Source organism: Streptomyces violascens, from assembly GCF_014649955.1.
In the GTDB taxonomy this organism is placed as follows: Bacteria; Actinomycetota; Actinomycetes; order Streptomycetales; family Streptomycetaceae; genus Streptomyces; species Streptomyces violascens.
The window spans coordinates 1-45,457 of record NZ_BMUA01000041.1 but is presented as its reverse complement, the minus strand read 5'-3'; the positions used below and the strand labels follow the sequence as shown (position 1 = coordinate 45,457).

Below are 45,457 nucleotides of genomic sequence, written 5' to 3'. Positions count from 1 at the left end.
ACCCGCTGGAGCGACAACCGCTCTGTATGGGCTGTTGAGAACGAATTAGGTTCGCCGGTTTGGTGAGCGTGACGGTTGGATGTGCGGTGACGTTCGATCCGACCGCTGGAGGTGCAGTGGCCGAGCCTGTCCGTGTGCGCAGACTGACCGATCAGGAGGGGCAGAAACTGCAGCAGATTGTGCGTCGTGGCAGCACCAACTCGGTGCGCTATCGGCGCGTGATGTTGTTGTTGGCCTCGGCCGGCGGGAATCGGGTGCCGGTGATCGCCCAGCTGGTGCAGGCCGACGAGGACACCGTGCGCGATGTGATCCACCGGTTCAACGAGATCGGCCTGGCCTGCTTGGACCCTCGGTGGGCGGGAGGCCGTCCCCGCCTGCTCAGTCGTGATGACGAGGACTTCGTCGTCCGGACGGTCACCACCCGCCCCACCAAGCTCGGCCAGCCTTTCACCCGCTGGTCGCTGTGCAAGCTCGTCGCCTACCTGAGGAAGGTCCACGGCCGAGCGATCTGCCTCTGCCGTGAGGCATTACGCGGCCTGCTCGCCCGCCGCAGTGTCACCTTCCAGCGCACCAAGACGTGGAAGGAATCCCCCGACCCGGACCGCGAGGCGAAGCTGGACCGGATCGAGGACGTCCTTGGCCGCTTCCCGGACCGGGTGTTCGCCTTCGATGAGTTCGGCCCGCTCGGGATCCGGCCCACTGCCGGCTCGGGCTGGGCCGAGCGGAAACACCCTGACCGGCTGCCCGCCACCTACCACCGCACGCACGGCGTGCGCTATTTCCACGACTGCTACTCGGTCGGCGACGACACCCTGTGGGGCGCCAACCGCCGCAGGAAGGGCGCCACCAATACGCTGGCCGCGCTGAAGTCGATCCGTGCCGCCCGGCCCGACGGTGCCTCGATCTACGTGATCCTGGACAATCTGTCCGCCCATAAAGGCACTGGCATCAGCTGCTGAGCGAAGAAGCACAAGGTCGAGCTGTGCTTCACCCCGACCTACGCCTCCTGGGCGAACCCGATCGAGGCCCACTTCGACCCGCTGCGGCAGTTCACCATCGCCAACTCCAATCACCCCAACGACACCGTTCAGACCCGGGCCCTGCACGCCTGCCTCCGGTGGCGCAACGCCAACGCTCGCCACCGCGACGTCCTGGCCGCCGAACGCAAGGAACGCGCCCGCATCCGCAGCGAGAAAGGTATCCGCTGGGGCGGACGGCCCCTGTGATTGGCGGCCTGACCCGGCAGGAAGGTGAGTCGCCGAGATTGAGGGGCGAGCGGGGCTTCTCGCCTGAGGCGGCAACGGGTGGTGCCGGCAGGGACTCAGGGTTCGATGACGAGGCGTTCGATGAGGCCGTCGCGGAGTGTGAACTGGTAGCGCAGATCGATGGTCCCGCCGGGGAAGTTGCCTTCGAGGTGGTGGGTGGCGATGTAGTGGGTTGCGTCGGTCTGCTGGGCGCCAGTGAGGTGGATGGTGTAGGTGAATTCGGCAGCCGATCGGTCGAGCCACTTCCCGATCGCCTCGATGCCCTCGTAGGTGTTGCCGTCGTCGATCACTGTGGCTTCGCGGGTGAACGCCGTGATTGCGGTGGCAATGTCGTGGGCGCGGTGCGCTGTCAGATAGCGGGTGATCACCTCGGGCAGGGCGTCCGGGCTGCTGGTTCGGGGCTGGTTGTCGTGCATGACGCTCCTTGGGGTGGTGGCGGGTTCAGACGGTGGGGGTGGTGCCGCCGTCGATGACGTGTTCGGCGCCGACGATGGCCGAGGCGCGGTCGGAGACGAGGAAGGCGACGAGCTCGGCGACTTCCTCGGGCCGGTCGGGACGGCCGAGTGGGATGCCGCCCAGGGAGTCCATGAGCCGGCCCAGCGCCGCTTCCTGCGTGATGTCTGCTTCGTGGGCGATCCGGGCGACGAGGTTGTCGGCGGCCGAGGTCTGCACGAAACCGGGCGAGACGGTGTTGACGCGGATGCCGTGCGGGGCGACCTCGTTGGCCAGGCCCTTGCTGTAGGTGGTCAGGGCGGCCTTGGCGGCCGCGTAGGCCAGGGTTCCGTTCCACAGCGGCATGCGGCGCTGGATCGAGGTGACATGCACGATTACGCCCTTACCTGTGGCGATCATGTGCGGCAGGAGTGCGCGGTCCAGGCGGACGGCGGCCAGCAGGTTCGTGTTCAGCTCCCTGGCCCAGTCGTCCTCGCCGAGCGCGGCGAACCCTCCGGCCGGCGCCTCGGACCCGCCGAGGCTGTTGACCAGGATGTCGACGCCTCCCACGCGGGCGTCCACCTCGGCGGCCACGTGGGCTGCGCCCTGGGCGCTGGACAGGTCGGCGGGGATGAACGCCTTCTCCTCGACGTCGTCGGGGCGGCTGCGGGCCGTGACCAGCACGGTCGCGCCGGCCTGGGCGAGGCGTCGGGCGATGGCGGCTCCGGTGCCCTTGGTACCGCCGGTGACCAGAGCGCGTCGGCCTTCGAGGGATTCGCTGATGGATGTGGTCACGGTGTGCTCCGTTCCCGGGTGCGGGCGCAGAAGGCAGCACCGCTCCCGTCATTACTGCTAAAATAGAAGCCACTAACTTCGACTTTAGCAGTAACCGAGGGGATGGTCACCATGGCAAGCCGGATCAGGCTGGAGGACCGGGAGTGCCCACTGTCCACGACGGTGGAACACGTAGGCGAGTGGTGGACGCTGCTGATCCTCCACGACGCTTTCGACGGCTACACGCGCTTCGACCAGTTCCAGGAGAGCCTGGGCATCTCCTCCAGCATGCTCACCACCCGGCTGAAAACCCTCGTCGCCGACGGACTACTGCAGCGCCGGCCCTACCAGACCAACCCCGTACGCCACGAGTACGTCCTCACCGAACTCGGGCGCTCCCTGCGGCCGGTGATCGTCGCCCTGGCCGCGTGGGGCAACTCCCGCCTCACACCGGCCGAACGCAGCATGATCCTCATCGACACGCACAGCGGCGAAGAAGTCGAGCCCGTCGTCGTCGACGCCAAGACCGGCCGCCGGCTCGACGACAGCGACACCTACGTCTTCACCGCGGGTCCCGCAGCCAGCGACGCCATGCGCCACCGATATGCGACACGACCGAACGCCCCCGCGGCGTCGTAGGGCTGCTCCGAACCAGCACGTAACAGCCTTGAGCAGGGCCGGGACACACCCTCCTATCTCATCGACCAGGCAACACCGGATCGCCGTCAATATCACGCATGCCAATCATCCCGGGCCGTTGATAACCAGATCAAGTGAGGCGAGGGGCAACGTCGTTCGTCTTCTCAAGAATCGCCATCATGGGCTGCGCCCCCGGAGCCCATCCGAGCCGGAGGGAGTCATCAGCGCGACCCAACCCGGTGAACCATCCTGGTCACAGCACTAGTCGGACGCTGGCCCTGAATTTCCCTCGGCACCGCGAGGGGAAGGCGCCTACCCCGCTGCTGCACAGCAGCAGCGGTAGCAATAAAACATATGGGCACCATTCGGGCCCACCGTGAATGAATAGCGCTCTCCCTTCGGGACGAACATCCAGTCGCCGTCACTGAGCTCCTGTCCATTGTAGTTAATGGAACCGCTGGTGATGATGCGAATCCCGTCGCCCTCCTCGTGGCTATGCTCTGGCGCAACAGCGTTCGGCTCTGCAATAGTAAAGAACGCCAGAGAAGGACCATCCAGGTGGATGGGCAGCTGCCACTTGCGAAAGCCCGATGGCACAGCCTTGGTCTCTAGAGGCTTGCGCGCCTGGAGGACCTTGGGATCGCGTGAAGTGACGATTCGGCGGGTATCCAGAGACAGCTCAGCGATCACTCTCTGGATCCGCTCCAGACCTTCATCGAATGTGGCCTCGTTCGGTTTGAATCCGACATTCTCAGCCATTTATCGGTATCCTCTCTATCTGAGTGCGACTATTTGCTTTTAACCGCCCTCTCGCGCCGGCATACATCCGGATGTTCGCCGTCACTCAAATGCTTCAACGGGGTAATCGGCCGCCTGGTCTCTTCTGCAAGCCCGGCGAACACCAGCTCCGCTCGGTCTGCTTCTGTACGACCGCAACAGGCGGCAGTTGCCGCCATGCAGCCGGAAGCAGCTGCAACATGCCAGCGTCTCGCAGTCAGCCGCCCGGCATCGAGCGCCACCCTGCGGGACGCGGGACCACCGCCAAAGCAGCCCCACAGCTCGTACGGGACCAGCCGCTCAAGTAGCTCTTCCATGACCACTCAACGCCCACCCGCATGTTGCCAGTCGACAGGGGGAAATCATGGGTGCCAAGTCCTGGTGGAACCAGACCGACAGCCGGTCGCGGGAGGCAGCTCTGAGCCTGGCTGTTCTGCTGGTCGGCGTCTTCGGAGCGCTACTTCCGGTCCTCGGGGTGGCCGGTCTGACAGATCCGATGGACACCTGCGAGGTTGAGGCTGAGACGGCGACCCGCGTGCCGGACACTGTGAGCCACGCGGTGACGGGCCACGGTATGACCCTCACTGGCACCCACCAGGCGGATCTCGTCTTCGCCAACCCCGTCCTGGGTCAGCGTCTGCTGCTCGCCCTGCCGGAGATCGTCGGCAGCCTGCTCCTGCTCCTGCTCCTCATCCTGGCCCTCCTTGTCAAGATGGCCCGGGCCCTGCGCGGCGGCGACGTCTTCGTGCCCGTGACGCCCGATGCCTGAGCGTCATAGGACTCGCGGTTCTGGTCCAGGCCCCGCTCGCCCCGGTCCTTCTGGCGCTCACCACAGAAATACTGGTGAGCGATACCCCCATGGCCGAACAGGTCCCGTTCTCGGTCACCTTCACCGGCGAGTACGTACTCCTGGCCATCCTCATCCTGGCGCTGGGAGAAGTCTTCCGGCGCGGAACGAAGCTGCACGCCGATACCGAGGGGTTGGTCTGATGCCACCAGAAGAGGAGCACCGGGTCCAGGTCCACCTGAGCCCGGCGACCTGCTCAGCATCCGCAAAGACTGACCCTTCACGGAAGACGTGAACAGCCAGGTCTCGATCCGTCGCGCACATCGCCAGCCGGACCACTGTCAGTGGCCAGTTCACATTCCCCACCGGCGGCCACCTAACGGGGAGTCACCTAGCCGCAGCTCCGTCACCTTCCGTGACCACTGGATCGGGGTCAAAATCGGAGGGAAACCATGGCTTGCTCCGCCTGTCACTGCAGTTCGCTGAATGCCTCGTCGGCGTCGGCTACGGCCTCAGGGTGAACGTCGCTGGCGGTTCGACCGTCAGCGATCTTCTGCCAGTTGGCCCGGGCAAGCACCCGCTGTATCGCGAGCACCTGAGCGGCTTGCACGTGTGCCTGGATGCCTTCGCCGAGGGCGTCCGCCAGGGCCTCTTCGTCCTCAAGCTGGTACCGCGTGAGTCGTCCCGCCAGGCTCGGTGTGGAGAACACCAGCCGGTGGAAGGCCACCACCTGTGGGTGGTCGTTGAGGCCGGTGACGGGGTCGTAGCGGTCGAGGGCGGCCTGGAAGTGCCGGCGCAGCGCTGCCACCGGCTCGATGCCGGACTCGCGGCCACGTACGACGCGGGCCGCCTCGCCCTGATGGTCCGCGAACCGGTGCAGTACCAGGTCTTCCTTGGTCGGGAAGTACCGGAAAAGGGTCGGCTTGGAGATCTCGGCGGCCGCGGCGATCTCATTGACCGAGACGCGGTCGAAGCCGTGCTCCAGGAACAGCGATACGGCCGCGTCGGCGATGGCTTCGCGTGTCCGCTCCTTCTTGCGGGCCCGCAGACCCGTCGGCTCGCTCATCTGACCACCGTAACAACAATCATTACCAGGTTGCTTTTTTAACCGAGTAACGTTTTCATGGGTGGCATGAGTCAGACAGACAGTCCCCCCGTGCTCGTGACCGGGGCGACGGGCCGGATCGGCCGCGCCGTCATCGACCAACTCCTCGACGCGGGCGTGCCGGTCCGCGCCCTCACCCGTCGTCCGGAGGCAGCTGCGACACTGCCGGCGAACGTTGAGGTCTTCACCGGCGACCTCACCGCGCCCGACTCGCTCGACCCGGCATTGAAGGGCGCCGGCGCGGTCCTCCTCGTCTGGACCGCTCCGCCCCAGACCGCCGCCCAAGTCGTGGCGCACCTGGCAGCCCAAGTGCGGCGGGTCGTCTTCCTCTCCTCCCCGCACCAGACACCACACCCCTTCTTCCAGCAGCCCAATCCCATGGCGGACCTACACGCCGGCATCGAGCGACTCATCGCGGCCACCGGACTCGAGTCAACGATCATCCGGCCGGGGATGCTCGCATCGAACTCACTTGCCTGGTGGGCGCCCGCAATCCGCGCGAGCGAAGTCGTCCGTTGGCCGTACGGCGCCGCCCAGACGGCACCCGTCGACGACCGCGACGTCGCAGCCGTCGCAGCACAGACGCTCCATCAGGACGGATACACAGGGGACTACGTCCTGACAGGACCCGAATCGCTGACCCAGGCCGCGCAGGTGGGCCTCATCGGCGACGCCCTGGGGCGCAGGATCACATTCGAGGAAATGACACCGGACGAGTTCCGCAACCTGTCGCAGGGCACGGCACCCAACTCGGTCATCGACATGCTGCTCGCCGCGTGGAGCGCGGCGGTCGGACAGCCCGCCTACGTCACCACGGCGGTGCGCGACATCCTCGGGACTGCGCCGCGAACGTTTCGCCAGTGGGCCGCCGACCATGCCAGCGCGTTCACGAAGGATTCGTAAGTTCGTCGACGCGACCTACGTCCCGGACCTCCGCCTCGGCGGCATGCCGGGCGCGTGGGCACGGGAAGCTCGTACCGACAGGAAGCGACACGCCCCGAACCAGCAACCGAGCCCCCGCAGCTGGCGTCACGGTCTATGACAGAACTTCCCCGTGTGCCACTTCAACTGGCCGTCAGTGGGGACCGGCAACTGGCCGTACTCGGAGAAAAGATCTTGGCCGCTGACACGCGGGCCAGCCGGTCAACTGCTGTCGGAGGATGGCCTTTCCGCCGCGACGTACAGCGCGTGCTCCTGGCCCGCAGTGCGATCCAGGCCGAACCAGTCGAGCATCTCCCGTACGACGTGCCAACGCCTCTTCGCCAGTCAGAGGTGAGGCGCCGGCAGTCAGCGACGTGCCCGGTGGAGGCGCCTCCAGTACTGGCCTATGGCGTCCGGGCCGACTCTCCAAGAGGTGCTCGCATGTTCGGGCTCCCGCCGCGAACTCGGCGCCGGTACGTGCCGTCATCGCCCGGAAGAACGCCCGACCATCCGGGGACTGACTGCTGGTCGTCCAGCGATACCCGGGTCCGTCCAAGAGCGCCCTGTCGACGAGGCGTGTGCCGAGACCTTGCCGCTGCACTTCCGGGGAGAGCGAGATTTTCGAAATGACGCCCCGCTCACACTGATGACAAACCTTCCACACGAGCCGCGCATCGGATATCCCGTCACGGCCGTAGACGCGAACATCCTGAAAACCAGCAGGCCACATCGCGGCATGCAGCAGAAAGAACCACTCCGTCCTTGGACGGCGAAGAAGCATCCACCGCCAACGAAACTCATCCAGCCCGTCAGGTGTCCTCACCGGAGCCCCCTCCCCAGTCCGCTGCCGACTCCAAGTCTCGCGGGCATTACGGTTGTCCTTCAAACCATAGGAACAGTCACCCCCACGACAGCCGGCCCACCCCGGCACCGGCCGGTGAGCCAGGTCCCGAAGCGCGGTGCCGGGCGCCGGAGACGTCGGAACGGTGACGGGAAGCGTCTCCTGATCAGATGGGATCGGTGAACGAAACCGGCTTGCCGGCGGCGTGGGCATAATCCACTTCCCTGCTCGTGGACTCGCCGATGTACCCGCCAGGGTTGACGACCAGAACCCGGTCTGCCAGGTCGATCCTGCGCAGGTGAAGGGCGCCCAGCGCCTTCTTCTGCTCGGCGGTGATCAACCCGTCTGCTTCGACCGGCGCCGCAACAATGATCCCCTCGAAGGCCAGATCACGGCTCACCGCACGCATCTCTCCCACGAACCGGACAGAGCCGCAGAGGCAGACAATCTCAGGTCGGTCGGGCACAGCTCATCCCCTCGCTCGACGGGACACCACCAACGTGCACGTCGGTACTGCGTTGGCAGGAGGCTAGTGGGCGGCGCTGACGTAAGCGAGGTCGCCGGGCAGCGGGCCCAGCGAGTCCAAGATGCACAGAAACGGCGCACCGAGGTGTCATGGAAATTGCAGCCCTCCCGCGCCGACGGCGGTGTCGCCCTTCTCCATCGGGCCGGTTGGCGGTCTCTACACCAAGGAGATCGGCTACCTCGGTGCGAGGGAGGCGCAGATCGCGATAGGCGAGTGTCAGCGGCCAAGATCTTTTGGCTCTTCGGCACTTTCCGTGAAGCAGACGATCTTGGGGTAGCCCTTCCTGGTGGGGGACCATGCCGCTGAGCTGTTGAAAGTGCTCTTCCCGCATCTGAGCCAGGTGATGATCAATAGCATCGCCCGGATCGGCAGGTCCGTACGGATCACCGCCATATGCACCGCACCAGCCGCCTGTTGCCCGGGGTGTGACACGGTGTCGGCCCGGGTGCACAGCCACTACGGCCGCAGGCTCGCCGACACCGCGGTGGCCGGGCAGGAGACAGCGATCGACCTCGAAGTCCGTCGCTTCTTCTGCGCCAACCCCGACTGCACCAAGAAGACGTTCTCCGAGCAGGTGGACCAACTCACGTTCCGGTACGGACGGCGGACCGTGACGCTTCAACGGGCTTTGGAGCAGGTCGCGTTGGCACTTGGCGGTCAGGCTGGACAGCGGCTCGCCGAACGGCTGGCCGTCCGGGTGAGCGGCCCCACGCTGCTCCGGCTGATCCGCCGCCTGGACATCCCGAAAGTGCCCGAGCTGACCGTGCTCGGCATCGATGAGTTCGCATTCCGTCGCGGCCGGCGCTTCGGCGCCATCCTTATCGACATGGACAGCCATCGTCCCGTCGATGTCCTGCCCGATCACACAGCCGACACCTTCGCCGAGTGGCTCTGCCAGCACCCGCACGTCCGCACGGTTTGCCGTGACCGCGGCGGTGCCTTCGCTGAAGGAGCCGAACGAGGCCAGCCCGGAATCCCGCAGGTGGCGGACAGGTGGCACTTGCTCCATAACCTCGCCACCGGACTGGAGAAGACGGTCACCCGGCACCGTTCCTGCCTCAAAGTTCCTCAACCTGAGCCCGAACCAGTCGACACGCAGCCCGGGTCACCAGGCGAGGAAACGGCCTATGGGCGCAAGATCCGCGAGCGGCACCACGATGTCCAGGCCCTGTTCCAGCGTGGCCTCACCATCGAAGCGATCAGTGCACGGCTCGGTCTCGACCGCAAGACAGTACGCAAATACGCGAAGGCCCCCACTGCTGAGTCGCTGATGCGCGAGCGACCGGGCCGCAGCAGCGCGCTGACCCCGCACAAGCAGTATCTCGCCCGCCGATGGGCCGAGGGCTGCGACAACGCGCAGATCCTGCGCGACGAGATCGCCGCCCGCGGCTACCTGGGCTGCCGCAAGAGCGTCCGACGCTTCCTCAACACCCTTGCCCAGCACAACGGTCCACGCTCCGTGCCTCCGCCACCGCCCGCGGTCGCCGACTTTGTCGGCTGGATCATCGGCCGTCCCGAGAACCAGAGCGACCAGGCCCGCCAAGACCTCAAGGATGTATGCGGCCGCTGCCCGGAGATCGCCGAAGCCTGCCGACTGGCCCGCGGCTTCGCCACCATCCTCCGCCGACGGGACGGTCACCGCCTGGCCGACTGGCTCACCCAGGCCGACGCATCCCGAGTCAAGGAGATCCGCATCTTCGCCAACGGCCTTCGCAAGGACCTCGACGCGGTCACCGCCGGTCTCACCCTGCCCTGGAGCTCCGGAGCCGTCGAAGGCCACGTAAATAGGGCGAAAACCATCAAGCGAGCCATGTATGGCAGGGCCTCGTTCGCACTCCTCCGCATCCGCATCCTCACCCAGCCGTGATCTGGGCATAGCGAAGACTCAGGTGATCAGCCGCCGATCTTGCGGATCGAAGCAGACCAGGCCGGAGGACCGGGCCAGGTCAGCGGCGAACTCGGCGGCCTCCTGGTACTTGCTGAAGACCATGCCGAAATAGAAGAGCAGGCCACTCGCGTTGTTGATCAAGGGGCCGTCCGACCAAGGACTCGCGTCCTCGTCCTCATATTCGTCACCCAGATGAAGCCACCGGGCCACCAGCCCATCGATGTACTGCCTGATACGAGGGGTCGGCGATTGGTCCTCGCCTCTCATGAATCTGTCGTACAGGCCCTCGAAGACCTCAAGCGCCGCTGCATCGTCAGCAGGGCTCGGACCGTCCCATACAGCCAAGTCATAGCTCATGGCGGCATTGTGCTGGTCCCCACTGACAGCCGATGCCACCACGGTCAACAACTGTGCTGGTTCGTCACGGAACTGCGGCCAGAGCCAAAATCGTGGATCCCCATCACCACCCACAGCATTGAGGAAGAACTGCTGCGAATGGTGGAGGACCACGACCGAGCCAACCTCGTCGTGATCGACCGGCTGCAGACAATGCGCCATGGTGAACACGGCGGGCAGCATGTTGCCGAGCCCGACGATGCAGAGGGCTTATCGATCGGGCTGAAGCACCTGGCCATGGATACGCACCTCGGCCAACCTCCCGTGCTGGTCATGGCGCGCCTGGAGCGCCCCCGCAGGGAAGGACAGGATCTGCACCTTGAAGACCTCGGGATCGCAGCCGAAATGGAGATGCACGCGGACACTGTGACCCTCATTGACCGCACGGGCCCGGACGAGGTGAGCGTCCTGGTCTCCAAGGACCGCTCAGGTCCCGCTCCGCGCCGACTCACGGTCAATTGGTAACCACCGCAAGCAACAGAGTGGGAGCGCGGGGGAGGAGGTCGTCGCTGACCAGGACCGTACTGGCCACTTTGTACAGCCTGCGGATGATGACGACTAGGGGCTTTCGTTTGGATCATCTTGCGGACCAGAGGAAGATGCCCGCGATGTGGAGTCCGGCCAGGTAGATGGTCGCGGTCTTCTCGTAGCGGGGGGCGATGCCGCGCCACTGCTTGAGGCGGTTGATGCACCGTTCGACGGTGTTGCGCTGTTTGTAGATCTCCCGGTCGAAGGACGGCGGCCTGCCGCCGCGGCTGCCTCGTCGCAACCGATGGCCGCGTTGGTCCGCCGGAACGGGGATCACCGTTCGAATGTTGCGCCTGCGCAGGTGTTCGCGGATCGCGCGCGATGAACAGGCCTTGTCGGCCAGGATCACGTCCGGCCTGGTGCGGGGTCGTCCGCGTTGGCGGGGAACGCGCAGGCGAGCCATCACCTGGGTGAAAGCGGGTGCGTCGCCAGCCTGGCCGGCGGTGAGATGGAAGGCCAGGGGGCGGCAGTTGCCGTCGGCGGCGAGGTGGATCTTCGTCGTCAGTCCGCCGCGGGACCGGCCGATGGCATGGTCGTCGGGTTCGCCGGCCGGGGCCCTTTTTTGCGGGCCCCGGCCGCATGCTGGTGGGCCCGCACGATCGTGGAGTCCACAGAGACCGCCCAGTTGAGGTCCTCGTCGGCGTCAGTCTGGGCCATCAGCGCGGTGAACACGCGCTCCCATGTGCCGTCGACGGCCCACATCCGCAGCCGGTTGTAGACACCGCGCCAGTTGCCGTACTTCTCGGGCAGGTGCACCCACTGTGTTCCGGTCTGGAACTTGAAGGCGATCGCGTCGATCACCTCGCGGTGATCCCTCCAGCGGCCACCCCGCATCGGCGTCCGATCCGGGAGCAACGGCTCGATCCGCGCCCACTGCGCGTCAGTCAACGGCACACCCAGACCAACGACCCGGTGATCTAAACGAAACGCTCTAGCAGTGCCGCATTCTGGCGGAGGCGACGGAGCCTGGCCGAGCGGGGCCCGGCCGAGGGGCCGGGCCCGGGCGAGGGTTAGCGGCGGGGGCGTCCCGCGAGCCACCAGGCGAGCAGGCCGCCGGGGACGGCGACGGCGGCGAAGGTGAGCAGCGTGGCGCCCAGCTCACTGCTGTCGGAGCGGAGTTGGGTGGTGATGAGCATGGCGAGGAAGAAGACGATGATGGCGGTCAGCATCCCGACGACCGCCGGGCGCGTCTTCATGCCGTTGGCTCCTAGGTTCACTTGATGCACTTCCCTCCGGCGAGCTTGCCCGCGTAGTTGAAGCGGATCTCGACCTTCTTGCACTTGTTCAGGCTGTCGCTGCCGAGGCTGGCTATGTAGGAGTAGACACCGGCAGCGACGGCGCCGCCAATGCCGCCGGTGATGACTCCGATGATGCCCGCGGCGGTGGCCGAGGTCCCGAAGAGGATGGCGCGAGCCTGGCTCTGGCTGAGCGTGATGTACACGTACCAGCCGAAGCTGACCCCGCGCTTCTGGATCCGCCCGTCACCGGCGGGCGGCAGTTCGCCCCAGACAACCTGGACGACGTCGGAGTCCTTGAACGCCTCGACGGCCTCCTCGTAGGTGTAGCCCCACTCAGCCGCATTGACGGCGAACCCCTCACCGCTGCCGCCCGGACCGCCGACGGCAGTGTGCTCGGCGGCGTTGGCCGCAGGCGCCACGGTCGCGATTAGTGCGGCGGCCACGAGGCTGGCACAGGCGGTCTTTAAGGAGCGTGATTCGATGACGGACACAAGTTCCCCTATGGGTCGGTTCAGTGACGGCGCATCAGCACCGTTCACTTGATGATCCATTTACTTGATCTTGACTCTGGAGGGACCAAAGTCCCTCAAAGGCCCCAGCCGGAAGAAACGGCTGGAAAGCATCCGCATCCCGTAGAAAGAACACGCGGCACCGACACGAAGCACGGGCGCACAATGTCGGCCGCACCTATGCCTCTTTTTGCGGGGGCTTCCACTGGTCGGGGGTCTGGTCGCCCTTGGACCAGTTGGAGGCGGCGGAGACGGCGATGAGCTGGGAGTGGGTGAGGTCGTTGGTGAAGGCCTTGCGCTTGGTGTCCCAGGCCTACAGCTCCGTCCTGTACGTGCCCTGCGCCTAGTACGGAAGGCTGGGCAGACTGGGGCGGAGCAGCCCAACTACCCGCCCCAGGCCGCTGGTTCGAGGAGGCGTTCGTGGTATCGGACCGCGACATCGTGTGGCGCCAGTGCGTACGCCTGGGCCGCTCTGTTCGGCGCGACGGTGTTCAGCACCGCGCCATCGGAGGAGCCGAACCTGGAGGTGCCGGCCTATCGGGCCGGCCTCCAGCTGGAGAAGTTCTACGTCCGGCGGGCGGTGGGCGACCAGTGGGGCGGCAAGGACGAGATCTACTGGACGGCGGCGGCGTCCTCGGACAAGCACAAGGCTCCCGTGTACATGTCGCAGGAGTTCGGTGCCGTCAAGGAGGGCGACACTCGCACCTTCTCCGCCGACAACAAGGTTGTCTTCGACGGCCCGGCCGCCGAGCGCCTGGGCCTGGTTGTAGCGGCGTGGGAGGCCGACCAGAGCAACGCGCCCTGGTACGACGCACTGTTCAGGGCACTGCAGCAGATGGTGGACGCCCTGTGGCTCATCGACCTCGGCCTGGGCATCATCCAGCACCCGTCCACTGACCTGTGGTCCCTGGCCTTCGAGATCACCAAGATCTTCATCTTCCTCAAGGAGCAGGTCCGCAATCACGACGACCTCTCCTGTGCGCGGACGATCATCCTCGACCGCCGGGCCCTGGTCACCCTTTCACCAGCGCCAGGAAGACGTCTGGGAGTTCGACGGTGACGGTCACCACGCCCTGACCGTGAAGTACACCGGCGAGCGGCCGGTCTTCCCCACCGGGGCCCTGGAATTCCGCGGCCTCGGCGCCGGCTCCACCTGGAACGCACCGGTGGCTCTCGGATGGAAGAGCGCCTCGCCACCGGCCCTGGCCTCCCACAGAGGCAAGCTGCACGCCATGTACATCCGCCCGGACGATCGAGCGCTGATGTGGAGCATCCTGGAAAACGGCGTCTGGCTCCGCCCCGTCCAGATCCGCGAATTCACCAGCGACCATCAGCCCGCCCTGACCGTCCACGGCAACAATCTGTACATGACCTTCACCGCACTGGACGGCTCACAGAAGGTCACCCGGTACGCCTGGCTGACCGGGCAGTGGAACGAGCCCGTCACGATTCCGTACGTGCACACCAACGACGCCCCGGCCATGGCGAGCGACATCAACAACCGCCTGGTGGCCGGTCACCGGGGCGGGGACGGCAAGGTGCTCTACAAGGCCACCTCCAACTGGGAAGTGTGGCCCAACGGCACTGCCTCGCACGTATCCGACTGGACGGCGGCCGAGGGCTTCCCCATGGCCACGCCCACCGACAGGCCGTGGGTCGCGCGCCGCACGTCCGACAACAAGATCCACATCGGCTACCAGACCTCGTGGGGCGCATGGGCGAGCGTGCCGCTGCCCTCGGGCTGGGAGGGCCGGTCCGCCCCCTCGATCACCACCCACAACAACGAGGTCTGGCTCGCGGTACGCGACAACGACAACCGACTGCGCTGCTACCACGGCAACGCGGACGGCTTCGCTCAGGTGCCACTCACCACCGAGATACCGACCGTGGCCGACATGCCCGTCCTGGTTTCCCACAACGGCACCCTCCACACGATGTACCGCCGCTGAACGCGTCTCCCTAGGGCGTGTTGTGAAAGTGCTGGTCACAGTGACTCGTTGATGACTGTGACCAGCGTTGGTCTCGAAGCGAAGTGACCTGGCTGTTGCGGCTGGGCGAGCCAGTCGGCCGGGCCCGGCTACTTCGGGCGGTTGGCGGTGACCAGCCAGGCAGGGGTGCGCAGCCGCAGTGCACCGTTCTCCTCGTGGATGCCGAGGATGTCTGTGAGTGTCTGGCGGGCGCGGTCTTGGACCTGTTGTTCGACCTGGCTGGTCAGGTGGCGTCCGGGGCCGGAGGTCAGCAGGAAGGCGGCAGCGTCGGCGGCGTTCTGGCCCCACGTCCCGTACGCGTCCATGCGCACGACGTCGATGTGCTCGAATCCGGCGGCGGACAGTATCTCGCCGGTGCGGTCCGGGTCCGCCAGGGCGAACATCCCCGGGCTTCCTGGTGCGCCGAATTCTCCGACGGGCAGGATGTCGCGCAGTGCCGCGACGGCCTGAAGCCACTCGTTGCCCTCGGCTCCGGCCGCGCAGATGAACGCCGTGCGGCCCCCGGGGCGCAAGGCGTGCCGGATGTTGGTGAAGGCGGCAACGGGGTCGGCGAAGAACATCACTCCGAAGCGGCTGATCGCGATGTCGAACGCGCCTGGCTCAAAGGCGTGGGCCTGTGCGTCTCCTTGCTCGAAGGCCACGTTGGGGATGTCTTCGCGCTGCGCGGTCTCGCGTGCGCGCGCCAGCATCGGTGCCGACAGGTCCAGGCCCAGGACCTGGCCGTTTCGGGCCCGGCGTGCGGCCAGTCGGGTTGTGAACCCGGTTCCGCATCCAATGTCCAGGACGCGGTCGCGCTCTTGGATCGCGGCGGCGGCGAGCAGGGGTTCGTTGAAGCCGGCGTTCACGGCGTCCCAGCGGTCCTGGTTTTGGGCCCAGTGGTTGCCCTCGTACCCGTTCCACGCTTGTGCCTGGTCGGTGTTGACGATGTGTTGCATGCGGGGCCTCCTGCTGGATGCGGTGCTTGCTGGAACTAGTATGGGCGCGCGCCCAAACACTATGGGCGTGCGCCCATACTGGCAATCCCTTGTGCGCCGGAGTGGGCCGCAATGCCGTACGACCCGTACCAGGAGAGGCCTATGTCACCGCGTGGAGTAGCAATCCCCGACCTTCGCGAACGGCTCTTCGACGCCGCCGAACGGGTCCTGGCCCGAGAAGGCCCGGCCGCCCTGACCAGCAGAGCGATCACCGGCGAGGCGGCCTGCGCCAAGGGGCTGCTGCACGCGCATTTCGACGGCCTGGACGAGTTCGTCGCCGAGCTGGTCCTGGATCGGTTCGCGCGCACCGCGCGACAGGCCGGTGGGCTCCCTGCGCGAGCAGGTCAGACCACGGTGGCCGACAACCTCCTCACGGTCGCGCTCGCGCTCCTGAACTCTCTGGACCCCGCAGTCATCGGCCTGGCCATGACCCGCCCCGCTGCCTCCCTCCGGATTCGCCAGGCGCTGGAGGCCGGCGCGCCGGGCTTCACCGCGATCCAGGGCGCGATCGCTGCCTATCTGGACGCCGAACAGCGGCTCGGACGCCTCCCGGGCGGCACCGACACCCCCTCGATCGCGCTCGCCCTCGTCGGAACCGTCCACCACCTCCTGATGGCCAGCTGGTCCGACGTGCAGGACCCCCGCGAACAGGCGGAGCGACTAGTCACCGTACTCGTCGGTGCCGGGCCCAGCGGTGCCGCGGCCACTGAGGACCTGCCGTAGAAGTGGATCAAGATCTGCGGTGATCACTCCATGGGGCGGGGAGATCTGACGAATAGCCAGTGGGCCCGGCTTGCCCCGTTGCTGCCGAAGGGAAAGAAGCCGGGCCGTCCGCCTGTATGGACGAGGCGGCAGTTGATAGACGGCATACGGTGGCGGACCCGGACTGGCGCCCCGTGGCGTGATGTGCCGGACCGATATGAGCCGTGGGACCGGGCCTATGACTTGTTCCGGCGCTGGCAGCGGGACGGCACCTGGAAGTGCATCTTTAACCAGCTGCAGGGCCAGGCCGACGCGAAGGACCTGATCACTTGGGGCATCAGCGTCGACTCTCCCGTATGCCGGGCCCACCAGCACGCCCGCCGGGGCGGCGAAAAGGGGGATCTCCAGAAGGAGTCGCCCGGCGGCATCGAGACCGAGCCAGACGACCACGGCCTCGGACGCTCGCGGGGGGCCTGACCACCAAGCTCCACCTCTCGGTCGAGCAGGGACAGAAGCCCATGTCTGTCGTGATCACCGGCGGGCAGCGCGGGGACACACCGCAGTTCGAACCGGTCCTGGAGAACATCCGGGTCCCGCGTATCGGCCCGACGCCCTCGCAAGCGCCCGGACAAAGTCCGCGCGGACAGAGCCTACGGCTCACGGAAGAACCGCGCTTACCTGCGCAGACACAGGATCCGCTGCACGATCCCGGAGAAGCGTGACCAGATCCGCAACCGCAAGAAGCTCGGCTCCCGCGGAGGCCGCCCGCCGAAGTTCGACAAGGCCGACTACCGCGAGCGGCACGCTGTCGAGTGCGGAATCAATCGCCTCAAAAGGCACCGAGCCGTGGCTACTCGTTACGACAAACTCACCGTTCGCCATAAAGCCACCGTCCTCGTCGCAGCCATCAACGAGTGGCTGTGACCAGCACTTTCACAACAGGCCCTAGAGCGTGTCCGGTGGGTCGCGTGGCCGCCATCGTTGGTGCCTCGTCCGATCGCCTGCCCATGAAGATCGGTTCTGAGCGCCCGAGCGGCCGACTCGCTCCGCAGGGTGTCGTGTGACACCTGATCTTGAGTGCATGCTGCAAATGCGCGGAGGGCCCTGTCTTCATGCCGGGCACCGGCTGTCCGCTATCAGCGTGTGACGCCGGGTCCGGTATGCCCGCAGGAACGAGGGTCGAACGGCCCCGTCAACGCACTCAAGGGCTTCGGGGCAGTGGCGACGCGCGCGTATGTCTTCCTGGGCACGGTTACCCTCGGTGCAATCCGGCTACGGCTTCGGTGAAGACCTGCCGGACAGCCCCTGGAGGCTTCTCAGCTCACCACGACGGTGCCCTGCATGGCCGGGTGGACCGTGCAGATGTAGCTGAACGTACCGGCAGAGTTGAAGGTGAAGCTGTAGGTATCGCTCTGGCTGAGCATCGGCGAGTTGAGCGGACCGCCGGAATCGGTGCTGGTGACCGTGTGTGGATCCGAATCTTGATTGGTCCAGGTCACCGTGGTGCCGCGGCTGATGTTCAGCGTCGCGGGCGAGAAGGCGAAGTTGGCGATCGCAACCTGCGCGGTCGCCGCTGGAGCGTGCGGAGTTGCGAACGACGCCGGTGCGGCGGTCAGTACGGCCATGCTCGCCAGCGCCGCCAGGATGGATCCGCGCCTTTTCATTGCACTCCTCCTCGGGCCTGCCCCTGGTGATACAGGGGCTACACAGGGACCACCCTCACCGTCAATACTAAACCTCGCCGTCAATCCTAAGCAGGGGTCGCGTGCGTAATTTACGCAAAAGGATTCGCCGGTGCGCCACGCGCTCCGCGTTTTCGGTGCGGGAACACCTAGGGCATGCCGACCCACCGGACACGCCCTAGTGGGCTGCCGTCTTGAGGAGTTCCGCGTATGCCTCGGCGGTCAGGAGGCTGTCCAGCTCAGAAGCGTCGTCGAACTTGATTTCCAGGGTCCACCCCTTGCCGTACGGCTCGTCGTTGACCTGTTCCGGGCGGTTCTCCAGGTCTGTATTCACTGCGACGACGGAGCCACTGAGGGGCGTGAAGATGTCTGAGAGTGTCTTTACGGACTCGATCGTGCCGTACGCCCGGCCTGCGGTGACCCGTTGTCCCGGTTTGACATCGATGTTCACGAGGGTGATGTCACCGAGTTGCTCCACGGCGTACGAGGTAAGGCCGGTACGGGCCGTGCCGTTGGTGTTCACCTGTATCCAGTCGTGGTCCTTGGTGTACTTCAGCTGAGAAGGGATATCCGACATAGGAGCTCCTGACGTCGTTGGCGTGCCGACCGGTCGCGCCGACGATCACCAGCATGCCCGAGGGCCAGTGCAGCCAGGAGGCAGATCGCTCGAACGAGTGATCCTATTTCGGCCACAGGTGTCCATGCAGCGTTCGCCCGTCGGCGTCAGCCTCAGTGCAGCGGACCGACGCCTGCGCTAGCAGGGGTGAGCATGAACGGGGGCGGCACGTTGCCTTGCCCCAGCATGCGATACGGCCTATCGACGCGCCCGCATGCGAAGTAACGGCTCGATGCGCCCCCGCGCGCCAGTCAACGACGCACCCGGACCAACCGCCGGCTGATCCAAACGAAACGCCCTAGCCCGTACGCGCAGGCGGTGCCGACCTCGGGTCGGCAGTCGTTGGCCGCCGGCCGGCGTAGGAGTCGGGCACTTGGGCTCGGGCTCGTAGGATGCATCGGCTGCGGCTTCCTGGTGGCTGTACTCGGACAGCAGCAGAGCCATCGCCTCCTTGCGGATCTCGGACGCAGTGCTCTGGGAGACGTCGAGCCGTTCCCTGACCGTGGTCAGCGGCACGGCCTCTTGCTCGATCTTGTCTGCCGGCGTGTCCGGTTGTGAGGCCAGCAGCATGCGCGCCACCCGGCGCGCCGAGCGCTGACGCGGGGTGAGCCGCGCATAGCCGTCGGCGGCCTCGGCGCGTGCGGTATCCGCCCTGAGTTGGGCGGTGGCCAGGTCCAAGCGTGCGGCCGTGTGGTCCGCTCGTTCGGCACGGCAGGCGTAGACGCGCGCGACGTCAGCGAAGGCGCGGGCGGCAGCACGGTCACCCTGAGCCCAGGCGGCGTACGCCTGGCGGGCCAAGGCGCGGGCGCCGAGGTTCTGGCCTTCAGTCGATGGTCCACTCGTCGGCGGTCGTCCTCAGGCTCTCTTCCTCTGACGCTTTCCTCTCGAGCCATCTGCGGGCGATGAAAGGTGGTGCGGCCACCGGCCCGTCTCCGGTGGACCGGGGCAAGACCGGCAGCAAGCATCACGTGATCGTCGAGGCTCACGGCATCCCGCTGGCCACCACGCTGACCGGCGGCAATCGCAACGACGTGACCCAGCTGATCCCACTGATCCGCGCTGTCCCGCCGATTCGAGGCAAGCGCGGCCAACCGCGGCGCCGCCCGAAGCACCTCTACGCCGACCGCGGCTACGGCCACGAGAGCTACCGCGATCAGGTCCGACGGTTCGAAATCACCCCGCACGTCGTCCGGCGCGGCACCGAACACGGCTCCGGACTCGACGTACACCGCTGGGTCGTGGAGGGCGCCATCGCACTACTGCACTGGTTCCGCCGCTTCCGCATCCGCTGGGAGATCCGCGACGACATCCACCGGCCTTCATCACACTCGGTTGCGCCGTCATCTGCTGGCGACGACTGAGGGCCCTGCTCTGATTCCAGGCCAACGTAAGGTGGAATCCCGTATCGCGGACTCGCGTCGAGCACAAGGAGGCGGAATGCTCGCCAACTCGTCGGCGCTGGCGGCCGGAAGGCGTCATTCGGTCGGACGGCGCTGGGATGGAACCGTTCTTGCCGTGGGCAATACCGCAGCCGCTGAATGTCGTGTCGAACGATGGGAAGACGTCGTCGCGGTGGCAGCTGGCAACGTCCATGCCGCGAGGAACACGGGCAGGTCTCATACGGTGGGACTCCGGTCGGACGGCACGGTGCTGGCAACGGGGTGGGATGGCGATGGGCAATGTGATGTCGCCGGATGGCGAGGCGTCACGGCCGTGGCCGCAGGCTGGCGCCGCACGCTCGGGCTACTCGCGAATGGCCGGGTGCTGGCAGTTGGCCGGACTTCAGAAGGACAGTGCGATGTGCAGTCCTGGGGCGAGATGGTCGTCCTCTCGTGTGGTGACTGGCACTCGGTCGGCGTCCGGTCGGACGGTTCTGCACTGGCCGCGGGGAACAACCGACGAGGGCAGTGTGCCGTTGAAGGGTGGCGTGACCTGGCCGCCATATCGGCCGGGTATCTCCATACCGTCGGCCTCAGAGCCGACGGACGGGCAGTAGCGACCGGAGAGCGGGCAACCGGGGCGTGTGAGGTCGATGACTGGGAAAACGTCGTGGCACTCGACGCGGGCAGCTATCACACCGTCGGCGTCACAGCGTCCGGACGGGTCCTCGCAGTGGGAGACAACAGCTACGGACAGTGCGAAGTAGGCGATTGGCGCGACATTGTCGCCGTGGCGGCCGGTTCAACGCACACCCTTGGCCTGCGCGCCCACGGCACAGTCGTGACCACAGGGAACAATGCCGACAGACAGTGCGAAGTCGATGCCTGGTCCGGAGTCCGGCTTCCTTAGGCCCGGGCCGCCCCAACACGAACTGACATGCCGTCATTCTGATTCCAGTCCTTAGTAGGACTCCGTTAGGTTTTCCGGCTGGGCGGGTTCGGGAGCATGGTGGGCATGTGGACACGCTTGAAGTAGGCCGCATGCGGGCGAAGTTGGCGTTGTCCGTGGCGGAAGTGTTCGCCTCGGTGCCGCAAGGACCAGCGGGCCAAGAGTGACTGCTATCTGCGGGGACTGATACTGGACGGGCGGCGCAAGTCGGTCCAGGCCATGGCGGCGCGGCTGCCGGACGGCAACGAGAAGAACCTGCAGCAGTTCGTGAACCAGTCCACCTGGGACCCGGCCCCGGTGCGGCGGCGGATCGCCGAGCGGATGACCGCGCGGATCGGCCCCGCGGCGTGGGCAGTTGATGACGCGTCCTTCCCCAAGGGCGGCGCCATGCCGGTCGGTGTGGCGCCGCAGTACTGCGGCGCTCTGGGCAAGCGGGCCAACTGCCAGGTCGCGGTGAGCGTGCATACCGTCACCGCCACCGCCTCGTGCCCGTTGCAGTGACGCCTGTTCCTGCCCCAGGAATGGGCTGGCGATGCCGCACGCCGCAGGCTCTGCAACGTGCCGACGGACATCGGGCACCGCGAGAAGTGGCCGCTCGCCCTGGACATCCTCGACGACCTCACTGCCTGGGGCGTTGCGCCCCGCGTCGTGCTCGCCGACACGGCCTACAGGACCAACGCGGCCTTCCGCAGCGCACTCACCCAGCGCGGCCTGGGCTACGTGCTGTCCGTCCGTTCCGACGTCACCGCCCCTCCTTCGACGCGGTGCCCGAGGCACCCGCTCGCAAAGGCTCCAACGGATGCCGGCCCCAGCCCCGCTACCGCCAGGCACTCCTGAGCATGGCCACGCACGCCACCAACCCAGGGCGCGAGGCGTTCACCGACGTCACCTGACGCCAGGACTCCCGCAGCCCGATGCGCTCCCGTTTCGCTGCCCTGCACGTGCGCCCGGCCGGCAACTCCGTCGTCCGCCCGCTCAGGCCCCGGTCCCCGGCCGAGCAGGGCCGGTGGGACGGCGTCCTGCCCGACCTGTGACTGCTGGCCGAATGGCCCACCGACGCCGAAGAGCCCACCGAGTACTGGTTCTCCGACCTGCCCACCGAGCCCCCACTGGAGGACCTGGTCAGCTGCGCGACACTGCGCTGGCGCATCGAGCACGACAACCGCGAACTCAAACACGGCCTGGGCCTGGACCACTTCGAAGGACGCTCCTGGCCCGGCCGGCACCACCACGTCACCCTCGCCACCGCCGCCCACGCCTCCCTCACCGAGCAGCGGCTCTCCCCAAAAGCCCCCACGCCGGTCTCACCCTCTACCTCGCCCTCGACCTCCTCCAGGACACGCCGAGGTGCTGGACCCGCATCTGCACCACCTGCCACCAACCGCTACCCCGCTCCTACCAGCAGAGAGCGACAAGATCGCCTGAGACCTAACGGAGTCCTATTAGCCGAGGCTGTCGATGGTTATACGGGCGAGCAGCTGGTGGGTCTGCTGGGTTCGACGGTGTCCGGGAGGCAGATACTTTTCGCAGTCCGCCAGTACCTGGCGGGCCTCTGCTTCGGCCTCTGCGCGGTGGCCCAGGCCGTGCAGAGCGGTGGCGGCGCCGAGCCCGATGGCGTCGGCGCCGCCCTGGCCATAGGCGGGGGCAGACTTGCGGGCCTCGGTGAGTGCTTCTTCATGGCGACCCTGGCCGTTGAGGCTGTGGACCAAGCCGCAGCCCAGGGCCGCTGGGCGGTTCGGTCAACTCGGCCAACAGACCGTCCAGTTCGGACGCGGTCTGCGCGGCCCTGTGCGAGGACGGCACGCGCGGCGAGCATCGAGACAGTTGCGTTCGTCAGGTCACCCCGTCCAGGTGCGCGACCTGCTGCCTGTTGGAAGGTGCGCGCCTGTTCTTCGGCCTCCTCGGCACGGCCCGCACGCAGGAGTTCGCTGATGGCTCGCAACACCAGTGCCGAGGCCTGGGGGATCCCGACGATGGCCGGTACGGGCTTTTGCGGGTCAGGAGGGTTCGTATGGACTTCACAGACCGGGAGACTACGGCGAGCAGCTCATCGCTGATCGCAGGGGTGGGTTGCGCCCCCATCCCCGTCCCTGACGGCCCTGCTACCTGGTTCACCGGCTGGGAGACGCTGGCTGTCCTTGTGGCGCTGGTCGTCATGGCGGCGATCTTCAGTTAGTGGCTGTTTGCGCAGCCCTGACAGGCCCTTGAGGTTGTCGGCCACGGTGGAGGTCGGGGTGTGGAGGATGGCGTCGAACGCCTCCAGGATCGGGGTGTGCAGGTAGGCGCTCTGTATGCGGATGCGGTCGGGGCCCGGGGCGTGGCCGGCGTTGTCATGGGCGTCCGAGTGTGCCTGGCGGAGGTCGGCGATGCTGAGGCCGAGTTCGGCGTCGGCGAAGGCGGCCTCGATGCTTCCCGGCTCGGGCGGTTCCAGTGCGGTGGCGTCGACGGTGAAGCCGAAGGGTGTGTTCTCGTCGCGGGGCATTTCGGCTGTGTGTCCGGTGGTGCTGGTCAGGCCGAGGGCGAAGTAGTCGTCGCCGAGCGTACGGTGCAGGTGTTGTCCCATGGGGAGCCCGGTGAGGTGGCCGCTGAAGGAGATGGGCGTTTTCTGGATGTGGGCGTTGTGGGCGGCCAGCACGATGCGTGTCCCGGGTTCGAAGTGCTCCAGGTGCCACAGGACCGACCCGGCCATGTAGACGTCCCGGGACGAGGTGTCGGCGGCCAGCCCCTTTCCGGCGAAGAGGTCGGCCATGGCGCGGAAGCTGTAGTCGGCGTGGCAGGCGCCTTCGAGGCAGCGCAGGGCAACGTCGTAGCTCCGCTGGTCGCCGCGGGAGACGTACAGCGGCTCGACGGAGCGGAACCGGATGACCAGGCGCGCCAGGACCGCGCTGAGCGTGTCCTGTTCGGCGGTGGCCAGGCGTGCCCACGCGGGCGCGGCGACGGCTCCGGAGCCACCAGCGAACGTTTCGGCGATCCGTATCGCCGTCTGGACCATCGACAGGGTTTCGGAGTCGATCTGGCGCAGGTAGTCGGCGACCGGGGCCAGGGCAGGAAGCAAGGAGCCGCCGGCCGCCGGGATGTCGATGCCGGCGAAGCGCACCGGGGATGAGGCTGTGCCGTTGTGCCGGCGCATCCAGCGCAGCGGCGCGTCGACTCCCACGGGGATCGCTGCGGCGAGGTGGGCCGACAAGTCGTCGTCCGTACCCTCTCCTTGGGCCCAGGCGTCGAGGGGAATGCCTTCGCTGAAGCCGTACTCGAAGGCCAGGACGGTGAAGCCGCAGCGTTCGGCCAGGAAGCGGAGGATGCGCTCGCGCATGAGGGCGAACTCGTCGATGAAGTGGGAGTTTTCGCCGATCGCGACGACACGGGCGTCGCCGATGACAGCGCGGAGCGGCTCAAGGTCATCGAGCGGCGCCTCAGGGTCGAGGTGGGTGAGGGGGACGGCGTGGGCGCGTAGCCAGTCGGCGAACGGGTTGTGGTGGGGCGAAGCAGGCATGCTGACGACTCGATTCCGAAGTGCTGTACATCTGAGTCTGAAAGGGGAGCGGGAGTAGGGCGGTTGGAACGGGAGCCGGATGGCGGTCGGTGCTCCCGGGATCCGTGCGGATGCCGCGTTGCGGTGAGGGGTCGGGGAGCCACTTGCGCTGCTCAGGTCATCACCCATGCCTGAAAGCCACCGCGCATCGGCAGCAGTCGCGAGCCTGGGTCCGGCTCTCAGGAACGTGAGTGGTTCACCGGAGCGGGGGCGCCGCGTTCTCCAGGTCGTCGATGCTGCCGGACATGATCGTGCGGAGGTGTTCGGTGATGTGCTGGAGCGGCCAGTCCCACCAGGCAACCGCCAGGAGGCGGTTGATGTCGGTGTCGCTGTAGCGGCGGCGGATGAGGCGGGCCGGGTTACCGCCGACGATGCCGTAGTCGGGAACGTCGTCGACGACGACGGATCCGGAAGCGATGATCGCCCCGTGGCCGATGCGGACGCCGGGCATCACCATGGACCGGTAGCCGAACCAGACGTCGTGGCCCACCACCGTGTCGCCGCGTCCGGTCAGGCCGGTGATCAGGTCGAAATGCTCGGACCAGGAACCGCCCATGATCGGGAAGGGGAACGTCGAGGGGCCGTCCATGCGGTGGTTGGCGCCGTTCATGATGAACCGCACGCCCTCACCCAGCGCGCAGAACTTCCCGATCACCAGTCTTTCCGGCCCGTAGTGATACAGCACGTTGCGGGTCTCGAATGCGGTCGGGTCATCGGGGTCGTCGTAGTAGGAGAACTCTCCGACCTCGATCAGCGGCGAGGTGACCAGCGGCTTCAGCAGCACCACCCGCGGCTGCTCGGGCATCGGATGCACCACGGTCGGGTCGGCGGGAACAGATGGCATCACGCGTCGTTTCCTTTCTGACGAGGTTTCAGGCGGCGGCAGTGCCGAACCACTTGAGCAGGTGGCTGAGCAGGTCCTTTTGGTCCTCGCCGACCCATGCCACGTGGCCGTCCGGTCGCAGCAGCACAGCGGGGGCGTCCAGCTCCTCACTGACGTCGACGACGTGGTCGACGCGGTCCGCCCAACCCTCCACTGTGAGTCGGCCGGTCCGGTCGATCAGCAGTCCGCGGGCGCCGTGCATCAGCTCGTACAGGCGGCCCTGCTTCAGGAGCACGTCCCGCATCCGGCGGCCGAGCAGGTCGTGGCTCTCGCCGAGGTCGTAGCGGACATCGACGGCGGTGATCATCCCAGTGACGTACCGGTTCACCTCCTCGAAGTCCATCAGCGTCGAGAACAGTTCGCGCAGCGCGGCCGCGCCCGGGTCGGTCCCCAGGAGGGTGATCTGCGCGCGGGTGTTCTCCAGTACCCGGGCGCCCACGGGGTGCCGTTCGGCGTGATAGGTGTCCAGCAGCCCCTCCGGTGCCCAGCCGCCCACCTCGGCGGCCAGTTTCCACCCGAGGTTGAACGCGTCCTGGATGCCGAGGTTGAGCCCCTGCCCGCCGGTCGGCGGGTGGATGTGCGCCGCATCACCGGCAAGCAACACCCGGCCGACCCGGTAGCGCTCGGCCTGCCGGGTCGCGTCACCGAACCGGGACAGCCAGCGCGGCGAATGCGCGCCGAAGTCGGTGCCCGCGACGGCCCGCAGCTGCTGCCTGAACTCCTCAAGGGTCGGGGCGGTCGCACGGTCTTCGGCCACCCCGTCGGCGGGTGCGACGACGCGGTACGTCCCGTCCCCGTTGGGGGTGGCGCCGAACCGCAGTTGGGTCTTGCGGGCCTCCGCGACGGTCGCGGCAACCGTCGCCGGATCCTGTGACAGCTCCATCTCGCCCAACAGCGTCTCGACCCGGGCGGGCTCGCCGGGGAAGCCGACGCCGAGGAGTTTGCGCACCGTGCTACGGCCGCCGTCGCAGCCCACGAGATAGCGCGAGCGCAGGTGTGTGCCGTCCGCCAGCTCGACGCTCACCCCGTCCTCGTCCTGGCTCACCCCAGTCACTTCGCAGCCGCGCCGGATCTCGGCGCCGAGTTCGACGGCGCGCTCGTTCAGCAGCCGCTCGGTGACGGGCTGCGGGGTGGCGAGGCCGTACGGGTGAGCCGTGTCCAGCCGGTCCGGCCACGATTTGGCGATGCCGCCGAAGAGACCGCCGACGCTGAACTTCTCGCTCACCGCGAGGAACCGGTCCAGCAGGCCCCGCTGATCCATCATCTCGACGCTGCGCGCGTGCAGGCCCTGTCCACGGGACTGCTCGGTCGGCTCTGTCAACTTTTCCAGCACGACCATGTGCACACCGTGCAGTCGCAGCTCGCAGGCCAGCATCAAGCCGGTCGGTCCGCCGCCGACCACAATCACGTCCATCACGAAATCCCCCATGCACATCGATCCCCTCCGAAGCAGGGGCTGGTGATCATCTTGCTGGGCGGACGCCGGGGCCGGCAACGAGGAGTCCGGCAACACAGCGTTAAGCGATAGGTTTACGTTCGAGGGGGGATGGTGGAGCTCAGAGACATCGAGATCTTCTTGGCACTCGCCAGGGAACTGCACTTCGGCCGGACGGCCGAGCGGCTGCACATCACAACGGCCCGGGTCAGCCAGTCGATCCGCAAGGCCGAGCGCCGGGTCGGCGGCCCGCTGTTCGAGCGCAACAGCCGCACCGTACGGCTCACGGCGTTGGGCGAGCAGCTCCAGCAGGACCTGTCAGCCGGCTACCGGCAGATCTCCGACGGCATCGCGAAGGCACGCGCCAGGACGGGCGCTGTGTCGGGGACACTGACCCTGGGGACGATGGGGCCGATGGCACACACCATCAAGCCCGTCCTCGACCTCTTCGAATCCACTCACCCGGACGTGACCCTGCGCCACCGGGAAGTCCAACCACCCGCACCGCTGGACCTGTTGCGTTCGGGCGACGCCGACGTGGCACTGGTGTACCTCCCCGTCAGCGAGCCGGACCTGACCGTCGGCCCCGTCGTTCACGTCTCCGACGTCCTCCTGATGGTGTCCACCAGCCACCCCTATGCCGAACGCGAGTCGATCTGCGTGGAGGACCTCGGCGACCACTGCGCGTTCCTGCCCGGACGGCTCCCCGCTTCCATGGAAGCCGCGTTCCAACCGTTCCACACTCCTTCCGGCCGCCCGATCGCCCGCAGCGCACGGCTGCCCTCCACCTGGCACGAGGTGCTCGGCCTCGTCACCGCCGGACATGGCGTCCTCGGCGCGGCACGCGATGCCGCTCTCTACTACTCCTGGCCCGGCCTCACCTTCGTTCCCGTCCGAGACATGCCACCGGTACGTTGGGCGCTGGTGTGGCGGACCGCCGACGAGAGCCCACTCATCCGCGCCCTCGGCCACGCGGCCCGCGAGGTCTCATCGGAGACGCCTTGAGTCCAGCTCACATTCCGCTCCCAGCAGGTCTTCCCTTCCCGCCCTTGCCGACTTCACCGCCAGGGGTATGTCCGTGCGGACCAGGAGCATCTCCGTGCGGAACTGACCGGGCCAGAGAGGCTCGTGTGGCCGACGGGGCAGCTCCTGTCCTGCGCCGAGCCGGGCTACGAAGACGCAGTTGGTCCGATGCCCGGGCCCCGGGGCGCGGCGTTCCGTCACGCCGGCTTAGGGCTTGCAGAAGAACAACACGCTGATGTCCGGTTCGGGTTCACCGTCGTGCGGTATGTGGCTCGCTGAGCTGCAGGTTCCGCCTGACTTCAGGAATGGGCGCGACGCTCTACGACAGCGGCCGACGCCACATCTTTCCTGGTCAGCGAGGCCTACCACAACAATCAGCCCCAGAACCGAAACCAGCGTGTTGTTCTTCTGCAAGCCCTTAGCTCCTCACCAGGCCGACCGCGGCCTGTACCTCCTCCTCTTGCTGGGCCACGTCATCCCTGCGCACCTCATGTTCTTCGGGGAGATCGTGGGTGCGTCTTCGGGGTGAGGCGGGCATACAGGTGCACGGCGCCTTCGATGTCGCCGGTGGCGAGCATTGACCCGTCGCGGGAGAACGTGAGGCTGAAGATTGAGTCGCCGCCGTCGAGTGGTCCGTCCATGGTGTTGCCGGTGGCCGGGTGCCACAGGTGCACCTGGCCGTCGCCGCCAGCGGCGGCCAGCACGGCCCCGTCGGGGGAGAAGGCCACCGCGTTGAAGGGGAATCGGCTCGTCAAGGGCTGCCCGATGGGGAGCCGTGAGGCCGTGTCCCACAGCTGCACCCTGCCAGGGCCGGCAGCGGCCAGCATGGACCCGTCCGGCGAGAACGCCACCTCGTTGAAACCGCCAGGCGGGCGTTTCGGGGTGCCCCAGCCATGACGCCGCAGCCATCCGCCCGGACGCGCTGGCGGTGCCCCGGCATCGACGAAGGGTTCGCCGATCGGTCTACCGGTGGCGGGGTCCCACAGTTGCACCGCCTTGCCGCTTGCCACGGTGGCCAGTGCGGATCCGTCGGGAGAGAACACGGCCGAGGTCACGCGGTCGCCGTCCACGCCGATGTCGCCGACCTGTTGCCTGTTGACCGGGTCCCACAGCGATACCGTGCCACGCGAGTCGCCGACCGCGAGCAGGGACCCGTCCGGGGAGAACACCACCGTGAAAGCGATGGCTTCACAGACGAGTTCGCCCACCAGCTGCCTGGTGTACGGATCCCACAGCATCACCGTGTCCTCTTCATCGCCACCGGTGACGGCCAGCAGCGACCCGTCCGGGGAGAACACCGCGTCCGAGCAGGCATCGGTGCTGCGGGTGTCGAGGGGCTGGCCGGACGGGCGGCGCGTGAGCGGATTCCACAGCCACAGCGACCCGTCGTCCGCGGCGCTGGAAGCCAGCAGAGACCCGTCCGGGGAGAACGCCAGTGCCGAGACGGGGCTGTCGCCGCCGATCATCGGACTGCCGACCCGTGCGTAGCCGACCGGCGGCCCGACTGCTGTCGGACGGGTGACCGCCTCCGGTTCCGGAGCGAAGGCCGCGGAGTCCGGGACGGTCGGCACGGTGACCTGACCCCGATCGTGACCGCGTCGGAAACCAGGCTTTGGTGTGGGCGTGGCACCTGGCGTCACGACGACCATGCCGGGCTCCACCCGCCTGTTCTCAATGCCGCGAAGCAGCAAGCCGCATTGGCCGTCACCGGCTTGGGCCACCTCGAGTCGCCTGCGGTACATCTCGATACCGGTGACCGTGGCCTTGATCGACTTCTCCGTCGTGCCGACCAGTTCGACCTCGTCGTTGACCTTGATGACACCAGACTCGATGTGGCCGCCGACGACCACAATGCCTTGGCTGGGGATCGGGGCGACCAGCTCAACCCGCATCCGGAACGCTGTCGTGGCCTCCGGTGGGGTGGCGGGTGGGGTGGGCACTGCTGCCGGGCGCGCGGGCTCGGAGGCGCGGTCGAGTTCTCGCAGTGCCTGGGAGAGTTCAGCGGCGTTCGGATACCGCTGGGCCGGGTCCTTGTGCAGCAGCCTCAGAACGATGTCGTCCCACCTGGAGGGGACGGCAGCGGAGACCGTGCTGGGGGCGGGGGGTTCCTGGGTGAGGTGGGCCGTGAGGTAGCCGACGGTGTCGGGGGCCTGGAACGGTAGCCGGCCTGTGATCAGTTCGAAGAGGAGGCAGCCGAGCGCGTACAGGTCGCTGCGCGGTTCCGGGAAACCGCGTGCTTGTTCGGGGGCCATGTAGGGGGGCGTGCCCACGATGAATCCGGTCTGGGTGAGCCGGTCCCCGGTCGCGTAGGGGTCGGCCGCCCGCGCGATGCCGAAGTCGAGGACCTTCACGTGGCCGGACGGGGTGATGAGGATGTTGGACGGCTTGATGTCCCGGTGCATGATTCCGGCGGTGTGCGCCTCCGCCAGAGCGTCACCTATCTGTGCGCCCCACCGGGCCGCGTCCGGCAGAGCGACGGCACCTCGGCGCAGTGTTGCGTCCAGGCCCTCGCCTCGGACCAGTTCCATCACGAGGAACGGGACACGTTCGTTGTACGCGCCCGTCTCTCCGAGATCGTGGATGGTGATGATGCTGGGGTGCTGCAGTTGGGCGGTGATCCGGGCCTCGCGCAGGAATCTGGCGCGTGCGTCACCCCCGAGGCTTCCGCGACCGGCGAGTAAGGAGATCACCTTGACCGCGACAAGCCGCCCCAGCGTCTCGTCTTGCGCCTCCCAGACCTGCCCCATCCCACCCTCACCGAGCTGCCGCCCCAACCGGTAACGACCCCCGAGAAGTTGGTCTCGCACCGCTACGCCCCCCCGTCTCGACCATTTCTGCCCTGACATCGACCTGCCGTGGGTCAGGAATCAAGGTCATTATGAGTCTCCAGACCGCGCGGCGGAGGCTGTCCCGGCAAGGTAGTGGTGAAGCGAGATCGTGGGGATACCGGTCCTCGCCGCGATCTGTACGAGGCTGTTGCCCAGCTGCTTAAGGAGCCTGACTACCCGATCTTGGCGACGGGGCAGCTGACGCCGCGGCCCGGCAGCCTCGGCGGCTAGGCTGGCATGGACGGCGCGTTCGGCCGCCCGCCGACCCGCTGGACGGCGAATGGCTGCCGGCCGACCACCCGTGGGCCGAGGCGGAACGCGCCCGGCGCCGGGAGGACGCCCGGCAGGCCGCCGCGGAACGCGCCGAAGGCCCCGGCTCCCTGAGCACACTGCTGGCCCTGCAGAGCGAGGTGGAGTCGGCCGAACCCGACCAGGCCTACGTACGGAGCATGCGCCGCGCACTCGAGGCCGTCCGGCAGATCGACGACATCATGTACGTCTACCCGCCCGGCCCCATCGGCCCGATGGGCTCCCTGTGGCCGCCGCCCGGCACCCCCGGCCAGATCGCCGGCTTCGAAGCCGGCGGATGGAACGGAGACGACTGAAAACCCAACCCCGCCCATACCCGCCCGCACCTGGCGGACCCCCACGATTCCCAGGCAACCGCGCACCGCGGCGCTCCCTACGGTTGCCGCATGTCGAACGAGTACCCGCCCCCGCCGCCGTCCCCCACGCCCTACCTCCCGCCGTTCCCGCCGGCCCCCGAACCGCCGATGGCCATGCCGGCCACGGTCTGGGCGGCCCGCATCACCATCATCGCGATGACGGGACTCACGGCTGTGATGTCGGTCCTGGTCGGCATCGCAGAGGGCCCGAAGGCCTCCGGGGCGACCTTCGGCCAGAACATCATGGGCCTCGTCCTGCTCGTCCTCGCTGTCCGCTACCGCACTGCGGGAAACGGCATCCGTATCGCATCGATCGTCCTGGCGAGCATCCAGATCGTCCCCGACCTCGGCGGCACCGCCCGGGCATCCAGGGCGGCATCCTCGCCCTGCTCGGCGCGATCGTCCTCGTCGCGCTGCTCAGCCAGCACGCCGCAGCTGTCTGGTTCAAGCGCCCCCGGAACCCGAACCCGCCCCACGGCCAGGGCCCCGTACCTCAATGTCCAGGAGCTGATCGCGCACGTCGAGCCACCGCTCCACGTCCCTTGGTCGCGGAAGGAGTACAGGCGCACCCCGCCCGCTGCTCCGTGGCGGAGCGGGCGGGAGAGCGGCGTTCAGCGCCTCGGAGGGAATGGGGAGAGTCCTGCGGAGCGAGCCAGGAAGCCGGCCGCCGGGCAAGCCCCGAATCTCGGCTGCTGTTCAACACCGGTGCGGCAGGGGGGGCGCAGGTGGTTGTGAAGGCGCGGCCGCAGGGCCCCGCCTGTGGCGAGGCCCTGCGATCGGTGCCCTTGGGGGGAAGGCGGGCTGTTCAACGAGTCGGTGCCGGATCGGTTCGCCACGACCCCGCATGGCGATGGCGCGAGATGCGAGCCGGGTGAGCGTTGCTGGGGTGAATGCTGGCGGTAGCACCCTGTGCTGAGCCTCTAGGTGGGGGAAAGTACGCCGGGGCGGACTTTCGGTGTGTGAGCGGGGTAGTGATGCCGGACAGGCGGGCGCGTGGGCCGCAGCCGCATTGGCGGCCGCGGCGGGAGACGGTGCGGGTGTTGACGGCGGTCGATGCCGTCCTCGACCGCTACTGCGACCACCTTCCTGTCTCGCTTCGGCAGCTGTTCTACGTACTCCCGAGCGATGGCGTGCTGGCGAAGACGGAGCGTGATTACAGGCGGATGTGTGAGTACGTCGGCATGGCCCGCCGCTCCGGCTGGGTCTCGTGGGACGTGATCCGGGATGACACACAGATCGCCGTGGATGCCCCGACGTCCTTCGCCGGCCTCGAGGATTTCTGGGCGGCCGTAGAGTCGGCGGCCGATGACTACTGTGTCGACCGCCAGGCCGGCCAGCTCGTGCGGTTGGAGCTGTGGTGCGAGACGGCGGGGATGGTCCCTCAACTTGCCAAGCTGGACGGCGAGTTCGGCATCGCCTGTTTCTCAGGAGGAGGGTTCGACGCTCTGACGGGCAAGCATGATGCGGCCGTCCGGGCCGCCGCGGGGGGCCGGAAAAACCGTTGTTCTCCATCTGGGTGACCATGACCCGAGTGGTGAGCATCTGTTCAGCTCGCTGGCCGAGGACGTGTCCGCGTTCGCGGCGGCTGCAGGTGCGGTGGTGGAGTTCGAGCGGGTCGCGGTCACCGCGCACCAGGTCGCGCTCTACGGCCTGCCGACCGCGCCGCTGAAGGCCAGTGACCGGCGCTCGTTCGCCGACACGGCCACGACGCAGGCCGAGGCGCTGTCACCGGACGTTCTGGCCACGATCGTGCGCGAGGCCATCGAGGACCGCCGCGACCCCGGGGCCCACGAGCAGGCTCTGGCCCGCGAGGAATCCGAACGCCACGCGATCCGAGACCGGCTGCGCGGACTGGCCGGGAGCCAGTGAGAGGGCTCACGGACCGCACCTCGAAACGCACCCTGGATCGCACACTTCTTGGTGGTCCGGGGCGAAGCGTTCCGTTACTGGCGGGGTTGCCAGCCACCCGCCCCGGACCAAGGTCACCCTAACCGTCGCGTGCCCAGTCGAGTCCGAGTTCGGCGAGCTGCGCGAGCTGGTCGGCATTGAGCTTGTCGCGGCGGCTCTTCTGGTGGGAGACCCACACTCCGAGCCGTACGTTCGTGGTCCTGGCCGTCCATGGTGACCCGCTCGCTCCCGAGGCGCTGGTCGAGGAAGGCGGGCCCGCGCCGCACAGCGGTCACTGTGACGACCTGGCTGGGGCCGGGTCGATCGGTGCCGGGGTGGGGTGTCTACTCGGGTTGGAGGAAGGCGAGTTGGACGCGTAGGAGGTGACTGTCCGGGGAGGTTTCCTCGTAGCGGTCGAGTACGGCCTGGTAGCGGCGGGTTTTGAACATGGTCTGGGCGTGGGGGTCTTCGTCCAGGCCGCATTCCATGGCCAGGGTCGCGCCGGCTTCGAGAGCGAGCTGTTTGGTGCGGTATACCCAGATGTCGAGGCGCCCGCTGCCGCGGTATCCGCGGTGGGCCAGTGTCCATACTGCGGGCGCTCGCTCGGTCTCCACTCGTCCGCCGGGGTGGAAGGTCTGGGAGGCGATCCGCGGGCCGACGAACCCGTCGGTGGCGGCGCTCATGGCGCCAGGGTAGGGCCGGGGCATACCCTCGCGCTCCGGTTTCCGGTGACGGTCCCCACGGACGGGAGCGCACGGCAAAGGGGCCCAGGCCCTGACCAGTCCCGGGCCCCTGGTGCACGGCGTTCTTTCCTGAGCGACGGGTTCAACGACCGTCCGCGGGCGAGGTCACCGTGGCCGCCGGCCCGCAGTTCAGGCCCAGTGGCCGCGCCACGGGCGCGGCATCCGGGCTTTTCGTCACTGCTCCGGGGCGCCGGATGGAAGATCAGCCAAGATCCCGGATAGCTACACAAAGTATGCATATGATTACATTTGGTAGTTTGGTCAAGGCTTCGTGTCCACGTAGGGAAGGGTCGAATGATGCGCAGGTTTCAGCGGGTAGCGGTCGTGGCCGCGGCGGTTGTGGGGTTGTCCACTCTCGGTGTCGGTGTCGGTTTCGCCCATGACGGTGGTTTCGGTGGGAGCACCGTGGTGGAGCACGGCCGGGACAATGGCCGGGGTCAAGGCCGGGACCAGGGTAGGGACGACGACCGTCAGGGGCGGGATGACGACCAGGACAACGGCCGGGATCACGGCCAGGGCCGGGACGACGGCCAGGAGCATGGTGGCTGGCACGGTCACGGTCACGAGCACGGTCGGGACAACGGCTCTGACAACGGGGACGACGAGTAGGGAGTCGCCGACAGTGGCGGGGGCCCGGGCCTCGGCAGGGTCTGATGTGTGAAGCCTTCTGCGAGTTTTCGCCTGGGAGGTGACTCGTGGCAGAAGGGTTTCGGCGGCGTCGCACGTGGTGCACGCCGCCGTGCCGGGGCGCGCGAGGGCGTCCAGGGCCGCGATGGTGGCCAGTGCCGTATCAGGCGACGTTTTGCCCTGTCGACGACGGCGCGTAGGCGTCGGTCGTCGGCGTGGCGGTTTCGCCAAGGTCAGTCTGGCGAAGGGGCTGTCTGCCCTGATGATGTATAGACCTTGGACCTGCCTACGGTCGCAGCCACGGAGCAACCGTCTTTCACTGCCCATTAGATGATGTAGCGGCGGATCAAGCTGCCCTGTTCTTTCTGGGTGGCATGATCCGTGCCGTCGAGGGTGAAGTAGCGCAGGGCGGTGAACTGGGCCTCGATGCGGTTGAGCCAGGAGGAGTTTGTCGGGGTGTAGGCGATCTCGATGTTGTTCGCCGCGGCCCAGGTGCCGACCCGCTGGCACTTCTTCGTGGTCAGGTGCGGGGGGAAGTTGTCGCAGACGATCGCTGTCCGGATTTGGGCCGGGTAGAGGGTGCGGAGGTAGCGGCAGAACTCCAGGAACTGAGTGCGCCGCTTGACCGGTTTGATGTGGCCGTAGAGCTTGTCCCTGGCAGGTCGAGGGCTGCGAACAGGTGCCGTACTCCGCCGTTGCGGTTGTAGGTCGCCCGCTGCCGTCGGCGCGGTTCGCGGTCGGGGTCCTTGTGTGTGCCGCCGCGCTCGGCCCACTGCCGGCCTGGGTGGGGCATCAGGTTGAGCGGGCCGAACTCGTCCATGCAGAAGACGACGTCGGGCTCACCGTCCTCGGGTATGACCTCTCCGTCGGCGATCGCGTAGAGGTGCTCGACCCGGGCCTTCTTGGCCGCGTAGTCGGGGTCACGGGACGTCTTCCAGGTCTTCAGACGTTGAAAGGAGACGCCTTCCTCGGCCCTCGCGGCTGATGTCGTCGACCACCCCCTCGGCAACCAGGAAGTCCGCCAGTTCGGTCAGACTCCAGGCCGAGAACGGCAGGTCATGCTCGGTCGGCTTGGACTTGGCGATCTTCTTGATCTCACGCCGCTCGGCCAGCGTGAACGTCTTCGGACGGCCGCCAGAGTACTTCGGATACAGCGGGCCGAAGCCGTCGGCGTTGAAGTTGTGGATCACATCCCGGACCCGGCCGGCGCTGGTGAACGACACCTCGGCGATCCTCGCCACCGGCATGCCCTGCGCGGACAGCAACACCATCTGAGCCCGCCGCCAGGTCACCACCGACCCGGTACTCCTGCGGACGATCCGCAGCAGCCGTTGCCCTTCGTCGTCATCGATCTCACGGACTCGCACGCGTTCCGCCACCGCAGCAGTCTCGCTGCCGGACGCCGCCCGCGGGAGTCACTGCGTTGGGGTGCCCACCCGCAGGCGGTTGCCGTCAGGGTCGCGAAGCTCGATCTCGCGCGCCCACGGAGCGTCCTTCACGGGTACACCGAATTCGGCGGCGACGGCATCGACGTCACTCACGCGGAGATACACCAACGTATCGGGACGGGCGTCTCCTTGATGCTCCGACAAGAACAACCGCACTGGACGACGTGCAACCTCGACGAAGGCAGGGAGCCCCGGCTCGAAGTGGTGCTCCCACTGCTTGGTGAAGCCCAGGCGCTCGTACCAATCCACCGTCGCAACAGCGTCCTCGACCCGAAGGATCGGAATGACTTCCTCGTCCATGAGCCCATGATCTCAGACGGCCCTATGAGGCGAACGTTGCTTGATCCGGCACTAGACAGCGGGTCCGTGCGGCTCGGCGGCGGCCGACTGGTACGGGAAGGGTCAGTGGCGGGTGGTGGCGACGGTGAGCCCGAGGCCGATCAGGGCGATGCCGCCCGCGCCGCCGATCATCGACAGGCGGCGGTCGGAGCCGGCGAACCAGGTCCGGGCGGCCGAGGCGCCCAGGCCCCACACGGTGTCGCAGACCAGGCCGATGGCGGCCGGGATCAGGCCGAGGACCATCATCTGCAGCGGGATGTTCCCGGCGTCGTGGTTGACGAACTGCGGCAGGACCGCGGCGAAGAAGACCAGGCCCTTGGGGTTGGTGGCGCCCACCAGCAGGCCGTCCAGGACCGTGCGCAGATCGCCGCGCCGTTCGCCCTCCCCGGTCGTCAGATCGGCCCGCAGGCGGCCGCGGTGGCGGTACGCCTGGGCGCCGAGGTAGACGAGGTAGGCGGCGCCGGCCAGCTTTACGGCGGTGAAGACGGTGGCCGAGCTCTGGACCAGCGCGCCGACGCCGAGGGCGACGGCCAGGACGAGGGCGTAGCAGCCCAGGAGGTTGCCCAGGACGGTGGCGAGCGCGGTGCGGCGGCCGTGGGCGAGGGCGCGGCCGACGACGAACAGGACGCTCGGGCCGGGGATCGCGATCACGACGAGGGACATCGCGGCGAACGCGAGAAGGCTTTCGGTACTCACCATGGGCCGGTACTTCCTGATCTGTGCGGCAACGCCGGAGAGGTCTGTGCGCGGTGCGTGTGCTGTACGAGGGGTGGGCCCGGCGCGCGGGCGGGGTAGCTACCGGGAGAGGGCGGCGACCTGGGCGCGCGGGAGGCGGGCCAGGGCGGCGGAGTCGATCTGGAGGGTGCGGTCGGCCGTCCCGGCGCCGCAGTAGACGGGCCGGTCCGGTTCGGTGACCGCGGTGTCGATCAGGCACGGCACTCCGGGCCGGTGGCTGACCGGCGGCACACCCCCGGGCACCAGGCCCTCCGCAGTGAGCAGGCCAGCATCCGCCGTGTGCAGCCGGGAGCGGCTGGTGCCGAGGACGGCCGCGAGGCGGGCGAAGTCCACCCGGTCCTGCGCGCGCAGCGCCACGAGCAGCAGCGGGATGTCCGGAGTGGTGAAGGCGAGCGTCTTGACCGCCTGCAACCAGGGGAAGGGCAGGGCCTGGCGCTCGGCGACGCTGTACGCGGCGGCGTGCTCGTGGACGGTGTACGGGCAGCCGTCCGCGTCCAGCACGGCTCGCCAGTGCGCTTCGGGCGTACTCATGGAGGGACCTGCGGCCTTCGGCTCGGAAAGGAGGAGAGTCGACCTGCGGGCCGTACGGCGCGCGGTCTGTTCCTGAGCCTGATCGACGCGGCGAGATCCGATCAACTGATTGTGAAATCCTGCAATCGTGATCACCCTGCGCTTCACCGAGACGGCCGAGGAGGACATCGCCTTCTCCGTCTCACCGCTGCTCGAAGCCGTGCACTCCTGGCACGTCCTCACCGACCCCGGCCACCACGCCCTGCACGTGCCCTGGGTGAGGCGGTGCCGCCGCCTGCCCGCCGACCTGCGCCGGCGGATGCGCGAGCACAGCTTCGTCGTGGCCGACTACATCCCCGCGTTCTTCGAGAGCCGCGCCGGTGATCACGACGCCGACTTCGCAGGTCAGCTCGCGGCCGTACGGACGCTGCCGCCCGCTCTGCTGGCCGCCGAACTCGCACAGACGCTCATCGACACCACCCGCCACGCCGGCTACGACCTCGTCCACGACCCCGCCACCCGCGACGCGATACTCACCGAGCTCCGGCAGAGCGATCCCGGCCGGGCGGCACGGCTGGACGGCATCCTCACCGACCCTCTCCCCGTCCTCGACGACGCGCTCACCGTCCTGGAGGACTACTGGGGCGCCGCCTTCGCCGAGGAATGGGAGCGCGTCGAACCCTCCCTGTACGAGTCGATCGCCCGTGCAGGCGCCCGGATCGCCCACCAGGGCCTGTTCCCGATGCTCCGCACTCTCGCCCCGCAGATCCGTATCGACCCCGGCGGGCGGACCCTGCGGCTCGACCGCCCACACGACCACGAGATCACCGTCACCCGCGAGCACCCGGTGACGTTCACCGCCAGCCACTATGTGTGGCCCCACGTCCGCGTCACCTGCGACGCCCCCTGGCCCCTGCGGATCACCTATCCCGCCCCGCCGCTCGCGCCCGCCTCGGCCGCCCGTCCCACCAGCCAGGAAGAAACCCTGACCGCACTCCGGGCCCTGGCCGCCGCCCCACGCCTGCAGATCATCACCCACCTCGCCACCCAGAGCCGCACCACCCAGGAACTCGCCACCCTCCTCGGCCTGTCCCCCTCCGTGACCTCCCGCCACCTACACCAACTCACCCAGGCAGGACTCACCACCACCCAACGCGAGGGCTACTACGTCCTCTACGCCCTCGACCCAGCCCGCCTCGACCAGATCGCCACCGCCCTCACCACCCTCGCCCCCCGGCCCGAGGTCTGAGCGAACGCTGCTGCAGACCCCCGCGGGCATCTCCAGAAGAAGACCCCTGTCGTCAAACGATCGTTTGACGACAGGCCGCCCGGACGTTCACGAGTTTGGCCACTTCCTTCGTGACGCGGAAGCGGAGTTCGCTTGTCTCTGTCGAGGGCTTGAGGGGGTAGGGCTCGCGGATAATTCGCGATGGAAGGTCGCCGAGCCGTACAGAGGCACGCTGGCCCTGTGCCCCCTGTGCCCCCTGTGCCCCCTGTGCCCCCTGTGCCCTGTGGCGCGGGGCAGGGCATCCGCGACGTTGGCCGGTAACTTCGAGGCTGGCAAGCCTTGTTCGAACGCGGAGCGATCCGCCAGGGCAGCTGGCGTTGAGGCCCTGAGTTGTGGGGCGTGAACCGTTCGAGGAGACGTTCCTTCTGGGCGTTGCCCAGGCCGCGTACCCGGCGGCTCTCGGAAATCTGCATCTCGTCCAGGATCCTTTGGGCGCGTACTTTGCCGACGTCGGGGAGCGCTTCGAGCAGCGCCCGGACCGGCAGTTTGCGGACCGCTTCGGAGGTGCTGTCCAGCACGTCGCGCAGCGACACCTTTCCGTGCTTGAGCGCCTCTTTCACGGCTGCGCGCTCCTTGCGGGCGGCGGATGCCTTCTCGAGCACGGCCCGGCGTTGCTCGAGGGTCAACGGGGGCAGTGCCATGGGGTGGTCCTCTCGTCCTGCGGAAACCGAGCGGGCTCATCATGACTGTGTGGCCGAGGCTTTGACCAGCGAGTTCAGGGCCTTGTTGTGGTGGCTGGGGCAGGCCGGAACTGAGCGGGCGCAGTGCTCGCCCGGTCGGCGCGGGGGCGTCCTCGAACTCACGCCTTCCCCTTCCTCGGCCGGTTTGGTCCGTTAAAGGGGTGGGCCTTGGACTCGGCGGGGCCAGGCGGCCCGCGTGTCGGGGGACACGGCTTCGCGGCAGGGGCGCCGCACACGTCGGGGCGGCCGCCTTCAACGCAGTGCGGCCCCGCGGAAACGCACAGAGCGAGGCGCAGGTCCCCGACCTCCGCTTCTGCGACAGCCCTGGCCGTGCGGTGAAGGCCTTCGCCGCGTGCTTCGTCCTCACACCTGGAGCCTGGCCGCGACGGGCAGGTGATCGCTGCCCGTCTCCGGGAGTGTCCAGGCCGACTTGGGTTCGATGCCCTTGACCATGATCTGGTCGATCCGTGCCATGGGGAACGATGCCGGCCAGCTGAAGCCGAAGCCGTCGCCGGCCGCGCCCTGGGCGGAGCGCATCTGTGAGGTGATGTTGTTGAGGGAGCGGTCGTTCATTGTGCCGTTGAGGTCGCCGAGCAGGATCCGCTTGGGCAGGGAGTCGCCGGCGATCAGGTCGCCGAGGGCGTTGGCGCTGTTGTCGCGCTGCTTCACGGTGAACCCGGCCTCCGGCTTCACCCGTACCGAGGGCATGTGCGCGACGTAGACCGCGACCGGGCCGGCGGGGGTCCGGACGGTGGAGCGCAGCGCGCGGGTCCAGCCGATTTTGATGTCGACGGGCCGGGTGTCGCTCATCGGGTACTTGGACCACAGCCCGACGGTGCCTTCGATCGCGTGGTACGGGTAGCTGTCCTTCAGCACCCGCTCGTAGACGGTGGTGTCGAGCTCCTCCAGGGCGAGGATGTCGGCGCCGGAGGCGGCGAGCTTGCGGGCGGTGCCGGCCGGGTCCGGGTTGTCGGCCTTGACGTTGTGCGTGACGACGACCAGGTTGCCGCCGGAGCTCTGCTTGTCGCCGAGCAGCCCGCCGAACAGGTTGAGCCACATCACGGCCGGCACCAGCACCGCGATCAGGGCGGTGGCCGAGCGGCGCCACAGGGCGAGCACGAGCAGCACTGGTACCAGGATGCCGAGCCACGGCAGGAAGGTCTCGGTGAGGCTGCCGAGGTTGCCGACCGCGTTCGGGATCTCCGCGTGGAAGAACAGGGCCACGGCCAGCAGCAGCGCGAGGCCGGCGAGGACGGGACCGCGGCGCCAGATGCCACGGTCACCGCGCCGGCCGTCGATCAGACGCCGCAGCCGGACCCCAAAGCGTTCGCCCTCCGCGCTGCCGCCGCCCGCCACTGCCGTGTCCGTCTGTGTCATACCCGCTACCTCACTTGGTCCTGCATCCGTACGGCCAACAGGACGAGAGCTGCGGTGCAGGGGTTTCGGCTCCAGAGGCCTGAGTGACGGCTGTGACGAAACGCGCATATTCGGCGTACTAGCAGGTACCGTCCCAATACGCACCGAGACCGCCGACTGCCCGGACAATCCGGACCTCGACCGAGGTCGCCACCCACGGCTTGGTGGCCGAGCTCCCCGACGGCACCCCGAACCTCCTCGCGTTCAACTGCGCCACGTCCTGACCGCATCCTGGGCTTCTGTCCGGATGCGTCGGCGCATTGGGGCAGGTCAGAAGGTGCGGTGTTTCGGGTGTGCTCAATTCTCGGCAGCCGGCCGGGAGTTCGGGTAGGGGCTTTGGTCCGGTTTCCGGTCCGGGGCGGGCAGGCTGGTGTCGCACAGATCTCCCGCCCGGCACACCTGCGGGGGAATGTGCCCCTCAGGGCACGTCGGGGCACGTGTCCTGAGCCCATTATGGCGATCATGACGTTCTTGCCTGCCCGCCGGGCCGTGCTCGCGACCGCTGCCATCGCGCTGGGACTGCTTGCCGCCTTCCCTGCCACCGCGACCGCCGATGGCCCCGGCCAGGACCTGGTCAGGCAGACCCTCATCGGCGGCGTCGCCACGGAGCAGCCCGACGAACTGGGGATCCCCGTCAGTACGGTCAGCGGGGTCAGCAGCATCGCCGCGCTCCACTCCTCCACAGCCGGATCCGGGCCGGCCGGTCCGCGACGCGGCTGAGGACCGGGAGGCCGGCGGTCAGGGGTGGGGGAGGTCGCGGAATTCGGCGAGCAGTTGGCCTGCGGTCGCCGGCGGCGGGGACGACCGCGTCGAAGTTGAGGAAACTGTGGATGGGCCCGGGGTAGGTGTGGGTGCGTACCGGGACCCCGGCGGCGGTCAGGGCGTCGGCGTAGGCCAGGCCCTGGTCGCGGATGGGGTCGAGGCCGGCGACCCTGATGACCGCCGGGGCCACCCCCCGGTGGTCCTTGGCCAGAATCGGTGAGGCGGGGAAGCCGGTCCCGGCCTGGGAGCCAGCGAGGTAGCGCGCGACGCACTGCTCGAAGTCGCTTCGGGTCAGGCCGGGGACGTCGGCGTTCTCGATCAGGGAGGGGTAGTCGTCTTGGCCGGACAGGTCGATGGCGGGGTAGGCCAGCAGCTGGGCGGCGAGCGGGCGTCCCTCATCGCGCAGGGCCAGGGCGACCGAGGCGGCCAGGTTGCCGCCCGCGCTGTCTCCGGCCACCCCCAGCGGGCCGGCGCCGAAGTCGGCTGCCTGGTTGGCCACATACTGTGCCACGGCCAGCCAGCCGTCGAACGCGGCCGGGAAGGGATGCTCGGGGGTGAGCCGGTAATCCACGCTGACCACTACGGCCTCCACATCGCGGCACATCCGCCGGGTGGCGCCGTCATGGGTGTCCACATCGCCCGTCGTCCAGCCGCCGCCGTGGAAGAACACCACAGTCGGCACCGCACCTTGGGCGGTCGGCCGGTAAATGCGCACCGGAACCTGAGCCACCATGTCGTCGGTGACCGAACCGACCTCGGTCGGCGCTCCGGGCGAGAACGCCCGCGACAGCTGCCGGATGCCTTCCCGCATCTCCGCGCCCCTGGGCGGCACCGCCGGACCAGCCGGCATCCGGCGGTGTGGATGGTGGCGGCCCGGCCGGCCCGGCCGTGGGCGCGGCTGTCCAGGACCCAGGCCCACCCAGCGGGTGTTGCGGGGGTGGGGCGGCGGGTGGTGGGGACGGCGCTCAGGTCGATACCGGTGATGGGGCGGAGCTGCGCGGCTGTGACCCGTCGTACTGGACGGGTTCGGTGCCCCCGTACTGGTGCAGAGGCGTTGTTTCAGGCGTGCGCTATTCGGGTCCAAGTGAGTGTGACGCGCGGGTCTTTGGCTGGACGGCGAACGTTGTTTCGGTTCTTGATATCGGCGTTGTGGCTGGAGCGTGAGGTCTGGTGTGGGCAGGGGGCTTCCGGACACTCTGGCCGGTATACCGTTCTTGTCCGTTCTTGGCTGGATGCCGTTAGCTGCGCTCCCTGGGCCCCGGCCAGGGGCTGTGGTGGGAGGGGGCGTTGATGGCGGAATTCCGCAGTGCCGAGGAGCGGCTGGCGCGGGTGCGCGAGACCGTGCAGGGGTTTCAGGGGACGCGGTCCGAGTCGCGTACGGCGCGGCGTCGGGGGCTGAGCCGGGGGCAGAACCTGTTGCTGGGCGCCGCGTTGCACGCGGCATCAAGGCTGGAGCAGGGGCTGGAGGCCACCGCTTTGGAGGCGGGGCTGCTGGAGGTGTTGCGGGCGGGTGCGGTCAATGATGAGGAGATCGCCGCGTGGGGGCGGGTGTTCGCCGAGCAGCGTGCGTCCCGGGGCGGTGTTCAGGTGTTCCCCGCGGCGATCAATGCGCTGGATGTGAAGAGCGGTTACGACTTCGAGGAGTTCCGGGCTGATCTGGCGGCGGTGGCGGCGGAGATCGTGGCGCAGCCCAATGTCGAGGTCGTGGATGTCACGCGGCTGGAGCTGGACGGGCCCAAGGAGAGTGAGGAGTTCCTTGAGGCGTTGGGCCGCTACGGCACCGGGGTGACCGTGCTGACCGGCGCGCGGCCGGAGGTAGGAACGGAGCGGGCCGCGCCGGCCGCGTTCGCCGCGCCTATGGTCCTGTCGCTGAAGGCGGAGCGGTTCGAATGCGAGCGCCGCTCGGGGGAGGTCGGCCATGACGAGATCTACTGGGCGATGGCGGCGGGCACCGACACCGAGGCGCAGAGCTCGGCCAAGACGCCCGAGTTCGGTTCGATCGTCAAGGGCAGCCACCGCTACTTCACCGGCGACCACGCGGTGCAACTGACCAACGGCACCGTGCGCGGGTATGTGTCGCTGAACATCGAGTGCTGGGAGGCCGACGACAGTTCCGGCGGCTTCTACAACAAGATGCGCGAAGTGCTGCGGACGATGTCCAAGCGTCTCGCCGACGCCTCCCAGGAGCAGCACTACAGCCCGCCCGACCGCGAGTTCAACGCCGAGGGCTGGGCGGCCCTGCTGGCCGTCCTGGGTGAACTGATCAACGCGCTCCTGGGCTGGCTCACCAACGACGACGACCTGGTGTGCGAGCGGTCCATCGGCCTGTCCCACTCGGCTCTGACCCACTACTTCACCGGCAACCGCGAGGAATCGTGGCTGTTCGACGGCGGGCACGGCGGGCGCCACCGGTTGTGGCTGCGCGGCAACGCCCAGCGCTTCCCACTCACTGCCAGGTACCGGAGGCACGATGGCTCGGGGTGGTACCCGGAGGCCCGCGTTCCCGGGCAGATCTACGCGGGCACCCCACCCACGGGATGCTCCTTCGAGGGCAGTCCGCATGTCTTCTACACGCACTCCTCCACCGGCCAGCTGTACTGGACACGCAGTCCCGCCCTGCCGCCCAGCCCCGTCCGCGGCATCGACAGCCCCCTGCCGGCCGCCGTCACCGAACACGACGGCGCGCTCTACTGCGTGCACGTGGGATTCGACCAGGCCGTGTACTGGAACCGGTGGACTCCCGCCGACGGCTGGAGCGCCCCCGTCGCCATCCATGACTGGCGCGTCCCCGCCAGTCCCGCCCTCGTCTCGTTCAAGGGCACGCTGTACTGCTCGGTCATCGGCCTGGACGGCAGGGTGTGCTGGTCAAAGTTCACCGGCGCCACCTGGACCAGCGCCACACATGTCAGCAACTGGCAGACCCCCCGCGGAGTCTCCCTCACTGTCCACGGCGACCGCCTCTACATGGCCCACCTGGCCATGACCGGCGCCCTGTGGCTGTCCTACACCGACGACGGCACCAACTGGCACCCACCCCAGAACCTCCCCGAATGGACCAGCGTGGACTCCCCCGCAGTGGGCTCCGCCGGCGGAAACCTCCACTTCGCCTGGCGCACCGTGTCCGGCGTCCTGCGCCTGAGCACCCACAACGGCACCGCCTGGTCCCACACCGACCTCCAGCCCGACGGCTACGGCCCTCCCGCCCTCATCAGCAGCCCCGCACCCCTCCACGCCCTCTACCTCTAAACCCACCCCGCCAGCTGGTCGGGCTGCGGCCCGGCCAGCCCGGCATCCCGGCGCACCAGACGACAGCACCATCCCCGCCCGGACCGCAGACTCCCCAGCCACGAGGCGAGCACGCATCGGCCTGACGGGACAGAGCGCCGCCCCTGTCTGAACCTTCGCCATTCATCCAGTTTTTACTGGTCTGCCACAGAGGGACGCCGATGCGGTACATCCACAGTCCGGTGTCGAGCTGCTGGCGCTCGTAGAGCCGTACCCGCTCGATCGTCTGGCCGTCCGGCAGGAGCAGCGTGGTCGGTACGGGCCCAGGTGCCGCCGTCACGGCCCGTCGTGCGTCAACCGCTCACGGCAGGCCGCACACAACGGATTCCCTCCGACCCCGTACCGACAGCAGGGCTGATGACAGCGGGTGCACGGGCCAGTCTGCGACGGAGACCAGGTGACAGACACCCCATGTCGTTGGGGTGTCAAGAGAGTTGGGGGTGGGCGTGGTGTGA

45 protein-coding genes and 7 pseudogenes are annotated in these 45,457 nt (G+C 68.1%); 21 read left to right on the top strand and 31 right to left on the bottom strand.

The annotated features are described in order from the left end of the window. Window positions 1-116: 116 nt before the first annotated feature. Window positions 117-1,226, top strand: a pseudogene (locus IE206_RS39160) (IS630 family transposase). Window positions 1,227-1,321: 95 nt separating this feature from the next. On the opposite strand, the gene IE206_RS39155 reads toward IE206_RS39160, so the two are convergent. Next, window positions 1,322-1,681, bottom strand: a complete 360-nt coding sequence (locus IE206_RS39155) for a nuclear transport factor 2 family protein (protein WP_189970997.1) — start codon at window positions 1,679-1,681, stop codon at window positions 1,322-1,324. A gap of 25 nt (window positions 1,682-1,706) precedes the next feature. Next, entirely contained in the window at window positions 1,707-2,492 is a 786-nt protein-coding gene (locus IE206_RS39150) for an SDR family oxidoreductase (protein WP_189970995.1), read from the bottom strand. A 111-nt stretch (window positions 2,493-2,603) separates the two neighbouring features. Between IE206_RS39150 and IE206_RS39145 the strand changes: the two genes are divergently transcribed. Further along, a complete protein-coding gene (locus tag IE206_RS39145; RefSeq protein ID WP_189970993.1) occupies window positions 2,604-3,110 on the top strand; it encodes a winged helix-turn-helix transcriptional regulator in 507 nt (168 codons plus the stop codon). Between the two features lie 312 nt (window positions 3,111-3,422). On the opposite strand, the gene IE206_RS39140 is transcribed toward IE206_RS39145, so the two are convergent. Then, a complete protein-coding gene (locus IE206_RS39140) occupies window positions 3,423-3,869 on the bottom strand; it encodes a cupin domain-containing protein (protein WP_189970991.1) in 447 nt (148 codons plus the stop codon). Window positions 3,870-4,251: 382 nt separating this feature from the next. Here IE206_RS39140 and IE206_RS42950 point away from each other — a divergent pair, with 382 nt between their 5' ends. Beyond that, window positions 4,252-4,656, top strand: coding sequence for a hypothetical protein (locus IE206_RS42950; protein WP_229853359.1), 405 nt, complete (start codon window positions 4,252-4,254; stop codon window positions 4,654-4,656). A gap of 74 nt (window positions 4,657-4,730) precedes the next feature. Further along, window positions 4,731-4,877 (top strand): hypothetical protein, encoded by a 147-nt coding sequence (locus IE206_RS42945; protein WP_229853358.1) that lies wholly within the window; start codon window positions 4,731-4,733, stop codon window positions 4,875-4,877. 266 nt (window positions 4,878-5,143) lie between these two features. On the opposite strand, the gene IE206_RS39130 is transcribed toward IE206_RS42945, so the two are convergent. Continuing rightward, window positions 5,144-5,740, bottom strand: coding sequence for a TetR/AcrR family transcriptional regulator (locus IE206_RS39130; RefSeq protein ID WP_189970989.1), 597 nt, complete (start codon window positions 5,738-5,740; stop codon window positions 5,144-5,146). Window positions 5,741-5,806: 66 nt separating this feature from the next. Here IE206_RS39130 and IE206_RS39125 point away from each other — a divergent pair, with 66 nt between their 5' ends. Further along, window positions 5,807-6,682 (top strand): SDR family oxidoreductase, encoded by an 876-nt coding sequence (locus IE206_RS39125; RefSeq protein WP_229853357.1) that lies wholly within the window; start codon window positions 5,807-5,809, stop codon window positions 6,680-6,682. Between the two features lie 1,025 nt (window positions 6,683-7,707). Here the strand turns inward: IE206_RS39125 and IE206_RS39120 are convergent. After that, window positions 7,708-7,950 carry a hypothetical protein gene (locus tag IE206_RS39120; protein ID WP_308433982.1) on the bottom strand — a complete coding sequence of 81 codons (243 nt, stop codon included), beginning with the start codon at window positions 7,948-7,950 and terminating at the stop codon, window positions 7,708-7,710. 460 nt (window positions 7,951-8,410) lie between these two features. Between IE206_RS39120 and IE206_RS39115 the strand changes: the two genes are divergently transcribed. Beyond that, window positions 8,411-9,934 carry an ISL3 family transposase gene (locus tag IE206_RS39115; RefSeq protein ID WP_229853360.1) on the top strand — a complete coding sequence of 508 codons (1,524 nt, stop codon included), beginning with the start codon at window positions 8,411-8,413 and terminating at the stop codon, window positions 9,932-9,934. An 18-nt stretch (window positions 9,935-9,952) separates the two neighbouring features. Here the strand turns inward: IE206_RS39115 and IE206_RS39110 are convergent, their stop codons facing one another. Then, window positions 9,953-10,312 (bottom strand): hypothetical protein, encoded by a 360-nt coding sequence (locus IE206_RS39110; RefSeq protein WP_189970983.1) that lies wholly within the window; start codon window positions 10,310-10,312, stop codon window positions 9,953-9,955. Between the two features lie 9 nt (window positions 10,313-10,321). Between IE206_RS39110 and IE206_RS39105 the strand changes: the two genes are divergently transcribed. Further along, window positions 10,322-10,816 carry a DnaB-like helicase C-terminal domain-containing protein gene (locus IE206_RS39105; protein WP_189970982.1) on the top strand — a complete coding sequence of 165 codons (495 nt, stop codon included), beginning with the start codon at window positions 10,322-10,324 and terminating at the stop codon, window positions 10,814-10,816. A gap of 112 nt (window positions 10,817-10,928) precedes the next feature. On the opposite strand, the gene IE206_RS39100 is transcribed toward IE206_RS39105, so the two are convergent. The 4 genes and pseudogenes from IE206_RS39100 to IE206_RS42940 all read right to left on the bottom strand — a co-directional run. Next, a protein-coding gene (locus IE206_RS39100; protein WP_373301056.1) for an IS5 family transposase occupies window positions 10,929-11,779 on the bottom strand; the annotation gives its coding sequence in 2 pieces (ribosomal slippage) (window positions 10,929-11,434 and window positions 11,434-11,779; 852 coding nt in all). A gap of 110 nt (window positions 11,780-11,889) precedes the next feature. Further along, window positions 11,890-12,075 (bottom strand): hypothetical protein, encoded by a 186-nt coding sequence (locus tag IE206_RS39095; RefSeq protein ID WP_189970979.1) that lies wholly within the window; start codon window positions 12,073-12,075, stop codon window positions 11,890-11,892. Window positions 12,076-12,092: 17 nt separating this feature from the next. Further along, entirely contained in the window at window positions 12,093-12,560 is a 468-nt protein-coding gene (locus tag IE206_RS39090; protein ID WP_189970977.1) for a hypothetical protein, read from the bottom strand. A gap of 253 nt (window positions 12,561-12,813) precedes the next feature. Next, a pseudogene (locus tag IE206_RS42940) lies at window positions 12,814-12,936 on the bottom strand (HNH endonuclease); the annotation flags it as partial. Between the two features lie 177 nt (window positions 12,937-13,113). Between IE206_RS42940 and IE206_RS39085 the strand changes: the two are divergent. Then, a complete protein-coding gene (locus tag IE206_RS39085; protein WP_189970975.1) occupies window positions 13,114-13,686 on the top strand; it encodes a hypothetical protein in 573 nt (190 codons plus the stop codon). Next, complete coding sequence (locus IE206_RS39080; protein WP_189970974.1) at window positions 13,604-14,575, top strand: hypothetical protein; 972 nt, start codon at window positions 13,604-13,606, stop codon at window positions 14,573-14,575. Before IE206_RS39085 ends, IE206_RS39080 begins: the two co-directional genes overlap by 83 nt. A 128-nt stretch (window positions 14,576-14,703) precedes the next feature. Here the strand turns inward: IE206_RS39080 and IE206_RS39075 are convergent, their stop codons facing one another. Further along, entirely contained in the window at window positions 14,704-15,549 is an 846-nt protein-coding gene (locus tag IE206_RS39075; RefSeq protein ID WP_189970972.1) for a class I SAM-dependent methyltransferase, read from the bottom strand. 141 nt (window positions 15,550-15,690) lie between these two features. Between IE206_RS39075 and IE206_RS39070 the strand changes: the two genes are divergently transcribed. Together IE206_RS39070 and IE206_RS39065 are read left to right on the top strand one after the other, a co-directional pair. Further along, window positions 15,691-16,311, top strand: coding sequence for a TetR/AcrR family transcriptional regulator (locus tag IE206_RS39070; RefSeq protein WP_189970970.1), 621 nt, complete (start codon window positions 15,691-15,693; stop codon window positions 16,309-16,311). 30 nt (window positions 16,312-16,341) lie between these two features. Next, window positions 16,342-17,214: pseudogene (locus IE206_RS39065) on the top strand (IS5 family transposase). Window positions 17,215-17,606: 392 nt separating this feature from the next. On the opposite strand, the gene IE206_RS39060 reads toward IE206_RS39065, so the two are convergent. The 3 genes from IE206_RS39060 to IE206_RS39050 form a co-directional block, all read right to left on the bottom strand. After that, window positions 17,607-17,954, bottom strand: a complete 348-nt coding sequence (locus IE206_RS39060) for a cupredoxin domain-containing protein (RefSeq protein WP_229853356.1) — start codon at window positions 17,952-17,954, stop codon at window positions 17,607-17,609. 196 nt (window positions 17,955-18,150) lie between these two features. Further along, window positions 18,151-18,549 carry a glycine cleavage system protein GcvH gene (gcvH, locus tag IE206_RS39055; RefSeq protein WP_189970968.1) on the bottom strand — a complete coding sequence of 133 codons (399 nt, stop codon included), beginning with the start codon at window positions 18,547-18,549 and terminating at the stop codon, window positions 18,151-18,153. Between the two features lie 237 nt (window positions 18,550-18,786). Next, window positions 18,787-19,266 (bottom strand): hypothetical protein, encoded by a 480-nt coding sequence (locus tag IE206_RS39050; protein ID WP_189970965.1) that lies wholly within the window; start codon window positions 19,264-19,266, stop codon window positions 18,787-18,789. A gap of 209 nt (window positions 19,267-19,475) precedes the next feature. Between IE206_RS39050 and IE206_RS39045 the strand changes: the two are divergent. From IE206_RS39045 to IE206_RS39035, 3 genes and pseudogenes are all read left to right on the top strand, one after another. Next, window positions 19,476-19,963 (top strand): annotated as a pseudogene (locus tag IE206_RS39045) (IS5 family transposase); the annotation flags it as partial. 62 nt (window positions 19,964-20,025) lie between these two features. Continuing rightward, on the top strand, window positions 20,026-20,877 hold the full coding sequence (locus IE206_RS39040; RefSeq protein WP_189970961.1) for an RCC1 domain-containing protein: 852 nt from the start codon (window positions 20,026-20,028) through the stop codon (window positions 20,875-20,877). A gap of 107 nt (window positions 20,878-20,984) precedes the next feature. Further along, window positions 20,985-22,256: pseudogene (locus IE206_RS39035) on the top strand (IS701 family transposase); the annotation flags it as partial. 102 nt (window positions 22,257-22,358) lie between these two features. Here IE206_RS39035 and IE206_RS39030 read toward each other — a convergent pair. From IE206_RS39030 to rox, 4 genes are all read right to left on the bottom strand, one after another. Beyond that, on the bottom strand, window positions 22,359-22,625 hold the full coding sequence (locus tag IE206_RS39030; RefSeq protein ID WP_189971009.1) for a hypothetical protein: 267 nt from the start codon (window positions 22,623-22,625) through the stop codon (window positions 22,359-22,361). 338 nt (window positions 22,626-22,963) lie between these two features. Next, the gene (locus IE206_RS39025; protein ID WP_189970959.1) at window positions 22,964-24,409 is read right to left on the bottom strand and encodes an erythromycin esterase family protein; all 1,446 of its coding nucleotides are present in this window, start codon (window positions 24,407-24,409) and stop codon (window positions 22,964-22,966) included. Window positions 24,410-24,644: 235 nt separating this feature from the next. Next, a complete protein-coding gene (locus IE206_RS39020; protein ID WP_189970957.1) occupies window positions 24,645-25,292 on the bottom strand; it encodes a CatB-related O-acetyltransferase in 648 nt (215 codons plus the stop codon). A gap of 28 nt (window positions 25,293-25,320) precedes the next feature. Continuing rightward, window positions 25,321-26,748 carry a rifampin monooxygenase gene (gene rox, locus IE206_RS39015; protein WP_189971003.1) on the bottom strand — a complete coding sequence of 476 codons (1,428 nt, stop codon included), beginning with the start codon at window positions 26,746-26,748 and terminating at the stop codon, window positions 25,321-25,323. A 129-nt stretch (window positions 26,749-26,877) separates the two neighbouring features. On the opposite strand from rox, the gene IE206_RS39010 reads away from it, so the two are divergent. Beyond that, window positions 26,878-27,771, top strand: coding sequence for a LysR family transcriptional regulator (locus tag IE206_RS39010; protein ID WP_229853354.1), 894 nt, complete (start codon window positions 26,878-26,880; stop codon window positions 27,769-27,771). 506 nt (window positions 27,772-28,277) lie between these two features. Here IE206_RS39010 and IE206_RS39005 read toward each other — a convergent pair. Beyond that, window positions 28,278-30,635 (bottom strand): protein kinase domain-containing protein, encoded by a 2,358-nt coding sequence (locus IE206_RS39005; RefSeq protein WP_189970955.1) that lies wholly within the window; start codon window positions 30,633-30,635, stop codon window positions 28,278-28,280. Window positions 30,636-31,066: 431 nt separating this feature from the next. On the opposite strand from IE206_RS39005, the gene IE206_RS39000 reads away from it, so the two are divergent. Further along, entirely contained in the window at window positions 31,067-31,222 is a 156-nt protein-coding gene (locus IE206_RS39000) for a hypothetical protein (protein ID WP_189970954.1), read from the top strand. Between the two features lie 131 nt (window positions 31,223-31,353). Here the strand turns inward: IE206_RS39000 and IE206_RS38995 are convergent, their stop codons facing one another. Both IE206_RS38995 and IE206_RS38990 read right to left on the bottom strand, forming a co-directional pair. Next, window positions 31,354-31,527 (bottom strand): hypothetical protein, encoded by a 174-nt coding sequence (locus tag IE206_RS38995; RefSeq protein ID WP_189970952.1) that lies wholly within the window; start codon window positions 31,525-31,527, stop codon window positions 31,354-31,356. A 30-nt stretch (window positions 31,528-31,557) separates the two neighbouring features. Continuing rightward, window positions 31,558-31,710, bottom strand: coding sequence for a hypothetical protein (locus IE206_RS38990; RefSeq protein ID WP_189970949.1), 153 nt, complete (start codon window positions 31,708-31,710; stop codon window positions 31,558-31,560). Between the two features lie 612 nt (window positions 31,711-32,322). On the opposite strand from IE206_RS38990, the gene IE206_RS38985 reads away from it, so the two are divergent. Both IE206_RS38985 and IE206_RS38980 read left to right on the top strand, forming a co-directional pair. Then, the gene (locus tag IE206_RS38985; protein ID WP_189970948.1) at window positions 32,323-32,802 is read left to right on the top strand and encodes a hypothetical protein; all 480 of its coding nucleotides are present in this window, start codon (window positions 32,323-32,325) and stop codon (window positions 32,800-32,802) included. 46 nt (window positions 32,803-32,848) lie between these two features. Continuing rightward, window positions 32,849-33,151, top strand: a complete 303-nt coding sequence (locus IE206_RS38980) for a hypothetical protein (RefSeq protein ID WP_189970946.1) — start codon at window positions 32,849-32,851, stop codon at window positions 33,149-33,151. A gap of 118 nt (window positions 33,152-33,269) precedes the next feature. Here IE206_RS38980 and IE206_RS43325 read toward each other — a convergent pair whose 3' ends face one another. The 7 genes and pseudogenes from IE206_RS43325 to IE206_RS38940 all read right to left on the bottom strand — a co-directional run bounded on the left by IE206_RS43325 (window position 33,270) and on the right by IE206_RS38940 (window position 37,592). Beyond that, on the bottom strand, window positions 33,270-33,458 hold the full coding sequence (locus IE206_RS43325) for a helicase associated domain-containing protein (RefSeq protein ID WP_268254467.1): 189 nt from the start codon (window positions 33,456-33,458) through the stop codon (window positions 33,270-33,272). Window positions 33,459-33,513: 55 nt separating this feature from the next. Continuing rightward, window positions 33,514-33,852 (bottom strand): hypothetical protein, encoded by a 339-nt coding sequence (locus IE206_RS38970; RefSeq protein ID WP_189970942.1) that lies wholly within the window; start codon window positions 33,850-33,852, stop codon window positions 33,514-33,516. Between the two features lie 321 nt (window positions 33,853-34,173). Continuing rightward, the gene (locus tag IE206_RS38965; protein WP_189970941.1) at window positions 34,174-34,470 is read right to left on the bottom strand and encodes a hypothetical protein; all 297 of its coding nucleotides are present in this window, start codon (window positions 34,468-34,470) and stop codon (window positions 34,174-34,176) included. Between the two features lie 398 nt (window positions 34,471-34,868). Next, window positions 34,869-35,918, bottom strand: a pseudogene (locus tag IE206_RS43500) (IS630 family transposase); the annotation flags it as partial. Between the two features lie 36 nt (window positions 35,919-35,954). Then, the gene (locus tag IE206_RS38950) at window positions 35,955-36,287 is read right to left on the bottom strand and encodes a glyoxalase superfamily protein (protein ID WP_189970939.1); all 333 of its coding nucleotides are present in this window, start codon (window positions 36,285-36,287) and stop codon (window positions 35,955-35,957) included. A gap of 102 nt (window positions 36,288-36,389) precedes the next feature. Continuing rightward, entirely contained in the window at window positions 36,390-37,025 is a 636-nt protein-coding gene (locus IE206_RS38945; protein ID WP_189970937.1) for a LysE family translocator, read from the bottom strand. A 96-nt stretch (window positions 37,026-37,121) separates the two neighbouring features. Further along, on the bottom strand, window positions 37,122-37,592 hold the full coding sequence (locus tag IE206_RS38940) for an aminoacyl-tRNA deacylase (protein WP_189970935.1): 471 nt from the start codon (window positions 37,590-37,592) through the stop codon (window positions 37,122-37,124). Window positions 37,593-37,719: 127 nt separating this feature from the next. Here IE206_RS38940 and IE206_RS38935 point away from each other — a divergent pair, with 127 nt between their 5' ends. Continuing rightward, on the top strand, window positions 37,720-38,820 hold the full coding sequence (locus IE206_RS38935; RefSeq protein WP_189970933.1) for an ArsR/SmtB family transcription factor: 1,101 nt from the start codon (window positions 37,720-37,722) through the stop codon (window positions 38,818-38,820). Between the two features lie 380 nt (window positions 38,821-39,200). On the opposite strand, the pseudogene mihF reads toward IE206_RS38935, so the two are convergent. Together mihF and IE206_RS38925 are read right to left on the bottom strand one after the other, a co-directional pair. Next, window positions 39,201-39,500: pseudogene (mihF, locus tag IE206_RS38930) on the bottom strand (integration host factor, actinobacterial type); the annotation flags it as partial. Window positions 39,501-39,902: 402 nt separating this feature from the next. Further along, window positions 39,903-40,916 carry an endonuclease/exonuclease/phosphatase family protein gene (locus IE206_RS38925; RefSeq protein WP_189970931.1) on the bottom strand — a complete coding sequence of 338 codons (1,014 nt, stop codon included), beginning with the start codon at window positions 40,914-40,916 and terminating at the stop codon, window positions 39,903-39,905. A 501-nt stretch (window positions 40,917-41,417) separates the two neighbouring features. Here IE206_RS38925 and IE206_RS38920 point away from each other — a divergent pair. Then, a complete protein-coding gene (locus IE206_RS38920; RefSeq protein WP_189970929.1) occupies window positions 41,418-41,675 on the top strand; it encodes a hypothetical protein in 258 nt (85 codons plus the stop codon). Here IE206_RS38920 and IE206_RS38915 read toward each other — a convergent pair. Then, window positions 41,608-42,528 (bottom strand): alpha/beta hydrolase, encoded by a 921-nt coding sequence (locus tag IE206_RS38915; protein ID WP_189970926.1) that lies wholly within the window; start codon window positions 42,526-42,528, stop codon window positions 41,608-41,610. The two genes, IE206_RS38920 and IE206_RS38915, sit on opposite strands and share 68 nt — an antisense overlap. 479 nt (window positions 42,529-43,007) lie before the next feature. On the opposite strand from IE206_RS38915, the gene IE206_RS38910 reads away from it, so the two are divergent. After that, entirely contained in the window at window positions 43,008-44,963 is a 1,956-nt protein-coding gene (locus IE206_RS38910; RefSeq protein WP_189970924.1) for a PLL family lectin, read from the top strand. Window positions 44,964-45,457 lie beyond the last annotated feature (494 nt).

Excerpts from the sequence above, each read along its gene's own strand:
- IE206_RS39155 (WP_189970997.1), bottom strand. The coding sequence starts at position 1,681 with ATGCACGACAACCAGCCCCGAACCAGCAGCCCGGACGCCCTGCCCGAG.
- IE206_RS39145 (WP_189970993.1), top strand. The coding sequence starts at position 2,604 with ATGGCAAGCCGGATCAGGCTGGAGGACCGGGAGTGCCCACTGTCCACG.
- IE206_RS39140 (WP_189970991.1), bottom strand. The coding sequence starts at position 3,869 with ATGGCTGAGAATGTCGGATTCAAACCGAACGAGGCCACATTCGATGAA.
- IE206_RS42950 (WP_229853359.1), top strand. The coding sequence starts at position 4,252 with ATGGGTGCCAAGTCCTGGTGGAACCAGACCGACAGCCGGTCGCGGGAG.
- IE206_RS39130 (WP_189970989.1), bottom strand. The coding sequence starts at position 5,740 with ATGAGCGAGCCGACGGGTCTGCGGGCCCGCAAGAAGGAGCGGACACGC.
- IE206_RS39125 (WP_229853357.1), top strand. The coding sequence starts at position 5,807 with ATGAGTCAGACAGACAGTCCCCCCGTGCTCGTGACCGGGGCGACGGGC.
- IE206_RS39120 (WP_308433982.1), bottom strand. The coding sequence starts at position 7,950 with ATGCGTGCGGTGAGCCGTGATCTGGCCTTCGAGGGGATCATTGTTGCG.
- IE206_RS39115 (WP_229853360.1), top strand. The coding sequence starts at position 8,411 with ATGATCAATAGCATCGCCCGGATCGGCAGGTCCGTACGGATCACCGCC.
- IE206_RS39110 (WP_189970983.1), bottom strand. The coding sequence starts at position 10,312 with ATGAGCTATGACTTGGCTGTATGGGACGGTCCGAGCCCTGCTGACGAT.
- IE206_RS39095 (WP_189970979.1), bottom strand. The coding sequence starts at position 12,075 with ATGAAGACGCGCCCGGCGGTCGTCGGGATGCTGACCGCCATCATCGTC.
- IE206_RS39075 (WP_189970972.1), bottom strand. The coding sequence starts at position 15,549 with ATGCAACACATCGTCAACACCGACCAGGCACAAGCGTGGAACGGGTAC.
- IE206_RS39070 (WP_189970970.1), top strand. The coding sequence starts at position 15,691 with ATGTCACCGCGTGGAGTAGCAATCCCCGACCTTCGCGAACGGCTCTTC.
- IE206_RS39060 (WP_229853356.1), bottom strand. The coding sequence starts at position 17,954 with ATGAAAAGGCGCGGATCCATCCTGGCGGCGCTGGCGAGCATGGCCGTA.
- gcvH (WP_189970968.1), bottom strand. The coding sequence starts at position 18,549 with ATGTCGGATATCCCTTCTCAGCTGAAGTACACCAAGGACCACGACTGG.
- IE206_RS39040 (WP_189970961.1), top strand. The coding sequence starts at position 20,026 with ATGCTCGCCAACTCGTCGGCGCTGGCGGCCGGAAGGCGTCATTCGGTC.
- IE206_RS39025 (WP_189970959.1), bottom strand. The coding sequence starts at position 24,409 with ATGCCTGCTTCGCCCCACCACAACCCGTTCGCCGACTGGCTACGCGCC.
- IE206_RS39020 (WP_189970957.1), bottom strand. The coding sequence starts at position 25,292 with ATGCCATCTGTTCCCGCCGACCCGACCGTGGTGCATCCGATGCCCGAG.
- IE206_RS39010 (WP_229853354.1), top strand. The coding sequence starts at position 26,878 with ATGGTGGAGCTCAGAGACATCGAGATCTTCTTGGCACTCGCCAGGGAA.
- IE206_RS39005 (WP_189970955.1), bottom strand. The coding sequence starts at position 30,635 with ATGTCAGGGCAGAAATGGTCGAGACGGGGGGGCGTAGCGGTGCGAGAC.
- IE206_RS39000 (WP_189970954.1), top strand. The coding sequence starts at position 31,067 with ATGCGCCGCGCACTCGAGGCCGTCCGGCAGATCGACGACATCATGTAC.
- IE206_RS38995 (WP_189970952.1), bottom strand. The coding sequence starts at position 31,527 with ATGATGTTCTGGCCGAAGGTCGCCCCGGAGGCCTTCGGGCCCTCTGCG.
- IE206_RS38970 (WP_189970942.1), bottom strand. The coding sequence starts at position 33,852 with ATGAGCGCCGCCACCGACGGGTTCGTCGGCCCGCGGATCGCCTCCCAG.
- IE206_RS38950 (WP_189970939.1), bottom strand. The coding sequence starts at position 36,287 with ATGGACGAGGAAGTCATTCCGATCCTTCGGGTCGAGGACGCTGTTGCG.
- IE206_RS38945 (WP_189970937.1), bottom strand. The coding sequence starts at position 37,025 with ATGGTGAGTACCGAAAGCCTTCTCGCGTTCGCCGCGATGTCCCTCGTC.
- IE206_RS38940 (WP_189970935.1), bottom strand. The coding sequence starts at position 37,592 with ATGAGTACGCCCGAAGCGCACTGGCGAGCCGTGCTGGACGCGGACGGC.
- IE206_RS38925 (WP_189970931.1), bottom strand. The coding sequence starts at position 40,916 with ATGACACAGACGGACACGGCAGTGGCGGGCGGCGGCAGCGCGGAGGGC.
- IE206_RS38920 (WP_189970929.1), top strand. The coding sequence starts at position 41,418 with ATGACGTTCTTGCCTGCCCGCCGGGCCGTGCTCGCGACCGCTGCCATC.
- IE206_RS38915 (WP_189970926.1), bottom strand. The coding sequence starts at position 42,528 with ATGCGGGAAGGCATCCGGCAGCTGTCGCGGGCGTTCTCGCCCGGAGCG.
- IE206_RS38910 (WP_189970924.1), top strand. The coding sequence starts at position 43,008 with ATGGCGGAATTCCGCAGTGCCGAGGAGCGGCTGGCGCGGGTGCGCGAG.